This window comes from Streptomyces sp. NPDC047525 (assembly GCF_040643025.1).
Lineage (GTDB): Bacteria > Actinomycetota > Actinomycetes > Streptomycetales > Streptomycetaceae > Streptomyces > Streptomyces durmitorensis.
In genome coordinates this window covers 398,406-456,076 of the sequence record NZ_JBEYTL010000003.1, presented here as the reverse complement: position 1 = coordinate 456,076, position 57,671 = coordinate 398,406, and the positions used below count along the sequence as shown (strand labels likewise).

Annotated in this window: 47 protein-coding genes and 1 tRNA gene (2 of these 48 cut by a window edge); 32 read left to right on the top strand and 16 right to left on the bottom strand. The window is 70.2% G+C overall.

The genetic code is table 11. The features are described 5' to 3' along the window. Positions 1–327: the start of a zinc-binding dehydrogenase gene (locus ABZ833_RS10985; RefSeq protein ID WP_361044116.1), read on the bottom strand. Its footprint begins 609 nt before the window's first position; only the first 327 of its 936 coding nucleotides appear in the window; the start codon lies at positions 325–327; its stop codon lies off the left edge, out of view. A gap of 105 nt (positions 328–432) precedes the next feature. Between ABZ833_RS10985 and ABZ833_RS10980 the strand changes: the two genes are divergently transcribed. Continuing rightward, positions 433–876: a MarR family winged helix-turn-helix transcriptional regulator gene (locus ABZ833_RS10980; RefSeq protein ID WP_361044113.1), complete on the top strand. Its 444-nt coding sequence runs from the start codon at positions 433–435 to the stop codon at positions 874–876. An 85-nt stretch (positions 877–961) separates the two neighbouring features. Here ABZ833_RS10980 and fdhD read toward each other — a convergent pair whose 3' ends face one another. From fdhD to ABZ833_RS10965, 3 genes are read right to left on the bottom strand one after another with little or no spacing between them, the layout of a single operon-like run. Beyond that, positions 962–1,825 (bottom strand): formate dehydrogenase accessory sulfurtransferase FdhD, encoded by an 864-nt coding sequence (gene fdhD / locus ABZ833_RS10975; RefSeq protein ID WP_361044110.1) that lies wholly within the window; start codon positions 1,823–1,825, stop codon positions 962–964. A gap of 5 nt (positions 1,826–1,830) precedes the next feature. After that, complete coding sequence (locus tag ABZ833_RS10970) at positions 1,831–2,691, bottom strand: 2Fe-2S iron-sulfur cluster-binding protein (RefSeq protein WP_361044107.1); 861 nt, start codon at positions 2,689–2,691, stop codon at positions 1,831–1,833. Then, positions 2,688–4,613, bottom strand: a complete 1,926-nt coding sequence (locus ABZ833_RS10965; RefSeq protein WP_361044104.1) for an NADH-ubiquinone oxidoreductase-F iron-sulfur binding region domain-containing protein — start codon at positions 4,611–4,613, stop codon at positions 2,688–2,690. Before ABZ833_RS10965 ends, ABZ833_RS10970 begins: the two co-directional genes overlap by 4 nt. Positions 4,614–4,773: 160 nt before the next feature. On the opposite strand from ABZ833_RS10965, the gene ABZ833_RS10960 reads away from it, so the two are divergent. Continuing rightward, positions 4,774–4,902: a hypothetical protein gene (locus ABZ833_RS10960; RefSeq protein ID WP_361044101.1), complete on the top strand. Its 129-nt coding sequence runs from the start codon at positions 4,774–4,776 to the stop codon at positions 4,900–4,902. Continuing rightward, positions 4,899–6,107: a transposase gene (locus ABZ833_RS10955; RefSeq protein ID WP_361044098.1), complete on the top strand. Its 1,209-nt coding sequence runs from the start codon at positions 4,899–4,901 to the stop codon at positions 6,105–6,107. The genes ABZ833_RS10960 and ABZ833_RS10955 overlap by 4 nt, the downstream gene beginning before the upstream one ends. 53 nt (positions 6,108–6,160) lie before the next feature. On the opposite strand, the gene ABZ833_RS10950 is transcribed toward ABZ833_RS10955, so the two are convergent. Then, positions 6,161–8,083 (bottom strand): molybdopterin-dependent oxidoreductase, encoded by a 1,923-nt coding sequence (locus ABZ833_RS10950; RefSeq protein WP_361044095.1) that lies wholly within the window; start codon positions 8,081–8,083, stop codon positions 6,161–6,163. Between the two features lie 22 nt (positions 8,084–8,105). After that, complete coding sequence (locus ABZ833_RS10945; protein ID WP_361044092.1) at positions 8,106–9,083, bottom strand: 2-dehydropantoate 2-reductase; 978 nt, start codon at positions 9,081–9,083, stop codon at positions 8,106–8,108. A gap of 216 nt (positions 9,084–9,299) precedes the next feature. On the opposite strand from ABZ833_RS10945, the gene ABZ833_RS10940 reads away from it, so the two are divergent. The 19 genes from ABZ833_RS10940 to ABZ833_RS10850 all read left to right on the top strand — a co-directional run bounded on the left by ABZ833_RS10940 (position 9,300) and on the right by ABZ833_RS10850 (position 33,233). Next, the gene (locus ABZ833_RS10940) at positions 9,300–10,634 is read left to right on the top strand and encodes an OFA family MFS transporter (RefSeq protein ID WP_361044089.1); all 1,335 of its coding nucleotides are present in this window, start codon (positions 9,300–9,302) and stop codon (positions 10,632–10,634) included. Between the two features lie 234 nt (positions 10,635–10,868). Continuing rightward, positions 10,869–11,816 (top strand): beta-ketoacyl-ACP synthase III, encoded by a 948-nt coding sequence (locus ABZ833_RS10935; RefSeq protein ID WP_361044086.1) that lies wholly within the window; start codon positions 10,869–10,871, stop codon positions 11,814–11,816. Positions 11,817–11,926: 110 nt separating this feature from the next. Beyond that, positions 11,927–12,607 (top strand): GntR family transcriptional regulator, encoded by a 681-nt coding sequence (locus ABZ833_RS10930; protein WP_361044083.1) that lies wholly within the window; start codon positions 11,927–11,929, stop codon positions 12,605–12,607. A 283-nt stretch (positions 12,608–12,890) separates the two neighbouring features. Beyond that, positions 12,891–14,072 (top strand): ROK family transcriptional regulator, encoded by a 1,182-nt coding sequence (locus ABZ833_RS10925; RefSeq protein ID WP_249586653.1) that lies wholly within the window; start codon positions 12,891–12,893, stop codon positions 14,070–14,072. A 212-nt stretch (positions 14,073–14,284) separates the two neighbouring features. Then, positions 14,285–15,802 (top strand): sugar ABC transporter ATP-binding protein, encoded by a 1,518-nt coding sequence (locus ABZ833_RS10920; RefSeq protein WP_361044080.1) that lies wholly within the window; start codon positions 14,285–14,287, stop codon positions 15,800–15,802. After that, positions 15,799–16,818: an ABC transporter permease gene (locus tag ABZ833_RS10915; RefSeq protein WP_361044077.1), complete on the top strand. Its 1,020-nt coding sequence runs from the start codon at positions 15,799–15,801 to the stop codon at positions 16,816–16,818. The genes ABZ833_RS10920 and ABZ833_RS10915 overlap by 4 nt, the downstream gene beginning before the upstream one ends. A 33-nt stretch (positions 16,819–16,851) precedes the next feature. Then, positions 16,852–17,901 carry a substrate-binding domain-containing protein gene (locus tag ABZ833_RS10910; protein ID WP_361044074.1) on the top strand — a complete coding sequence of 350 codons (1,050 nt, stop codon included), beginning with the start codon at positions 16,852–16,854 and terminating at the stop codon, positions 17,899–17,901. A gap of 48 nt (positions 17,902–17,949) precedes the next feature. Then, positions 17,950–19,167 (top strand): Gfo/Idh/MocA family oxidoreductase, encoded by a 1,218-nt coding sequence (locus tag ABZ833_RS10905; RefSeq protein ID WP_361044071.1) that lies wholly within the window; start codon positions 17,950–17,952, stop codon positions 19,165–19,167. A 12-nt stretch (positions 19,168–19,179) separates the two neighbouring features. Beyond that, a complete protein-coding gene (locus ABZ833_RS10900; RefSeq protein ID WP_361044069.1) occupies positions 19,180–20,181 on the top strand; it encodes a sugar phosphate isomerase/epimerase family protein in 1,002 nt (333 codons plus the stop codon). Positions 20,182–20,410: 229 nt separating this feature from the next. Further along, entirely contained in the window at positions 20,411–22,906 is a 2,496-nt protein-coding gene (locus tag ABZ833_RS10895) for a PQQ-dependent sugar dehydrogenase (protein ID WP_361044067.1), read from the top strand. 13 nt (positions 22,907–22,919) lie between these two features. Next, positions 22,920–24,281 carry a ThuA domain-containing protein gene (locus ABZ833_RS10890; RefSeq protein ID WP_361044064.1) on the top strand — a complete coding sequence of 454 codons (1,362 nt, stop codon included), beginning with the start codon at positions 22,920–22,922 and terminating at the stop codon, positions 24,279–24,281. A gap of 191 nt (positions 24,282–24,472) precedes the next feature. Next, positions 24,473–25,576 carry an inositol-3-phosphate synthase gene (locus tag ABZ833_RS10885; protein ID WP_361044061.1) on the top strand — a complete coding sequence of 368 codons (1,104 nt, stop codon included), beginning with the start codon at positions 24,473–24,475 and terminating at the stop codon, positions 25,574–25,576. 59 nt (positions 25,577–25,635) lie between these two features. Then, positions 25,636–26,970 (top strand): SCO3242 family prenyltransferase, encoded by a 1,335-nt coding sequence (locus tag ABZ833_RS10880; protein WP_361044058.1) that lies wholly within the window; start codon positions 25,636–25,638, stop codon positions 26,968–26,970. Further along, positions 26,967–27,878, top strand: a complete 912-nt coding sequence (locus tag ABZ833_RS10875) for a sugar phosphate isomerase/epimerase family protein (protein ID WP_361044056.1) — start codon at positions 26,967–26,969, stop codon at positions 27,876–27,878. Before ABZ833_RS10880 ends, ABZ833_RS10875 begins: the two co-directional genes overlap by 4 nt. Further along, the gene (locus ABZ833_RS10870; protein ID WP_361044053.1) at positions 27,875–28,558 is read left to right on the top strand and encodes an EboA domain-containing protein; all 684 of its coding nucleotides are present in this window, start codon (positions 27,875–27,877) and stop codon (positions 28,556–28,558) included. Before ABZ833_RS10875 ends, ABZ833_RS10870 begins: the two co-directional genes overlap by 4 nt. After that, a complete protein-coding gene (locus ABZ833_RS10865) occupies positions 28,558–29,406 on the top strand; it encodes a TatD family hydrolase (protein WP_361044050.1) in 849 nt (282 codons plus the stop codon). The genes ABZ833_RS10870 and ABZ833_RS10865 overlap by 1 nt, the downstream gene beginning before the upstream one ends. A 3-nt stretch (positions 29,407–29,409) precedes the next feature. Then, positions 29,410–30,579, top strand: a complete 1,170-nt coding sequence (eboE, locus tag ABZ833_RS10860) for a metabolite traffic protein EboE (RefSeq protein WP_361044047.1) — start codon at positions 29,410–29,412, stop codon at positions 30,577–30,579. Continuing rightward, entirely contained in the window at positions 30,576–31,952 is a 1,377-nt protein-coding gene (locus ABZ833_RS10855) for a nucleotide pyrophosphatase/phosphodiesterase family protein (RefSeq protein ID WP_361044045.1), read from the top strand. The genes eboE and ABZ833_RS10855 overlap by 4 nt, the downstream gene beginning before the upstream one ends. A gap of 117 nt (positions 31,953–32,069) precedes the next feature. Then, a complete protein-coding gene (locus tag ABZ833_RS10850; RefSeq protein ID WP_361044043.1) occupies positions 32,070–33,233 on the top strand; it encodes a sugar phosphate isomerase/epimerase family protein in 1,164 nt (387 codons plus the stop codon). 65 nt (positions 33,234–33,298) lie between these two features. On the opposite strand, the gene ABZ833_RS10845 is transcribed toward ABZ833_RS10850, so the two are convergent. From ABZ833_RS10845 to ABZ833_RS10825, 5 genes are all read right to left on the bottom strand, one after another. After that, a complete protein-coding gene (locus ABZ833_RS10845; RefSeq protein WP_361044040.1) occupies positions 33,299–34,675 on the bottom strand; it encodes an OFA family MFS transporter in 1,377 nt (458 codons plus the stop codon). Position 34,676: 1 nt separating this feature from the next. Then, positions 34,677–36,065 (bottom strand): OFA family MFS transporter, encoded by a 1,389-nt coding sequence (locus tag ABZ833_RS10840; protein ID WP_361044037.1) that lies wholly within the window; start codon positions 36,063–36,065, stop codon positions 34,677–34,679. A 125-nt stretch (positions 36,066–36,190) separates the two neighbouring features. Continuing rightward, positions 36,191–38,335, bottom strand: a complete 2,145-nt coding sequence (locus ABZ833_RS10835) for an acetate--CoA ligase family protein (RefSeq protein WP_361044035.1) — start codon at positions 38,333–38,335, stop codon at positions 36,191–36,193. Between the two features lie 3 nt (positions 38,336–38,338). Then, entirely contained in the window at positions 38,339–39,571 is a 1,233-nt protein-coding gene (gene frc / locus ABZ833_RS10830) for a formyl-CoA transferase (RefSeq protein ID WP_249586635.1), read from the bottom strand. 12 nt (positions 39,572–39,583) lie between these two features. After that, the gene (locus tag ABZ833_RS10825; protein ID WP_361044031.1) at positions 39,584–41,278 is read right to left on the bottom strand and encodes a thiamine pyrophosphate-binding protein; all 1,695 of its coding nucleotides are present in this window, start codon (positions 41,276–41,278) and stop codon (positions 39,584–39,586) included. 201 nt (positions 41,279–41,479) lie between these two features. Between ABZ833_RS10825 and sucC the strand changes: the two genes are divergently transcribed. The 4 genes from sucC to ABZ833_RS10805 all read left to right on the top strand — a co-directional run bounded on the left by sucC (position 41,480) and on the right by ABZ833_RS10805 (position 46,510). Further along, positions 41,480–42,619 carry an ADP-forming succinate--CoA ligase subunit beta gene (gene sucC / locus ABZ833_RS10820; protein WP_361044027.1) on the top strand — a complete coding sequence of 380 codons (1,140 nt, stop codon included), beginning with the start codon at positions 41,480–41,482 and terminating at the stop codon, positions 42,617–42,619. A gap of 11 nt (positions 42,620–42,630) precedes the next feature. After that, on the top strand, positions 42,631–43,509 hold the full coding sequence (gene sucD / locus ABZ833_RS10815) for a succinate--CoA ligase subunit alpha (RefSeq protein ID WP_361044024.1): 879 nt from the start codon (positions 42,631–42,633) through the stop codon (positions 43,507–43,509). 128 nt (positions 43,510–43,637) lie between these two features. Continuing rightward, positions 43,638–45,191: an aldehyde dehydrogenase family protein gene (locus ABZ833_RS10810; protein ID WP_361044021.1), complete on the top strand. Its 1,554-nt coding sequence runs from the start codon at positions 43,638–43,640 to the stop codon at positions 45,189–45,191. 116 nt (positions 45,192–45,307) lie between these two features. Further along, positions 45,308–46,510, top strand: a complete 1,203-nt coding sequence (locus ABZ833_RS10805) for an epoxide hydrolase family protein (RefSeq protein WP_361044019.1) — start codon at positions 45,308–45,310, stop codon at positions 46,508–46,510. 33 nt (positions 46,511–46,543) lie between these two features. Here the strand turns inward: ABZ833_RS10805 and ABZ833_RS10800 are convergent, their stop codons facing one another. Continuing rightward, positions 46,544–47,878: a DUF2254 domain-containing protein gene (locus ABZ833_RS10800; protein ID WP_361044017.1), complete on the bottom strand. Its 1,335-nt coding sequence runs from the start codon at positions 47,876–47,878 to the stop codon at positions 46,544–46,546. A gap of 140 nt (positions 47,879–48,018) precedes the next feature. Between ABZ833_RS10800 and ABZ833_RS10795 the strand changes: the two genes are divergently transcribed. Further along, positions 48,019–48,103 (top strand) — tRNA-Leu (locus ABZ833_RS10795). 93 nt (positions 48,104–48,196) lie between these two features. Here the strand turns inward: ABZ833_RS10795 and ABZ833_RS10790 are convergent. From ABZ833_RS10790 to ABZ833_RS10780, 3 genes are all read right to left on the bottom strand, one after another. Continuing rightward, positions 48,197–49,372, bottom strand: coding sequence for a N(5)-(carboxyethyl)ornithine synthase (locus ABZ833_RS10790; RefSeq protein ID WP_361044015.1), 1,176 nt, complete (start codon positions 49,370–49,372; stop codon positions 48,197–48,199). Positions 49,373–49,430: 58 nt separating this feature from the next. Continuing rightward, complete coding sequence (locus ABZ833_RS10785; protein WP_361044012.1) at positions 49,431–49,703, bottom strand: hypothetical protein; 273 nt, start codon at positions 49,701–49,703, stop codon at positions 49,431–49,433. 322 nt (positions 49,704–50,025) lie between these two features. Then, a complete protein-coding gene (locus tag ABZ833_RS10780; protein ID WP_361044010.1) occupies positions 50,026–51,564 on the bottom strand; it encodes an MFS transporter in 1,539 nt (512 codons plus the stop codon). 57 nt (positions 51,565–51,621) lie between these two features. Between ABZ833_RS10780 and ABZ833_RS10775 the strand changes: the two genes are divergently transcribed. From ABZ833_RS10775 to ABZ833_RS10760, 4 genes are all read left to right on the top strand, one after another. Continuing rightward, a complete protein-coding gene (locus ABZ833_RS10775; RefSeq protein WP_361044007.1) occupies positions 51,622–52,119 on the top strand; it encodes a MarR family transcriptional regulator in 498 nt (165 codons plus the stop codon). A 207-nt stretch (positions 52,120–52,326) separates the two neighbouring features. Continuing rightward, the gene (locus tag ABZ833_RS10770; protein WP_361044005.1) at positions 52,327–54,540 is read left to right on the top strand and encodes an MMPL family transporter; all 2,214 of its coding nucleotides are present in this window, start codon (positions 52,327–52,329) and stop codon (positions 54,538–54,540) included. Positions 54,541–54,591: 51 nt separating this feature from the next. After that, complete coding sequence (locus ABZ833_RS10765) at positions 54,592–55,755, top strand: sensor histidine kinase (RefSeq protein WP_361044002.1); 1,164 nt, start codon at positions 54,592–54,594, stop codon at positions 55,753–55,755. Then, positions 55,752–56,432 (top strand): response regulator transcription factor, encoded by a 681-nt coding sequence (locus ABZ833_RS10760; protein ID WP_361044000.1) that lies wholly within the window; start codon positions 55,752–55,754, stop codon positions 56,430–56,432. The genes ABZ833_RS10765 and ABZ833_RS10760 overlap by 4 nt, the downstream gene beginning before the upstream one ends. A gap of 24 nt (positions 56,433–56,456) precedes the next feature. Here the strand turns inward: ABZ833_RS10760 and ABZ833_RS10755 are convergent, their stop codons facing one another. Next, entirely contained in the window at positions 56,457–57,224 is a 768-nt protein-coding gene (locus ABZ833_RS10755; protein ID WP_361043997.1) for a hypothetical protein, read from the bottom strand. Positions 57,225–57,461: 237 nt separating this feature from the next. Here ABZ833_RS10755 and fes point away from each other — a divergent pair, with 237 nt between their 5' ends. Then, on the top strand, positions 57,462–57,671 hold the 5' portion of the coding sequence (fes, locus tag ABZ833_RS10750; protein WP_361043995.1) for an enterochelin esterase. It continues 1,068 nt past the right edge of the window; only the first 210 of its 1,278 coding nucleotides appear in the window; it begins with the start codon at positions 57,462–57,464; the stop codon falls past the right edge of the window.

Here is a 57,671-nt window from a genome sequence, read left to right as displayed (position 1 = left end):
GGCGCTCGCCCCGTCCGGGACGGGTGAGGCCATCGTGGCGTGCAGGAGCGCGAACTCGGCGTAGCCGTGCCCGAAGCAGAGCCCCGTGACGCGGTCACCCGGCGCGAACCCGCCCACGCCGTCACCGATGGACACCACCTCGCCGGCGATCTCCCCGCCGAGCGCGATCGGCTCACGGGGCTCGCGGACCTTGCGTACGACGGGGAGCGTGACCCCCGCCGCCTCGACGCGCACGAGGAGCTCGCCGGGGCCGGGCGCGGGGACGGGCGCGTCCTCGGCGAAGAGGACCTCGGGGCCACCGCTGTGTTCGTACCGAACGCTACGCATGCGTGCTCCAGGCAGAGAGGACCGTTGGCGGTCCGACCGTTGGGAGTCCCAACGGTACGCGCACTTTCATGGGGAAGTCCAACGATTCTCGGATAGGCTCGCCCCATGCCCACGACCCCGCCCGCCCCCAGCGGCATCCGCACCCTCCCCAGCTGGCTCCTCGGACGCGCGGCGGCCCGTGGCCGTGGCCTCGTCGCCGATGCCCTCGCTGGCGAGGACATGAAGATGTGGCACCACGTGGTGCTCTCCGCCGTCGCCGATCAGGGGCCCGTCGCACAGGCGGCGCTCGGCCGCAGCATCTCGCTCGACCCCAAGGACCTGGTCGGCGTCATCAACGATCTCCAGGACGCCGGACTCGTCCTGCGCGCGCCCGACCCCGCCGACCGCCGCAAGAACGCGATCACGATCACACCGGAGGGCGAGCGGACCCTCGGCCGCTGCGCCGAGGTGGCGTCGCGCGCCAACGACGAACTCCTGGCGCCTCTTTCGGTCGCCGAGCGGCGGCAGTTCCTGGCCCTGCTCACCCGGATCTCGGGCACCGGGGCATAGCGCGAGCGGCGGGTGGGACCCCGCCGGCGCAGGGGGCGCTCCCCGCCGGCCGGGGTCCCGCCGCCGTGCAGCGGGGAGCGGCCGGTCAGCCCTTGGAGGCCGTGGCCCGCACGGTGATCCGGTGCTCGCCCGCGTACACGTTCATGGAGGAGCCGCGCAGGAAGCCGACCAGGGTCAGGCCCGTCTCCGCGGCCAGATCGACGGCGAGGGACGACGGCGCGGAGACGGCCGCGAGCACCGGAATGCCCGCCATCACCGCCTTCTGCGCCAGCTCGAAGGAGGCGCGCCCCGACACGAGAAGGACGGCACGCGACAGCGGCAGACGGCCGTCCTGAAGGGCACGCCCGACGAGCTTGTCGACCGCGTTGTGCCGGCCCACGTCCTCCCGTATGTCGAGGAGTTCGCCGTCCTCCGAGAAGAGCGCGGCCCCGTGCAGGCCCCCGGTCCGGTCGAAGACCCGCTGCGCCGCACGCAGCCGGTCGGGGAGGCACGCGAGCAGCTCGGTCCCGAGCCGGACCGGGGGAGTGCTGCCGCCGTCCGTGTCGTCGATCGCCCAGCGGGCCGTCGTACGGACCGCGTCCAGGCTCGCCTTGCCGCACAGGCCGCAGGACGAGGTGGTGTAGACGTTGCGTTCGAGGGTGATGTCGGGCAGGACGAGCCCAGGAGCGGTCTTCACGTCGACCACGTTGTACGTGTTCACGCCGTCCGCCGTGGCCCCCGCGCAGTAGACGATGGACTGGAGCTCGTCCGCCGAGCCGAGCACCCCCTCGCTCACGAGGAACCCCGCGGCGAGCGCGAAGTCGTCGCCCGGCGTGCGCATGGTGATCGCGAGCGGCTTGCCGTTGAGCCGGATCTCCAGTGGTTCCTCCGCGACCAGGGTGTCCGGCCGCTCGGTGACGGCCCCGTCCCTGATGCGGATGACGCGGCGGCGCTCCGTGACTCGTCCCATGTCGATCAGTCCCGGTTCTGTACGTGCTGGTAGCCGAAGCGGCCCTTGATGCAGAGGTTGCCGTGGGTCACCGGATTGTCGTGCGGTGAGGTGACCTTCACGATGTCATTGTCCTGCACGTGCAGGGTCAGATTGCAGCCGACTCCGCAGTACGCGCACACCGTCGTCGTCTCGGTCTGCTGCTCCTCGTCCCAGGTCCCCGCGGCCCGCATGTCGAACTCGGACTTGAAGCTGAGGGCCCCGGTCGGGCAGACCTCGATGCAGTTCCCGCAGTACACGCACGCGGAGTCGGTCAGCGGCCCGTCGTGCTCGACGGCGATCCGGGCGTCGAAGCCGCGGCCCACCACGGAGATGGCGAACGTGTTCTGCCACTGGTCACCGCAGGCGTCGACGCACTTGTAGCAGAGGATGCACTTGTCGTAGTCGCGCACGTAGAGGTCGTTGTCGACCCGGGGCTCCTCGTTCAGGCGGGCGGCGTCCGGGCCGAAGCGGTCGGGCTTGGCGTCGTACTCCTTGAGCCAGCCCGCGACCTTCGGCGTGGTCGACATGTCGACGGACGAAGCGAGCAGTTCGAGCACCACCTTCCGGCTGTGCCGGGTGCGCTCGGTGTCGGTGAGGACGGCCATGCCCGGCTCGGCCCGGCGCGAGCAGGCAGGGGCGAGGGTCCGGGCGCCCTCGACCTCGACGACACACACCCGGCAGGCGTTTTTCGGGGTGAGCGTGTCGCCCTCGCAGAGGGTCGGTACGTCCTTGCCCGCGGCCCGGCAGGCGTCCAGGATGGTCGACCCTTCGGGCACTCTGGCGTCCTGCCCGTCCAGCGTGAACTCGACGAGACGGCGCGGGATTCCCAGCGGTACGGCGGTCACTTGTACGCCCCCAGGCGGTCGATGGCGGATTCCACGGCGTTCCACGCGGTCTGGCCGAGCCCGCAGATGGAGGCGTCCCGCATGGTGCGCCCCACCTCGCGCAGGAGAGCGATGTCGCCCGCGGCGTCGGCCCCGGTCCGCTCGACGATGCGGTGCAGGGCCTCCTCCTGCCGGACGGTGCCGACCCGGCAGGGCACGCACTGCCCGCAGGACTCGTCGCGGAAGAACTCGGCGATGCGGAGCAGGACGCGGGGGAGCGGCACGGTGTCGTCCAGGGCGAGCACGACGCCCGAACCGAGCGTGGTGCCCGCGTCCCTCGTCCCCTCGAAGGTGAGCGGGATGTCGAGCTCGTCGGGCCGTACGAAGCCTCCGGCCGCGCCGCCCAGGAGGACCGCGCGGAGGTTGTCCGGCATCCCGGAGAGGGTGAGGAGCTCGCCGAGGGTGGCGCCGAAAGGGAGCTCGTAGATGCCGGGGCGCTCGACGCTGCCGGAGACGCAGAAGAGCTTGGGCCCGGTGGATTTGCCGGTGCCGATGGCGGCGTACGCCTCCGCGCCCATGGTGAGGATGGGCAGCACGTTGACGAGGGTCTCGACGTTGTTCTCGGCGGTGGGTTTGCCGAAGAGCCCCTTCTCGACCGGGAAGGGCGGCTTGGAGCGCGGCTCTCCTCGATACCCCTCGATGGAATTGAAGAGGGCGGTCTCCTCACCGCAGATGTAGGCGCCCGCGCCGCGCCGGATCTCGATGTCGAAGGCGTACCCCTGCCCCAGGACGTCGTCCCCCAGCAGCCCGCGCGCGCGTGCCTCCGCGATGGCGTGGTGCAGCCGCTCCAGGGCGCGGGGGTACTCGCCGCGGAGATAGAGGTAGCCGAGGTGGGCGCCGGTCGCGTACCCCGCGATGGTCATCGACTCGATGAGCGAGTACGGGTCGCCCTCCATGATCACCCGGTCCTTGAAGGTGCCGGGCTCGGACTCGTCGGCGTTGCAGACGAGGTAGTGGGGGTGGTCGGGCTGCGAGGCGGTGGCCTGCCACTTCCGTCCCGTGGGGAAGGCGGCGCCTCCTCGGCCGAGGAGGCCGGAGTCGGTCACTTCGCGGATGACGGCGGCGGGGCCGATGTCGAAGGCGGTGCGCAGGGCGGTGTAGCCGCCGTGCGCGCGGTAGTCGTCCAGGGACGAGGGGTCCACTCTGCCGATCCTGCTGAGCAGCAGGAGGCCGTCCCGACCTGCTTGGGGGACGGCGAGTTCCGCCGGGGGTTCGGCGGGGGCGGTCTCCGGGGCGAGGGCGGCTTGGGTGAGGGTGTCGGGTGCGGCGGGGGCGAGGGTTGCGGTGACGTAGGTTTTCTCCCCGCTCCCGCCCCTACCCGAATCCCCCGGCTCCGCCGCCTGGGGTTGCCGTCGATCACCGGCTCCGCCGAGTTCGTCCTCAAACGCCGGACGGGCTGAAACCCCCTCACCCGCCCGCACCACCAGCGCAGCCGGAGCCCTCTCGCACAACCCCAGGCAGGGGCTTCGCTCGACAGTGACCCCGGACTCCGGGGCGAGCCGCGCCTCCATCTCCCCGCAGAGCGAGGCCCCGCAGACGAGGTCCGTGCAGACCCGCACCACCGTCGCGGGACGCGGCCGCACCGAGAACATCGAGTAGAACGTGGCCACCCCGTACCCCTCTGCCGGCGGCACCATCAGCCGCCGGCAGAGGTAGTCAAGGCCCCCCTCGCTCACCCACCCCACGCGGTCGTTGAGCGCGTGCAATCCCGGCAACAACTCATCCCGCCGCTCCCGCGCCGCACGGCCTCCCCTGGCCCATCGCAGATCCGCGTCGCTGCGGTCGTCGGCCCCCTCCCAGGCGGACTCCGGCGGCCCGAGCACCGCGTCGACGGCCGCCCGCTCCTCGTCCGTCGGCTTGCTGTCACCGAAGTGCAGATCCATCAGCTTCCTTTCGAGGGGGTTAGCGGCTCCAGCCAGTGGGGGAACCGAATCCGCGAGTGCGCTGCGGAGCGGCTCGGCATCCCCATTCCACATCTGAGGTACCGTCAAAAGTGGTAGCATTTTGGTTGTGTCTAGAGGAGATCGCCGGGAGTCGCTGAACTTGCGCGTCCCCCCGGACTTGAAGAAGCAGGTCGAGGAGTACGCCCACCAGATGGGCATCTCGATCAACGCTGCTGCGTGCGTCCTCCTCGCCGATGCTCTGCGTCTTGAACGCAGGCGCCAGTCGTGATCCGTGCGTACAAGTTCCTCCTGCGCCCCACGGCCCGGCAGACGGTCGTACTGGGCGAGATGCTGCGAGATCACTGTTCGCTCTACAACGGGGCGCTGCAGGAGCGCCGCGACGCCTTCCGGCACGCATCGAAGACCAGCATCCGCTACGGCGACCAGTCCGCCCAGCTTCGCGAAATCCGTGCGTTCGCCCCCGAGAGCCAGGGGCGTTGGTCGTTCTCCAGTCAGCAGGCCACTCTGCGCCGTCTGGACAAAGCGTTCGCGGCGTTCTTTCGCCGCGTCAAGAACGGTGAGACACCGGGCTACCCGCGCTTCAAGGGCGCAGGTCACTTTGACACCGTCACCTTCCCCAAGGATGGGGACGGGTGCCGCTGGAACTCCACCCCGCATGATCCACAGACCCGCGTCCGCCTCCAAGGGGTCGGGCACGTCCGCGTGCATCAGCACCGTCCCGTTCGCGGCGGAGTCAAGACGGTCTCGATCAAACGCGAAGGAAACCGCTGGTACGTCATCCTCGCGTGCGATGAGGTGCCCGCCGAGCAGTTGCCTCCGATCGGTGCGGTCGTCGGCATCGACATGGGCGTCACGCACTTCCTGACCACTTCGGTCGGCGAGCACGTCGCCAATCCGCGCTTCCTCGCAGTGTCGGCCGATGAGCTGGCTGAGGCCCAGCGGCACCTCGCGACCTTCCCCCGGCGCACCAAGCGCCGGACCAAGGCGCACCGGGCCGCAGCGCGAAAGGTCGCCAAGATCCACGCGAGGATCCGGCGCCAGCGCCTGGACCACGCGCACAAGACTGTCCTCACCCTCGTGCGCAACCACGACGTCATCGCGCACGAACGCCTGAACACGGCGGGCATGACCCGCGCCCCCAAGCCCAAGCCCGACCCCGAGCAACCCGGTGTGTTCCTGCCGAACGGTCGGGCGGCGAAGGCTGGACTCAATCGAAGTATTCTCGACGCGGGTTGGGGGGTGTTCCTCGCGATCCTCGCCAACAAGGCTGAAAGTGCCGGTCGGACCGTCATCGCCGTGGACCCCCGCAATACCTCCCGCACCTGCCCGACCTGCGGGCACGTCGCGAAAGGGAACCGTGTTACCCAAGCGAGGTTTCAGTGCGCGGAGTGTGGGTTCGCGGCGAACGCGGACCACGTTGGCGCACTGAACGTCCTGAACAGGGCCGGGCTGGCCCTCTGCGCCGCCGCATAGCCGACGCCGCAGGAAGCCCTCCGCTCCAGCGGTGGGTGGAGTCACACGTCACCTCACGTCGCCGACATGGTCAGCTTGTCGATTCGTATAGCCGATGCCTTGAACTCCGCCGTGCCCGCGATGGGGCAATTGGCCTCGATCGTGAGCTGGTTGGTGTCGACCTCGTCGGGGAAGTGCATGGTCATGAAGGCAAGGCCGGGGCGGAGCCCGGGGTCCACCCACACGGGCGCCGTCACCGCGCCGCGCCGCGACGACACCCGGACCTGCTCGCCGACCACCACCCCGTACCGCTCGGCGTCCTCCGGGCACAGCTCGACGTACTCGCCGCGCCGCAGCGGCGAGGCGAAACTCCCGCTCTGTACACCGGTGTTGTAGGAGTCGAGCCGCCTACCCGTCGTCAGCCGGATCGGATAGGAGTCGTCCGTGAGGTCGACCGGCGGGTCGTGCGCGACGAGCCCGAAGGGCGCGAGCGTGCCGCGCCGCGCGGGGTCCGCGTCCCACAACCTGCCGTGCAGGTACGTCGGTTCGACCCGGTCCTCCGAAGGGCAGGGCCACTGGATGCCCTGGAGGGACTCAAGACGGTCGTACGTCATGCCCCAGTGGTCCGGCGACACCGAGCGCAACTCGTCCCAGACAGCCTGCGCGTCCGCGTACTTCCAGTCGTGGCCCATCCGTTCGGCCAGATCGCAGAGGATGTCGATGTCCTCGCGTGCCTCGCCGGGCGGCCGCAGCGCCTTGCGCACCCGCTGCACGCGCCGTTCGCTGTTGGTCGTCGTGCCGTCGGTCTCCGCCCAGGCGGCGGTCGCCGGGAGCACCACATCGGCCAGCTCGGCGGTCTTCGTGAGGAAGATGTCCTGGACGACGAAGAAGTCCAGGGCCCGCATCCGGCGCATCGCCTGCTCGCTGTCCGCCTCCGACTGCGCGGGGTTCTCGCCGATGCAGTAGACGGCCTTGAGCTCGCCCTCCTCCATCGCCTCGAACATCTCCGTCAGATTCAGCCCGTAGCGCGGCTCGATGACCGTGTCCCAGGCCGTCTCGAACTTCAGCCGCGACTGCGGATCGAGGATGTCCTGGAAGCCGGGCAGGCGGTTGGGGATCGCGCCCATGTCGCCGCCGCCCTGCACGTTGTTCTGGCCGCGCAGCGGCTGCAGACCCGAGCCGTAGCGCCCCACGTGCCCGGTCAGGAGCGAGAGGTTGATCAGCGCGCGGACGTTGTCCGTGCCGTTGTGGTGCTCGGTGATGCCGAGCGTCCAGCACAGCTGCGCCCGCTCGGCGCGTGCGTAGGCGTGCGCCAACTCCTTGATGGCGGCGGCCGGTACGCCCGTCACCTTCTCGGCGAGCGAGAGCGTCCATGGCTCGACCAGGGCCGCGTACTCGTCGAAGCCGGAGGTGGCCCGCTCGACGAACGCCCGGTTGGCCAGGCCCGCGTGGATGATCTCGCGGCCGATCGCGTGCGCCATCGGGATGTCCGTGCCGACGTTCAGGCCGAGCCAGCTCTCCGCCCATTCGGCGGTCTTGGTGCGGCGCGGGTCGACGGCGTACATGCGGGCGCCGTTCCTGATCCCCTTCAGGACGTGCTGGAAGAAGATCGGGTGCGCGAAGCGGGCGTTGGAGCCCCACATCACGATCAGGTCGGTGTGCTCGACCTCCTCGTAGGACGAGGTGCCGCCGCCCGAACCGAAGGCGGCGGAGAGGCCCGCGACGCTCGGTGCGTGGCAGGTGCGGTTGCAGGAGTCGACGTTGTTCGTGCCCATCACCACGCGGGCGAACTTCTGTGCCACGTAGTTCATTTCGTTGGTCGCGCGGGCGCAGGAGAACATCCCGAACGCGCCGCGTGCGGCCTGGAGGCCCGCCGCCGTCCGGGTCAGGGCTTCCTCCCAGGTGGCCCGGCGCAGCGGCTCGTCGCGCGAGTCGCGTACGAGGGGGTGAGTGAGCCGGGCGTACGTCTTGGGCACCCGGTCCCGTTTCCTGCTCATGCCGCGCTCCTCAAGTTCTCGTTCATGCCGCGCTCCTCATGCGGTCGGCCAGCAGATCCGAGATGGCGTGGACCGTACGGAGCGTCGGCACCGGGACCCCGGTGATCTCCGCGAGCTCCACGACGGCCGCGAGCAGCACGTCGAGTTCCAGCGGTTTGCCGCGCTCCAGGTCCTGGAGTGTGGAGGTGCGGTGGTCGCCCACCCGCTCGGCGCCCGCGAGGCGCCGCTCGACGGAGATGTCGGGGCGGCAGCCGAGTGCGGCAGCGACGGCGAGCGTCTCGTTCATCATGATCTCGATGACGCGGCGCGTGCCGCCGTGCAGGCACATCTCGCGCATCGTGGCGCGGGCGAGCGCGCTGATCGGGTTGAAGGAGATGTTGCCGAGCAGCTTGATCCAGATGTCGCCGCGCAGTTCGGGCTCGACCGGGCACTTCAGGCCGCCCGCCTGCATCGCCTCACTGAAGGCGAGACAGCGCTCGGAGCGCGAGCGGTCGGGCTCCCCGATGGAGAACCGGGTGCCTTCCAGGTGCCGGACGACTCCCGGCCCCTCCAGTTCGGTCGCCGCGTAGACCACGCATCCGACGGCCCGCTCGGGCGCGATCACCGCACTGACCGCGCCTTCGGGGTCCACGCTCGTGACGCGGTGGCCGTCGTGCGGGCCGCCGTGCCGGTGGAAGTACCACCAGGGGATGCCGTTCTGGGCAGCGATCACCGCCGTCCTGTCGTGCAGGAGAGGCTCGATCAGCGGCCCGCACGCCGCGTACGAGTTGGCCTTCAGGCCCAGGAAGACGAAGTCGACGGGGCCGATGTCGGCCGGGTCGTCGGTGGCGTGGGCCCGCGCGGTGAAGTCGCCGCGCGGGCTGAGGACACGTACTCCGTGCTGCCTCATGGCCGCCAAATGGGGTCCACGGGCTACGAGATGGACGTCGGCACCGGCGCGGTGCAGCGCGGCTCCGACGTAGGCGCCGATCGCACCGGCGCCGAGGACTGCGACTTTCACGGTGGCGCGCTCCGTTCGGTTGAGGGATCCGAAGAAGGCTCAGGGTCGACGTCGCATGCCGTGACCGTGGCCATCGCATGCCATGACTGTCGATGGAATATTGTCTACAGTATGGAAGTTGGCCCAGCAAGGGGTTGCGCGGCAGATTGCATACCGTCGACGGAATCGCGTCCGCCTCTTCCCAACTCCCCTCTTGCCTTCCTACTGTTCGGGATCATGAGGCCCCCCGTCGCACCTCCGGGATGGAGCCGCTGGCTCGTACCGCCCGCCGCCCTGTCCGTCCACCTCTCCATCGGCCAGGCCTACGCCTGGAGCGTCTTCAAGCCCCCGCTGGAATCAGCGCTCCACCTCAGCGGCACGCAGAGCGCGCTCCCCTTCCAGCTCGGCATCGTGATGCTCGGCCTCTCGGCGGCCTTCGGCGGCACGCTCGTGGAGCGCAACGGACCGCGCTGGGCGATGACGGTCGCCCTCGTCTGCTTCTCGTCCGGCTTCCTGATCGCGGCACTCGGCGCCGCGATCAGCCAGTACTGGCTGATCGTCTTCGGGTACGGCTTCGTCGGCGGCATAGGTCTCGGCATCGGGTACATCTCGCCGGTGTCGACACTGATCAAGTGGTTCCCCGACCGGCCCGGCATGGCGACCGGCATCGCGATCATGGGATTCGGCGGCGGCGCGCTCATCGCGTCACCGTGGTCGGCGCAGATGCTGGACTCCTTCGGCGCGGACTCCGACGGCATCGCGCTCGCCTTCCTGGTGCACGGCCTCACGTACGCCGTCTTCATGGCGCTCGGCGTGCTGCTCGTACGGGTGCCGCGTACGGAAGGGGCGCGGGCGCCCGGTGCTCCCGGTGTGCTCGACGGGCCGCAGGTGTCCGCGCGGGCCGCCGTGCGCACGCCCCAGTTCTGGTGCCTGTGGATCGTGCTCTGCATGAACGTGACCGCGGGCATCGGCATCCTGGAGAAGGCGGCGCCGATGATCACCGACTTCTTCTCGGACACCTCGACGCCGGTCTCCGCGGCCGCCGCCGCGGGCTTTGTCGCCCTGCTCTCCGCCGCGAACATGGCCGGACGCATCGGCTGGTCGTCGACGTCCGACCTGATCGGCCGCAAGAACGTCTACCGCGTCTACCTGGGCGTCGGCGCACTGATGTATCTGCTGATCGTCCTGTTCGGAGACGGCTCGAAACCGCTCTTCATCGTCTGCGCCCTGGTGATCCTCTCCTTCTACGGAGGCGGCTTCGCGACGATCCCCGCGTACCTGAAGGACCTCTTCGGCACCTACCAGGTCGGAGCGATCCATGGCCGGCTCCTCACCGCCTGGTCCACGGCCGGCGTCCTCGGGCCGCTGATCGTGAACTGGGTCGCCGACCGGCAGGAAGAGGCGGGCAAGCACGGGGCGGGGCTCTACGGCCTCTCCCTCACGATCATGATCGGACTCCTTGTCGTCGGCTTCGTGGCGAACGAGTTCGTCCGCCCCGTCCATGCCCGCCACCACATCCCCGCCCCGAGGGAGGCCGCCCATGACGACACCGACCAGCACGCCGCCAAGTAGCCCGCCGCGCCGGCGCGCCCTGATCGTCGGTGCGTGGCTCTGGGTGGGGCTTCCGCTCGCATATGGGGTGTATGAACTCGTACACAAGGCCACTCAGCTCTTCACCGGGTGACCCGATGATGAGAAGTGTCCAAAGCCCACGCCCGATTCCTGTCGCTTTACGCGTCCTGTTACTGGTGAGTCGCTGACCAGACTGGACGGTCCCGCATCTCCGGCAACAAGGGGGACCCGTTCATGCACGGCTCACGCATCGCCGCCGTCGGCCACTACCAGCCCGCCAAGATCCTCACCAACGAGGATCTGGCGGGCATGGTCGACACCAGCGACGAGTGGATCCGCTCCCGCGTGGGCATCCGCACCCGCCACATCGCGGGACCCGAGGAGCCGGTCGACGAGCTCGCGGCGCACGCCGGGGCCAAGGCCGTCGCCGCCGCGGGCCTCGCGCCCGACGCCATCGACCTGGTCCTGGTCGCCACCTCCACCGCGATCGACCGCTCGCCGAACATGGCGGCACGGGTGGCGGCGCGTCTCGGCATCCCCTCCCCGGCCGCCATGGACGTGAACGTGGTCTGCGCGGGCTTCACGCACGCCCTCGCCACCGCCGACCACGCCGTGCGGGCCGGGGCCGCCACGCGTGCGCTCGTGATCGGCGCGGACAAGATGTCCGAGGTGGCCGACTGGACGGACCGCACCACATGCGTCCTGGTCGGGGACGGTGCGGGCGCTGCCGTCGTCGAGGCGTGCGCTCCGGGCGAGGAGCCCGGCATCGGTCCCGTGCTCTGGGGCTCGGTGCCCGAGATGGGCAACGCCGTCCGTATCGAGGGCACGCCTCCGCGGTTCGCGCAGGAGGGCCAGAGCGTCTACCGCTGGGCGACGACGCAGCTGCCGCCGCTCGCCCGCAAGGCCTGCGAGAAGGTCGGTCTCACGCCGGCCGACCTGGCGGCGGTCGTCCTGCACCAGGCCAACCTGCGCATCATCGAGCCCCTCGCCGAGCGGATCGGCGCGGTCAACGCGGTCGTCGCGCGCGATGTCGTGAACTCGGGCAACACCTCAGCGGGCAGCATCCCGCTCGCCCTGTCCAAGCTGGTGGAGCGCGGCGAGATCGTCCACGGCGATCCGGTGCTGCTCTTCGGCTTCGGCGGGAACCTGTCGTACGCGGGCCAGGTCATCCGCTGCCCCTAGCGCGACGGGTCACCGCCGTCGATCCGTGTGACCGGGTCAACTCCCCCTGGTGCTGGTCATTGTGCTCAGTAGACTGTAGACAAAAGGCAATCGTCGAGGAGGGGACCGCGATGTTGTCCACAGGACTGCCGCAGGGGGCGGTGCCCAAGCTGGAACGCCCCGGTCCGCTCCGGGAGCGGGTCTACGAGGCACTGCTCGAACTCATCACGACCCGTGCGCTCCAGCCGGGCCAGCACCTGGTGGAGAGTGAACTGGCCGGGCATCTGGGGGTGTCGCGGCAGCCGGTGCGCGAGGCGCTCCAGCGGCTCAACACCGAGGGCTGGGTCGATCTGCGCCCCGCGCAGGGCGCGTTCGTGCACGAGCCCACCGAGGAGGAGGCGGACCAGCTGCTCACGGTCCGTACGCTCCTGGAGGCGGAGGCCGCCCGGCTCGCCGCGGCCAACACGGGCACGGCGGGGATCACCGCCCTGGAAGAGCTGTGCGCCAAGGGGGAACAGGCCGTCGCGGACGGCGAGGTGGATCTGGTGGTGGCCACGAACGCGGCCTTCCACGCCAAGGTGATGGAGCTCGCGGGCAATGTCGTCCTCGCCGAACTCGCCGGGCAGGTGGACCGCCGCGTGCGCTGGTACTACACGCCCGTGGCCCGCCAGCGCGGCAAGCAGTCCTGGATCGAGCACCGCCGGCTGATCGCGGCGATCGCCGAGCGCGACGAGCGCGGGGCGACGGAGATCATGCGCGCGCACACGGAGCACACGCGGGAGACGTACCACCGTCGAGAGCGCGACGTCTGACGCGTCAGCGCCTCTCCGGTCGAGGACCGCCCGCGCCCGCGTGGTCTGCGCGTGGGCGGTTCGGTTCGACCACCTCTGAGGTCATGCGTGGGACACGTCTGTCCGCCTCTTTGTCCTGTGACTGGAGAAAGTCATGGGTAATTCGTGCTCAACTTCTTCCCACTCCCGGCAGGCGCTGCTACGTTCCCCTCGAAAGACCGACGCGACGGGGAAAATCCGCCGCGGCGGACCGAGTTGGACGACATGAGTTGCCCACTGAGGCGGGGAGGGGCGCGTGAGACGTATGACGGCTCGACCCGCCAATGCGCACCAGGCGCGACTGCTGCGGCTGCTGCGCGACGGAGGGCCCAACTCCCGTGCCCAGCTGGGCGATCAGGTCGACCTCTCGCGGTCGAAGCTGGCCGTCGAGGTGGACCGGCTCCTGGAGACCGGACTCGTGGTCGCCGACGGACTCGCCGCATCGCGCGGCGGCCGCCGCTCCCACAACATCCGCCTGGCCCCCGCCCTCCGCTTCCTCGGCGTGGACATCGGCGCGACCTCGGTCGACGTAGCGGTGACCAATGCCGAGCTTGAGGTCCTCGGCCACATCAACCAGCCCATGGACGTGCGCGAAGGGCCCGTCGCGGTCTTCGAGCAAGTCCTCGCCATGGCCGCCAAGTTGAAGGCCTCCGGACTCGCGGAAGGGTTCGACGGCGCCGGGATCGGCGTCCCGGGTCCCGTCCGCTTCCCCGAAGGCGTCCCGGTCGCCCCGCCGATCATGCCGGGGTGGGACGGCTTCCCCGTGCGGGAGGCCATCAGCCAGGATCTGGGCTGCCCCGTCATGGTCGACAACGACGTGAACCTGATGGCGATGGGGGAGCAGCACGCGGGCGTCGCACGCTCCGTGGGTGACTTCCTCTGCGTCAAGATCGGTACGGGCATCGGCTGCGGGATCGTCGTCGGCGGTGAGGTCTACCGAGGGGTGACCGGCAGCGCGGGCGACATCGGCCACATCCAGGTCGAACCGGACGGACGGCCCTGCGCCTGCGGCAACAAGGGCTGCCTGGAGGCGTACTTCAGCGGCGCGGCACTGGCCCGCGACGCGGAGGACGCCGTCGGTCAGGGGCTCTCCCAGGAGCTCGCGACCCGTCTGGAAGCCGCCGGGAAGCTCAGCGCCGTCGACGTCTCCGCGGCAGCCGCCGCCGGTGACGCCACCGCACTCGACCTCATCCGCGCGGGCGGCAACCGCACAGGACAGGTCATCGCGGGCCTCGTCAGCTTCTTCAACCCGGGCCTCGTGGTGATCGGCGGCGGTGTGACGGGCCTCGGCCACACGCTGCTAGCCGCCATCCGCACCCAGGTCTACCGCCAGTCGCTGCCCCTGGCGACGGGCAACCTCCCCATCGTCCTGGGCGAGTTGGGGCCCACCGCCGGAGTCATCGGCGGCGCCCGGCTCATCAGCGACCACCTGTTCTCACCGGCCTGATCCGTACGCACCACCCGTACCACCTGTACGACCCGTACGACGCCCGGCACCACACCTCACCCAGTACAGCGCGCTGCCTCGCCCTGCTCCGAAACAGGCTCCGCCCCCACGAAGGGGCCACCGCCCTACCCCGCCCTGCCCTGAAACCGGCCTTCCCCAAGCTCTCGACTGCGCTCGACCAGGGGATACCCCATTCGCCCGAGGGACCCGCCATGGCACCAGAACCACCCCTGCTCACCATGTCCGGCATCACCAAGTCGTTCCCCGGCGTCCGCGCTCTGGACGGCGTCGACCTCCAGGTCCAGGCCGGTGAAGTGCACTGCCTCCTCGGCCAGAACGGCGCCGGGAAGTCCACGCTCATCAAGGTCCTCGCCGGGGCGCACCAGCCCGACGGCGGCGAGATCACCTGGCGCGGCGAGCGCACCACGCTCAAGTCGCCCATCGCCGCCATGCGCCTCGGCATCGCCACCATCTACCAGGAGCTCGACCTGGTGGAGGGCCTGTCCGTCGCCGAGAACGTCCACCTCGGACATGAGCCGACCGCGGCCGGCTTCGTCGTGAAGGGCCGCGAGGCGAAGGTCTCGACCTCCGCGCTCCTCAAGCGACTTGGGCACGCAGAGATCGACCCGGGAACGCTCGTGGGTGACCTCTCCGCCGCCCATCAGCAGATCGTGTCGATGGCCCGCGCGCTCTCCCACGAAGTGCGCCTCATCGTCATGGACGAGCCGTCGGCCGCCCTCGACCCGGACGAGGTCGACAACCTCTTCCGCATCGTCGGCGATCTCACGGCGGACGGCGTCGCCGTCGTCTACATCTCCCACCGCCTCGAAGAGATCCGCCGCATCGGCGACCGCGTCACCGTCCTCAAGGACGGCCGGGCGGTCGCGGGCGGACTCCCCGCGAAGGAGACCCCGACCCGCGAGGTCGTCGCCCTGATGACGGGCCGCAACGTCGAGTACGTCTTCCCGGACCGGCCTGTCGAACCGCCCACAGCGGAACCGGTGTTGAAGGTCGCGGGCCTCTCCCGCGCCGGTGAGTTCGAACCCCTCGACCTCGAACTGCGCCCCGGCGAGATCGTCGGCCTTGCCGGACTCGTCGGCTCAGGGCGCTCCGAGATCCTGGAGACCATCTACGGCGCACGCAAGGCGGCCACCGGCCAAGTCACCCTCAGTGGAAAGGTGTTGAAGCCCGGCAGTGTGCGGGCCGCCGTTCGCGCCGGGGTCGGTCTGGCGCCCGAGGAGCGCAAGGCGCAGGCCCTGCTGATGCTGGAGTCCGTCACCAACAATGTGTCGGTCTCCTCCATGTCCCGCTTCTCACGCGGCGGTTGGCTCGACCGGGGCGCCGAGAGGAAGGCCGCGCAGACCGCGACCCGCGAGCTCTCCCTGCGCCCCGACAACCCCTCGGCGCCCGTACGCACGCTCTCCGGCGGCAATCAGCAGAAGGCCGTCCTGGCCCGCTGGCTGCTCCGCGGCTGCCGCGTCCTGCTGCTCGACGAGCCGACCCGCGGCGTGGACGTCGGCGCCCGCGCCGAGCTGTACGCCGTGATCCGACGCCTCGCCGACGACGGCCTCGCCGTCCTCCTCGTCTCCAGTGAAGTGCCCGAAGTCCTCGGCCTCGCCGACCGCGTCCTGGTCCTGCGCGAGGGGCGCGTCGTCCATACGGCGCCCGCCCGTGACCTCGACGAACACCGCGTACTCGACCTCGTACTCGAAGGGAGCCCGGCGTCATGACGCAGCCCGCATCGCCGCCACGGCCCGCCACATCGAAGAGTGGCCCCGCGGACGGCGCAAGCCCGTTGCGGACGCTCTCCGCACGTGCCGACCTGCGGACGCTGTCCCTGCTCGGTGTGCTCGCCGTTCTGGTCCTGATCGGCGGCATCACCCAGCCCGACTCGTTCCTCGACACCGACAACGTCCAGCTGATCCTGACCCAGGCGTCCGTCATCGGCGTCGTCACGGTCGGCATGACCTTCGTGATCATCTCCGGCGGCATCGACCTGTCGGTCGGCGCGATCGTCGCGCTCGCCTCGGTGTGGGCGACGACGGTCGCCACCCAGGAGTACGGCGTCGCGGGCATCCTGTTCACCGCGGTGATCGTCGGCATGGCCTGCGGCCTCGTCAACGGAATGCTCATCGCGTACGGCGGGATGGTGCCGTTCATCGCGACGCTCGCGATGCTCGCATCGGGCCGGGGCCTCGCGCTCGAGATCACCGACGGCAAGACCCAGATGGTCACCGTGGACGGGGTGCTGAAGCTCGGCGAGCGCGACTCCTACATCCTCGGCATCCCGCCGCTCGTGCTCGTCTTCGCGGCCGTCACCGTCGTCGGCTGGCTGCTCCTTAACCGCACCACCTTCGGGCGGCGCTCGGTCGCGGTCGGCGGCAACGCGGAAGCGGCACGGCTCGCCGGCATCGACGTCCGCAGGCAGCGGCTCTACCTCTACCTGCTCTCCGGGCTCTGCTGCGGCATCGCGGCCTTCATGCTGATCGTCCTCTCCGGGTCCGGCCAGAACACCAACGGCAACCTCTACGAGCTCGACGCCATCGCCGCCGCGATCATCGGCGGCACCCTGCTCAGCGGCGGCCGGGGCACCATCACCGGCTCCGTGCTCGGCGTACTGATCTTCATCACGATCCAGAACATCTTCGCGCTCAACAACCTGGAGACCGCCGTCCAGCAGATCGCCAAGGGGGCGATCATCGTCGCCGCGGTGCTCGTCCAGCGACGTACGTCCTCCCATACCTGACCCGCAGACCCGCAGACCGAAGGGTTCACCGCCATGCCAGAGACATCCCCATTCGCGAGCCGCAGAGGACTGCTCTTCGGAGCCGCCGCCCTGTCGACCGGTGCCCTCATCACGGGGTGCACCAGCAACGAGCCCAAGGACGAGGGCTCGGACGACAAGAGCCAGCAGGTCGCCGACGACAAGCCCGGCAAGCAGGTCACCATCGGCTTCGCGGGTCCGCAGGCCGACCACGGCTGGCTCAACGCGATCAACGACAACGCCAAGGAGCGGGCGAAGAAGTACTCGGACGTCACGCTGGAGTCCACCGAGGGCTCGAACGACACCGCCGCCCAGATCGGCCAGGTCGAGACGCTGATCAACAAGAAGGTCGACGTCCTGGTGATCCTGCCGGCCGACGGCAAGGCACTCACCCAGGTCGGCCTGAAGGCCATGAAGGCGGGCATCCCCGTCGTCAACCTCGACCGGGTCTTCGCGTCGCCGCAGGCCTACCGCTGCTGGATCGGCGGCGACAACTACGGCATGGGTCTGAGCGCCGGCCACTACATCGGCGAGAAGCTCAAGGGCAAGAAGAACGCCAAGGTCGTGGAACTGGCGGGCCTGGACAACCTGGAGCTCACCAAGCAGCGCTCGAAGGGCTTCGACGACGCCCTGAAGAACTACTCGAACATCGAGAAGGTCGCCCGCCAGGCCGCCGAGTTCACCGTCGAGTCGGGGCAGCAGAAGATGTCCCAGCTCCTCCAGGCGCAGAAGAACTTCGACGCGCTGTGGAACCACGACGACGACCAGGGCGTGGGCGCCCTGCGCGCCATCAAGCAGGCGGGCCGCGACGACTTCCTGATGGTCGGCGGCGCGGGCGCGCTCTCCGCCATGCAGGCCATCGAGTCCGACGACAGCGTGCTCAAGGCCACCGTGCTCTACCCGCCGTCGATGGCCGCTTCGGCGATCGACCTGGCCCGTGCGCTCGGCCAGAGCAAGGGTGTCAGCGGCATGGCCGAGTTCGAGATCCCGGCGTTCATCACGCTCTACTCGGCCGTGGTCGACAAGGAAAACATCAGCAAGTACATGTCCACCGGCTTCAAGTGATGCGCGCGTCCGCACCCCCCACCGAGCGTTTACGAGGAGGAGTACCGCATGCGTGAGACGGAACACGAGGCTGAGACCGGTAAGCGGCCATTGGGGGTGGGCATGGTCGGATACTCCTTCATGGGCGCCGCCCACTCCCAGGGCTGGCGCACCGTCGGACGCGTCTTCGATCTGCCGCTGCGGCCGGTCCTCTCGGCGGTCTGCGGACGCGACGGCGCCGCCGTGCGCGCCGCGGCGGACCGGCTCGGGTGGGCCGCAGCGGAGACCGACTGGCGTGCACTCGTGGCCCGTGACGACGTCGACATCATCGACATCTGCACCCCCGGTGACAGCCACGCGGAGATCGCGATCGCCGCGCTCGACGCCGGCAAGCACGTGCTGTGCGAGAAGCCGCTCGCCAACACCGTCGAGGAGGCCGAGGCGATGGCCGAGGCCGCCGAACGGGCAAGGGCGCGGGGGCAGGTGGCGATGGTCGGCTTCAACTACCGCCGCGTTCCCGCTCTCGCGCTCGCCCGGCAGATGGTCGCCGACGGCCGGCTCGGCACGCTGCGGCACGTCCGGCTCACCTACCTCCAGGACTGGCTGGTCGACCCCGGCTTCCCGCTGACGTGGCGGCTGCGCAAGGACCGCGCGGGTTCGGGCGCGCTCGGCGACCTGGGCGCGCACATCGTGGACCTCGCGCAGTTCCTGGTGGGGGAGCCGGTGGCGGGCGTCTCGGCGCTGACCGAGACCTTCGTGCGGGAGCGGCCGCTGCTCGACGGGGCGTCGAGCGGGCTCACGGGGGAGGGGAGCACCGCGACCGGCCAGGTGACGGTGGACGACGCCGCGGTCTTCACCGGCCGCTTCCCTTCGGGCGCCCTCGCCTCGTTCGAGGCGACCCGTTTCGCCGCGGGCCGCAAGAACGCGCTGCGGCTCGAACTCAACGGCTCGGACGGCTCGTTGGCCTTCGACCTGGAGCGCCTGAACGAGCTCTCCTTCCACGACCACACGGAGCCCGCCACGTCATCGGGTTTCCGCCGCATCCTGGTGACCGAGCCGGGCCATCCGTACCTGGAGGCCTGGTGGCCGCCGGGTCACGGCCTCGGCTACGAGCACACGTTCGTGCACCAGGCCCGTGACCTGCTGCACGCCATCGCCACCGGCGAGCAGCCCGAACCGTCCTTCGCCGCGGGCCTCTCGGTGCAGCGGGTGCTTTCCGCGGTGGAGGAGAGCGCGGCGAAGAACTCGGTCTACACCCTCGTAGCTGCCACTCCTGTCACGGTCTGAGGAGGACTGTTCATGCCCCGCGACTTCACGCTCTTCACCGGCCAGTGGGCCGACCTGCCGCTTGAGGAGGTCTGCCGCCTCGCCCGCGACTTCGGCTACGACGGTCTCGAACTCGCCTGCTGGGGCGACCACTTCGAGGTCGACAAGGCGCTGAACGACCGTTCCTACCTGGACTCGCGCCGCCAGCTCCTCGACAAGTACGGCCTCAAGTGCTGGGCCATCTCCAACCACCTGGTCGGGCAGGCCGTCTGTGACGCGATCATCGACGAGCGGCATCAGGCGATCCTGCCCGCCCGCATCTGGGGCGACGGCGACGCGGAGGGCGTACGGCAGCGGGCCGCCCGCGAGATCGAGGACACGGCACGCGCGGCGGCGGCCTTCGGCGTCGACACGGTCGTCGGCTTCACCGGCTCGGCGATCTGGCACCTGGTGGCGATGTTCCCGCCCGTGCCGGAGTCGATGATCGAGCGCGGCTACGAGGACTTCGCCGAGCGCTGGAACCCGATCCTGGACGTCTTCGACGTACAGGGCGTGCGCTTCGCGCACGAGGTGCACCCCTCCGAGATCGCGTACGACTACTGGACGACGCACCGCGCCCTTGAGGCGGTCGGCCACCGCCCGGCCTTCGGCCTGAACTTCGACCCCTCGCACTTCGTGTGGCAGGACCTGGACCCGGTCGGTTTCCTCTACGACTTCCGGGACCGGATCTACCACGTCGACTGCAAGGAGGCCAGGCGCCGCCTCGACGGCCGCAACGGCCGCCTGGGCTCGCACCTCCCGTGGGGCGATCCGCGGCGCGGCTGGGACTTCGTGTCGGCGGGCCACGGGGACGTGCCCTGGGAGGACGTGTTCCGGATGCTGAGCTCGATCTCCTACGCGGGTCCGATCTCGGTGGAGTGGGAGGACGCGGGGATGGACCGCCTCCAGGGGGCTCCGGAGGCGCTCAAGCGCCTGAAGGCGTTCGACTTCGAGCCGCCGACGGCGTCGTTCGACGCGGCGTTCGGCGGGAACTGACCTCTGCCCACGGGGCCTTGGCCGGGAAGCCCTCGCCCGGAGTCACTTTGTCCTGCCCAAGGAAAAAGCTGAACTCTGTTGCTGTGCAAGGGCTTTCCGTCCAAGACAAACGTGGCTACCGTCCCTGATGTGTACAGGACATGAATCTCCCGGGGTGACGGCGCACCCCGGCGCCCGGCGCCACCGCACCACACCCGCGTACGACCGTCCCCCTTCCGGAGGAACCCCCGTGCACAGGAAACGCCTGAGACTCCGCAAGACCCTCGCGCTCTTCACCGGCACCCTGCTGGCCGGTGCCACGCTCACCCTCGCCGTCCCCACCGCGAACGCCGCCGACCCGGAGGCCGTCCGCGCCGCCCAGGCCCAGGCGGACAAGGCGGCAGGCGGCAAGGCCGCCGCGGCCGAGGACTTCCAGCAAGTGACGCTCGCCAAGGGCGAGACCGAGACGGGCGAGCCGATGACACTCGCCGTCCTGCCCGACCGCTCGGTCCTGCACACCTCCCGCGACGGCACACTCCGGCTCACCGACGCCGCGGGCAACACGAAGATCGCGGGCAAGATACCGGTCTACTCGCACGACGAAGAGGGCCTCCAAGGCGTGGGCCTCGACCCGAAGTTCAGCGAGAACCGCGCGATCTACCTCTACTACGCGCCCCCGCTCGACACCCCGGCGGGCGACGCCCCGGAGACCGGCACGGCCGACGACTTCAAGAAGTTCGACGGCGTCAACCGCCTCTCCCGCTTCGTCCTGAAGACCGACGGCACCCTGGACAACGCCAGCGAGAAGAAGGTCCTCGACGTCCCCGCGAGCCGCGGCATCTGCTGCCACGTCGGCGGCGACATCGACTTCGACAAGGACGGCAACCTCTACCTCTCGACGGGCGACGACTCCAACCCCTTCGCCTCGGACGGCTTCTCGCCCCTCGACGAGCGCGCGGACCGCAACCCCGCCTTCGACGCTCGCCGCAGCGCCGGCAACAGCAACGACCTGCGCGGCAAGATCCTGCGCATCAAGGTCGCCGACGACGGTACGTACACCGTCCCGGACGGCAACCTCTTCGCGCCGGGCACCGAGAAGACCAAGCCCGAGATCTACGCGATGGGCTTCCGCAACCCCTTCCGCATGAGCGTCGACAAGCCCACCGGCACGGTGTACGTCGGTGACTACGGACCCGACGCGGGCGCGGCCGACCCCAAGCGCGGCCCCGCGGGCCAGGTCGAGTTCGCCCGCGTGACCAAGCCGGGCAACTTCGGCTGGCCGTACTGCACCGGCAAGAACGACGCGTACATCGACTACGACTTCGCCACGCAGACCTCCGGCGCCGCCTTCGACTGCGCCGCGCCGAAGAACACTTCCGTACGCAACACCGGCCTGACCGACCTGCCGGCCGCGCAGGAAGCCTGGATCCCCTACGACGGCGGATCCGTCCCCGAGTTCGGCACCGGCTCCGAGTCCCCGATGGGCGGCCCCGTCTACCGCTACGACGCGGCCAACACCTCCCCGGTGAAGTTCCCGGAGGCCTACGACGGCGACTTCTTCGCCGGCGAGTTCGGACGGCGCTGGATCAAGCGCATCGAGCAGGGCGCGGACGGCACGGTCTCGAAGATCAACCCGTTCCCGTGGACGGGCACGCAGATCATGGACATGGAGTTCGGCCCCGACGGCGCCCTTTACGTCCTCGACTACGGCACGGCATGGTTCGGCGGCGACGAGAACTCCGGTCTCTTCCGCATCGAGAACGCCACCGACGGCCACTCCCCGGTCGTCGAGGCGAGCGCCTCCGTGACCAGCGGCCAGGCCCCGCTCAAGACCAAGTTCACCGCGAAGGCCACGGACGCCGACGGCGGCACGCTGACCTACGCCTGGGACTTCGGTGACGGCGGCAAGTCGACCCAGCAGAACCCCTCGTACACGTACAAGAAGAACGGCGTCTACACCGCGACCGTGACCGTCAAGGACTCCACCGGGCGCACAGGATCGGCCAGCGCGCACGTCACCGTCGGCAACACCGCGCCCAAGGTGACCCTGGAACTCCCGGGTGACGGGCAGCTGTTCACCTTCGGCGACAAGGTGCCCTTCAAGGTGAAGGTGACCGACAAGGAAGACGGCCCGATCGACTGCACCAAGGTCAAGGTCACCCACATCCTCGGCCACGACAGCCACGGCCACCCGGTGACCACGGCCAACGGCTGCGAGGGCACCCTCCAGACGTCGGCGGACGGCGAGCACGACCCGAACGCCAACATCTTCGGGGTCTTCGACGCCGAGTACACCGACAAGGGCGCCAACGGCCAGCCCGCGCTGACCACGCACGACCAGAACGTCGTCCAGCCCAAGCACCGCCAGGGCGAGCACTACGACGGCTCCAAGGGTGTCTCCATCACCAACCACACTCCGGCGCACGGCGGCAAGACGGTCGGCGACATCAACAACGGCGACTGGATCTCCTTCAAGCCCTACATCCTCGGCAATGCCACCAAGCTGACCGCGCGCGTCGCGTCGGCGGGCACGGGCGGCACGCTCGAGGTCCGCAGCGGCTCGGCCACCGGCAAGCTCCTGGGCAAGGCCAAGGTCGCGCCGACCGGCGGGTGGGAGACCTACACCGACGTGAGCACCGCCATCAGCAAGGCACCGAAGACGACGACGACGCTCTTCCTGGTCTTCAAGGGATCGGGCACCGGAGCCCTGTACGACGTCGACGACTTCACCTTCACCACGAGCTGAGGAAGGGGTCACCATGCGCGCATCCGCACGGATCGCCACCGCGAGCGCCGCCGCCGCTCTGCTCATCGGCTGTGTGTCGGGCCCCGCGGCATCGAAGCCGGAGGGCAAGCAGGAGGGGGAGAAGGTCCTGGTCTTCTCGAAGACCGCGGGCTTCCGCCACGACTCCATCCCCGAGGGCATCGCGGCCATCAAGGAGCTCGGCGCGGCGAACGGCTTCGCCGTCGACGCGACCGAGGACGCCGGGGCCTTCACGGCCAAGAACCTCGCGCGCTACGACGCCGTGGTCTGGCTCTCGACGACGGGCGACGTCCTCAACGCCGCCCAGCAGAGCGCCTTCGAGGGCTACATCAAGAAGGGCGGCGGGTACGTGGGCGTGCACGCCGCCGCCGACACCGAGTACGACTGGCCCTTCTACGGCGGGCTCGCGGGCGCGTACTTCCAGTCGCACCCCGCGATCCAGCCCGCGAAGGTGCGGGTCGAGGACCACGGGCACCCGTCCACGGCGCATCTGCCGGGGATCTGGGACCGGACCGACGAGTGGTACAACTACCGCTCCAATCCCCGGGACCGTGCCCACGTCCTCGCCTCGCTCGACGAGTCGTCCTACACGGGCGGCTCGATGTCGGGCGACCATCCCATCGCCTGGTGCCAGGACTACAAGGGTGGCCGCTCCTTCTACACGGGCAGCGGCCACACCAAGGAGTCGTTCGCCGATCCCGCGTACCGCACGCATCTGCTCGGCGGGATCCGCTGGGCGACGGGCGCGGCGCAGGCCGACTGCCGTCCGGAGAAGGGGTACACCCCCGTCTTCGACGGCACGGCCAAGTCCCTCGAGGCCTGGAAGCAGGCGGGCCCCGGCTCGTTCGAGCTGAACGAGCAGGACGGGACCCTGAAGACCGTCGGCGGCATGGGCATGCTCTGGTACGGGGCGAAGGAGCTCGGCTCCTACTCCCTCAAGCTGGACTGGCGCATGGACGGCGACGACAACTCGGGGATCTTCGTGGGCTTCCCGGCCTCCGACGACCCCTGGTCGGCCGTGAACAACGGCTATGAGATCCAGATCGACGCCACGGACGTTCCGGAGAAGACCACCGGCTCCGTCTACGGATTCAAGTCCGCCGACCTGAAGCAGCGCGACAAGGCGCTGAATCCGCCGGGGGAGTGGAACACCTACGAGCTCCGGGTCGAGGGCGAACGCCTTCGGATCTATCTCAACGGAGTGAAGATCAACGACTTCACCAACACGGATCCCGCGAGGAGCCTGAAGGACGGTCACATCGGCATCCAGAACCACGGTGCCGACGACCAGGTCTCCTTCCGTGACATCCGGGTGAAGGACCTGCCGGCCCGCACCGCGTCCGGCGTGGGCCGCTAGACGGCGGCGGGCGGAGGACGCCGGACCTCCGCCCGCCGTCTTTACTTCCGTCAGCCGTCTCTCTTCCCCGTCTTTCTTCCCCAGCGCGATCGCCGCGTGTACGACAGGAGGCAGCCGTGTCCCATTCCCCTTCCTCTGGTTCTTCTGGTTCTTCTGGCTCATCTGGTTCTTCGGGTGGCGGGCCGACCGGGGTGTGGCTGATCGGAGCGCGTGGTTCGGTCGCCACGACGGCGGTCGCGGGGTGCGCGGCCGTGACGGCCGGGCTGCACCCGCCGACCGGCATGGTCACGGAGACCGGGCCGTTCGCCGACAGCGGTCTGCCAACGTTGTCTTCGCTCGTCTTCGGCGGCCACGACGTGATGGAGTGCCCGCTGCCCAAGCGGGCGGAGCAGCTGGCCGCCGGGGGTGTGCTGCCGCACGGCGTGCCGTCCGCGGTGGCCGCCGAACTGGCCGCCGCGGACGCGGAGATCCGCGCGGGCGGGCCGCGCCGCGGGGACTCCGACGGCAGGACGGACGAGGAACTGATCGAGTCCTTCGCCGCCGACCTCCGCGATTTCGTACGTCGCCGGGGGCTCGCCCGTGCGGTGGTCGTGAACGTGGCGTCGACGGAACCGCTGCCGGAGGAGGGCGAAGGGAGGCTGCCCGCAAGCTCGCTCTACGCGGCCGCGGCGCTGCGGGCGGGCTGCCCGTACGTGAACTTCACCCCGTCAACGGGACTGCACCACCCGGACCTTGCCTCGGCGGCCGCCTCGTCCGGGCTTCCCTACGCGGGCCGGGACGGCAAGACGGGCCAGACGCTCCTGCGCTCGGTCCTCGGCCCGATGTTCGCCCAGCGTGCGCTCGCGGTCCGCGCCTGGTCGGGCACGAACCTCCTGGGCGGCGGTGACGGCGCGGCCCTCGCGGACCCGGCCGCGGCGGCGGCGAAGAACGCGGGCAAGGAGCGGGTCCTCGCGGACACGTTGGGCTCCGCCCCCGAGGGCGAGGTCCACATCGACGACGTCCCGTCGCTCGGCGACTGGAAGACCGCCTGGGACCACATCGCGTTCGACGGCTTCCTCGGCGCGCGGATGGTCCTGCAGACGACCTGGCAGGGCTGCGACTCGGCCCTCGCGGCGCCGCTGATCCTGGACCTGGCCCGCTTGCTGGCCCGCGCCCACGAAAGGGGGCTTTCCGGGCCCTTGGGGGAGCTGGGCTTCTACTTCAAGGACCCGGACGACGGCTCTTCGTCGGCCCTCGCCGAGCAGTACGAGGCGCTTGTCGGGTTCGCTTCTCGGCTGCGGGGGGTGGGTGCGTGAGGGTCGGGAGTGCGGTCGCTTCGGCTGAGGGCTCAGATTCCGTCGAGGGCTCAGGTTCCGTGTCCGGACCGGGGAGCCGGGGCGGTGTCCCTCTCGGCTCCGGCCGTGCCTGGGCCGAACTGCTGCGTGTCTCCGCCCTGTTCACCGTCCCCGGCGACGCACTCGCCGGGGCGGCGGCGACGGGGCTGCGCCCCAACCGCCGCACGGTCCTCGCCATCGCCGCCTCTCTCTCCCTGTACGAGGCGGGCATGGCCCTCAACGACTGGGCCGACCGGGCGGAGGACGCGATCGAGCGCCCGCACCGCCCGTTGCCGTCCGGCCGCATCGCCCCGGCGGCCGCACTGGGCGCGGCGGCGGCTCTGACGGCAGGAGGCCTGGCCCTGGCCGCGGGCGCGGGACGCCCCGCTCTGACGGTGGCGAGCGGCTTGGCGGCCACGGTGTGGGCGTACGACCTGGGCCTGAAGCACACTCCGGCAGGCCCGGTGGCCATGGCGGCGGCCCGCTCCCTGGACCTGCTCCTGGGGGCGGCGGCCACGTCGGCGGGGACATCGCCGGGGGAGGGGAGGGCGAAGCCCCGGGGAAGGCTCGCGACCACTCGCCCCGGCGCCGGGGCAGGCCTCCGCGCGGCGGTTCCCACGGCCCTCGTCCTGGGCGCCCACACCCTCGCGGTGACGGCGGTCTCGCGCCGCGAGGCACAGGGCGGCTCCACGGCGGCACCCCTGTGCGCGCTCGCGGCGACAGTGGCGCTGGCGCAACTGCTGGCCCGGAGCGGCAGGGGCGGTGCCTGTCGCGGGGCGGGTGCCGGGGCCGGAACAGGCACCAGCGCCTGGGCAGGCTCCGGTTCTGGAACTGGCACCGGCTTCGGAGCAGGAACTGACCTCGGTACCGGCAGCGGAGTCCGCACCGGCACCTCTCAACTCCCGGTAGGCCGCGGCGCAGCAGCCACCCGCGGCCTACCGGGCTCCACCAGTGGGCAGCCAGCGCCGGGCGCCCTGGCTGCCGCCTCTGAGGTTGCCTCGGTGCTCGCCCCCGCGGGCCGACGGGCGGGTCGACCAGCGAGCCGCGCCTGGCCCCCCGGCGGCGTGCCGGGCTCGGCCACGGGGCGTCCCGTGGGCTCGGGCGGCCCCGGCAGCGACTGGCGGACCGGTGCACGCGGTGCCGTCCAGGCCGCGCTGGCCGCCACCTACGCGGTCACCGCCGCACGGCCCCTCTTCCATGCCGCGCTCAACCCGTCGCCGCAGCTCACCCAGCGGGCCGTGGGTGGCGGCATCCGCGCCATGATCCCGCTCCAGGCCGCACTCTCCGCCCGGACGGGCGCCCTGGGCTCCGCGCTGCTGACCGCCGCGCTGGCCCCGGCGGCCCGTAAGTTCGGCCGGAAGGTGAGCGTCACATGACGGGACCTGCTCACGTGACGGGGGCTCCGTCCCCCTTCCGCTTCGGCTACGGCACCAACGGGCTGACCGACCTCCGCCTCGACGACGCCCTCGGCCTCCTCGCCGACCTCGGCTACGCGGGCGTCGGCCTCACCCTCGACCACATGCACCTCGACCCGCTCGCCCCCGACCTCGCCGCCCGCACCCGCCACGTGGCCCGCAGCCTGGAGCGGCTCGGTCTGACGGCGACGATCGAGACCGGCGCCCGCTACGTCCTCGACCCACGCCGCAAGCACGGCCCCTCGCTCCTGGACCCCGACCCGGACGCGCGCGCCGCCCGTGTCCGCCTGCTGATCCGTGCCGTCCAGGTCGCCGCCGACCTCGGTGCCCACGCCGTGCACTGCTTCAGCGGCATCACCCCCGAAGGCACCTCCGAGGACACCGCCTGGCAGCGGCTCGCCGAAGCCATCGGTCCCGTCCTTGACGCCGCGTCCGGCGCCGCCGTGCCCCTGGCCATCGAACCCGAACCCGGCCACCTCCTCTCCACGCTCGCCGACTTCCACCGGCTCCGTCACGAACTGGGCGATCCCCGGCTCCTCGGCCTCACCCTCGACATCGGCCACTGCCAGTGCCTGGAACCGCAGCCGCCCGCCGACTGCGTGCGCGCCGCCGCCCCTTGGCTCCGGCACGTCCAGATCGAGGACATGCGCCGAGGCGTCCACGAACACCTCCCGTTCGGGGACGGAGAGATCGACTTCCCGCCCGTCCTCGAAGCCCTCGCCGCCACCGGCTACCAGGGCCTCACCGTCGTCGAACTGCCCCGCCACTCCCACGCGGGCCCCCAACTCGCCTCCCGGTCGATCGAGTTCCTGAACAAGGCGGCGACCGAAGCGATGAGTACGGCCCCGGCCAGAGGAGGAACCCCGTGACTCAGACCGCCGTCATCGACGACCTCCGCACCCGCCTCGAAGCCGCCCTCGACGGGGCAGCCCGCGCCTGGCTCGACCAGGCCACGGCGGAGGCCGCCGCCCACCGCGGACGACCGGAGCAACGCCCGGCTCCCCTCTGGGAGCTGCGCTTCGCCGAGGCCGGGCGACGCTGCGGCCAGGACCACGCCGACGCCGCCCGCGTGCTGCTCCTGCACACGGCCGAAGCGGACCCGGCCACCCTCACCCGCGTCTACGAACAAGGCACCGCGGCCGAGCGCCGAGCCGTCCTGCTCGCCCTGCCCCACCTGGTCGAGGGGCCTCAGACGCTGCCCCTGGTCGAGGACGCCCTGCGCACCAACGACACCCGGCTCGTCGCCGCCGCCGTCGGTCCGTACGCAGCCCGGCACCTCGCCCCGCACGACTGGCGCCACGCGGTGCTCAAGTGCCTGTTCACCGGCGTCCCCGTGGAAGCCGTCGCCGACCTCGACCGCCGCGCCCGCGCCGACGCCGAGCTCGCCCGCATGCTCGGCGACTACGCCGGCGAACGCACTGCCGCCGGTCGCACCGTCCCCAGCGATCTGCACCGCGTCCTGGCCCTGGCCGCCCCTACGGCCCCCTCGGCCGCAGCGGTGTCCCCGGCCCCCGCGACCCCTTCCACCGGCGAGGAGCAGGAGTCCTGATGCGCATCTTCGACCCCCACATCCACATGACGTCCCGCACCACCGACGACTACCAGGCCATGTACGCCGCAGGCGTCCGCGCCGTCGTCGAGCCCGCGTTCTGGCTGGGCCAGCCCCGCACCTCCCCGGCCTCCTTCTTCGACTACTTCGACTCCCTGCTCGGCTGGGAGCCCTTCCGCGCGGCCCAGTACGGCATCGCCCACCACTGCACCATCGCCCTCAACCCCAAAGAGGCGAACGACCCCCGCTGCACCCCGGTCATCGACGAGCTGCCCCGCTATCTCGTCAAGGACAACGTCGTGGCCGTCGGCGAGATCGGCTACGACTCCATGACCCCCGCCGAGGACGCCGCGTTCGCCGCCCAGCTCCAGCTCGCCGCCGACCACGAGCTGCCGGCCCTCGTCCACACCCCGCACCGCGACAAGCTCGCGGGCATGCGCCGCACCCTCGATGTGGTCAGGGAGTCCGCGCTGCCCCTGGAGCGGGTCCTTGTCGACCATCTCAACGAGACCACGGTCAAGGAGGCCAAGGACAGCGGATGCTGGCTCGGCTTCTCCGTCTATCCCGAGACCAAGATGGACGAGGACCGGATGGTCGCCATCCTGCGCGACCACGGAACCGAGCGGGTCCTGGTCAACTCGGCCGCCGACTGGGGCAAGAGCGACCCGCTCAAGACCCGCAAGGTCGCCGACGCCATGCTCGCCTCCGGATTCACCGAGGACGACGTCGACCTGGTGCTCTGGCGCAACCCCGTCGCCTTCTACGGACTCAGCGGCCGCCTCGCGCTCGATGTCACGGACACCGAAGCCACCCACGAGGGCAACTCCATCCTCCGCGGCGGGGCGTGAGCCATGCGCTTCCGGCACCCCGACGGCAGCGTCGTCCACCTCGCGTACTGCACCAACGTCCACCCCGCCGAGACCCTCGACGGCGTCCTCGCGCAACTCCGCGACCACTGCGAACCCGTGCGCAAACGGCTCGGCAGGGACCGTCTCGGCATCGGCCTGTGGCTCGCCAAGGACGCCGCGCACGCCCTGGTCACCGACCCGGCGGCACTGCGCGGCCTGCGCACCGAACTCGACCGGCGCGGCCTGGAGGTCGTCACCCTCAACGGCTTCCCCTACGAGGGCTTCGGCGCCGAAGAGGTCAAGTACCGCGTCTACAAGCCGGACTGGACCGACCCCGAGCGCCTCTCCCACACCACCGACCTGGCCCGCCTGCTCGCCGCGCTCCTCCCGGACGACGTCGCCGAAGGCACCATCTCCACCCTTCCTCTCGCCTGGCGCACCCCCTTCGACACCACCCACGCCGAAGCCGCCCGCGCGGCCCTCACCGCGCTCGCCCAGCGCCTGGACGCGCTCGCGGAGCTGACCGGCAAATCGATCCGCATCGGCCTCGAACCCGAACCGGGCTGCACCGTGGAGACCACGGGCGACGCGATCGCCCCCCTCACCGCGATCGGCCACGACCGCATCGGTGTCTGCGTCGACACCTGTCACCTCGCCACCTCCTTCGAGGACCCGCACACCGCGCTCGACGCGCTCGCCGCCGCGGGCATCCCCGTCGTCAAGTCCCAGCTCTCCGCCGCCCTGCACGCCGAAGACCCCCATCTCCCCGGGGTCCGCGAGGCTCTCGCTGCCTTCGACGAGCCCCGCTTCCTGCACCAGACCCGCACCCGCACCGCGGCCGGACTGCGCGGCACCGACGACCTCGGCGAATCCCTCGCCGGCGACGCCCTGCCCGAGACGGCACCCTGGCGCGCCCACTTCCACGTCCCCCTGCACGCGCCTCCCGCACCGCCCCTCACCTCCACGCTCCCCGTACTCAAGGACACCCTCGCCCATCTGGTCGGCGGTCCCGAGCCGCGCACGCGTCACCTCGAGGTCGAGACCTACACCTGGCAGGCGCTGCCGCCCGAACTGCGCCCCCGCTCCCGCCCCCAGCTCGCCGACGGGATCGCCGCCGAGCTCACCCTCGCCCGCGATCTCCTGACGGACCTCGGCCTGAAGGAACTCCCATGAGCCCAACCCCTCTCCTCGTCCTTGACGTCGTCGGCCTCACCCCCCGTCTCCTCGACCACATGCCGCACCTCAAGTCGCTCGGCCAGTCCGGCTCCCAGGCCCCGCTGGGCACGGTCCTGCCCGCCGTCACCTGCGCCGCCCAGTCCACCTTCCTCACCGGCACCACCCCCGCCGAGCACGGCATCGTCGGCAACGGCTGGTACTTCCGTGAGCTCGGCGACGTACTCCTGTGGCGGCAGCACAACGGCCTCGTCTCGGGCGACAAGCTGTGGGACGCCGCCCGACGCGCGCATCCCGGCTACACCGTCGCCAACATCTGCTGGTGGTACGCCATGGGCGCCGACACCGACATCACCATCACCCCCCGTCCCGTCTACTACGCCGACGGCCGCAAGGAACCCGACTGCTACACCCGGCCCCCGGCCCTGCACGACGAACTCACCGAGAAACTCGGCACGTTCCCCCTCTTCCACTTCTGGGGCCCCGGCGCCGACATCGTCTCCAGCCGCTGGATCACGGACGCCACGCGCCACATCATCAGCACCCGCCACCCCGACCTGGCCCTGTGCTACCTCCCTCACCTCGACTACGACCTGCAGCGCTTCGGCCCCGACGACCCGCGCTCCCACCGGGCCGCCGCCGAACTCGACGCGACCATCGCCCCCCTCCTCGACGAGGCGAAGGCCGAGGGCCGCACCGTCGTCGCCCTGTCCGAGTACGGCATCACCCGCGTGGACCGCCCCGTCGACATCAACCGCGCCCTGCGCCGCGCCGGACTGCTCGAAGTGCACACCCAGGACGGCATGGAGTACCTCGACCCCATGACGTCCCGCGCCTTCGCCGTCGCGGACCACCAGATCGCCCACATCTACGTGCGCAGGCCCGAGGACATGGAAGTCACCCGTCAGGCACTGGCCGACGTGCCCGGCATCGAGCAACTCCTCGACGACGAGGGCAAGAAGGCCCACGGCCTGGACCACCCGCGCTCCGGCGAACTCGTCGCCGTCGCCGAGTCGGATGCCTGGTTCACGTACTACTACTGGCTCGACGACGCCCGCGCGCCCGACTTCGCCCAGCTCGTCGAGATCCACCGCAAACCCGGCTACGACCCCGTCGAGCTCTTCATGGACCCCCTCGACCCCTATGTGAAGGTCAAGGCCGCGGGCGCGCTGGCCCGCAAGAAGCTCGGCATGCGCTACCGCATGGCGGTCGTGCCCCTCGATCCGTCACCTATTCGCGGCAGCCACGGCCGCCTTCCCACGAGCGACGACGACGGTCCGCTCATCATCAGCTCCACCCCCCATGCGTTCGACGACCGGATCGCGGCCACCGCCGTGAAATCCCTCCTCCTCGACCTGGCCGGCCTGGGCTGAGACACACCTCGCCCCACCGTCCGCCCGACCAGGAGCAGTTACAGAAAGTGAAACACGCGTCACTGACAACGCGCAGTGGCGTCCGCCCGCACGTCGAAGAGCCCAGGAGAGGCACCCGTGACCGACTTCCACGACACTCCCGCCGACGAGGCCCTCAGACAGCGCCTCGGCATCAATCGCCGCCGCTTCCTCAGCACGTGCACCGCCGTCGGCGCGGGCGCGATCGCCGCGCCCGTGTTCGGCGCGGCACCGTCCTTCGCCCAGTCGAAGACGGAGGGCCACGGCCATCACCACGGTCACGGCCGCGAACTGGTGCCCGCGAACAAGCGCGGCATCATCCTCTACACGGTGCGTGACGCGACCGGCCGCGACCCGCTCACCTCCGACCTGCCCTCCGGCTTCCGCGAGGTGTTCAAGGAGCTGGCCCGCTACGGCTACAAGCAGGTCGAGTTCGCGGGCTACGGCCAGCACGCCAACGCCCCGGGCGGCGCCGGCCTGGAGTCCGTCGAGGGCGCCAAGCTGCTGCGCTCCTGGCTCGACGAGTACGGTCTGCGCGCCCAGGGCAACCACGGCTTCATACCGGGGTCATGGCCGCTCTCGCAGCCCGACCTCGACACGTTCAAGAAGAACCTGGAGATCGCCAACATCCTGGGCATGGACCACATGGGTACCGGCGGCGACCCCACCAACAGCTCGTACAAGGCCGATTGGGACGTCGCCGCCGACAAGTGGAACGCCCTGGGCACCATCGCGCGCAAGGCCGGCATCAAGCTCTACACGCACAACCACGACGCGGCGTACGGCTTCCTGCTCGACGGCGGCCCGCTCGACGCGCAGGGCCGCCCGACCCGCAGCTCCGGCATCCGCAGGCTGGAGTACTTCCTCAAGGCCACCGACCCGCGGACGGTCTGGCTGGAGATGGACATCTACTGGGCGCACGTCGCGCAGTACAAGTTCCACACGTACACCGCGCACGACGGCTCCCAGCGCAAGAAGGTCTTCGACCCGGCGGCGCTCGTCAGCCGCAACAACAAGCGCTACCCGCTGTTCCACGCCAAGGACGGCACCCGCAACGACACCAGCGGCGAGGGCTACGACATGGTGGCCTTCGGCGAGGGCGTCATCGACTACCGCACCTTCTTCAGCCGTGTCGGCGAGAAGAACTACCACAACCCCATGGTCGAGCAGGACAACGCGCCGAGCGGCACCGATCTGGGCCAGTCCCTGAAGCTCGCGAAGATCGGCTACGACAACCTGGCGGCTCTCCGCAAGAAGCGCTGAGCACCTGACCGCACGCACGAGCAGCTCCCGCCGCGCGGCGGGAGCTGCTCGTGCGTCGAGTGGGATCAGGCGTGCACCGGCGCCCTCTCCCGCCCCGGCTGGCGCAGCAGCAGCGCGACGGCCGCGGCCAGCATGGAGATGCCGCCCGCGAGGGCGTACGCGCCGTTGTAGCCCCACGCGGCCACCACCATCGAGCCCATCCCGCCGCCGAACAGGCCGCTGATCAGCTTGCCGCTGTAGACGAGCCCGTAGTTGGTGGCGTTGTAGTTCTCCCCGAAGTAGTCCGGGGTCAGCGCCGCGAACATCGGGTAGAACGCACCGCCACCGAATCCCGAGAGGAACGCGAAGACCAGGAAGAGCCACTCGCTGTGGATGTCGCCCGCCCAGATCACACCGAACTGCGAGAGCCCGAGGACCAGGATCACGAACACCAGGGTCGCCTTGCGGCCCCAGATGTCGGAGAGCCAGCCGACCACTCCGCGTCCGATGCCGTTGATGACGGCCATGAGCCCCATCGAGGTAGCGGCGACCAGGGGGCCGAAGCCCACGTCCTTGGCGAAGTCCACCTGGAAGGAGATCCCGAAGATGGACACACCCGCGGTCATGACGAGGGTGAACCACATCAGGGGCAGCATGCCCGTCCTGATGGCCTCCTTCGGTGTGAACTGACGCACCGCGGGCGGGTTCTTGGCGAGGCTCGCGGCGTCCTTCGAGGCGCCCGACTTCTCCAGCGGGTCCACCTCGGAGGGCCACCAGTTCTTCGGCGGGTCCTTGAAGAAGAAGGCACAGGCCAGGACGACGACGAGGATGTACGCGCCGATCAGGTCGAGCACGCGGTGATAATTGCCGGTGTCGAAGGCGTAGTTGAAGATGAAGATGAACGGCAGCGAGCCGTAGGCGAATCCTCCGTTGACGAACCCCGTCTTCGCGCCACGGCGTTCGGGGAACCACTTGGCGACCATGTTGATGCAGGTCGCGTAGACGAAGCCGGAGCCCACGCCGCCGATGACGCCGAACCCGATGATCGCGAGCCATACGTTGTCCAGGTGTGACAGGGCGAGGAATCCGATCAGGCACATGAACGACCCGGTGTACATGGCGTTCCGCGCCGTCAGGATGCCCTTCTCGCGCATCCATCCCGCCGGGAACGCGATGCCCGCCTGGAAGAAGACCCAGACACTCAGAATCCAGAAGGTGTTGGACTGCGTCCAGCCGTGGGCGTGGGACAGGGTGTCCTCCGCCGAGCCGAACGCGTACTCGAAGACACTGATGGCCATCATCGCGATCCACGGCAGGTACACCATGATCTTGCGGGAGTGGCCGAGGATGTCCCGGTCCGTCTCGCCCACGCGATAGACGCGGCCGTGCTCGTCGGTGATCTCGCGATACGGGGTGCCGCTTTCAGGCGCCTTGTTTCCTGTGGCGATGGGCTCCGCCGTCATATCAGGCCATCTCCTCACCGAGGGGTTGCGGATTGGGTTTGATGCCTTTGTCCTTGGGCCTTCCCGGCTGGGAAAGGAAGAGCGCGATGAATCCGGCGAACAGGGAAATGGAGCCGGCCAGGGTGAAGGCCCCTGTGTGGCCCCAGTTGCTCACCACGACGGCCCCCATTCCGGAGCCGAGCAACCCGGAGACCAGCTTGGAGCTGTAGACCAGGCCGTAGTTGGATGCGTTGTTGTTCTCGCCGAAGTAGTCCGCCGTCATGGCCGCGAACATCGGGAAGATGGCGCCGCCTCCGAACCCGGAGATGCTGGAGAAGACCAGGAACAGCGGGAGGTTCTTGATGTCCGCGGACCACAGGATTCCGTACTGCGAGAGGCCGAGGACGATGCAGACGAATATCAGGCAGCGTTTGCGTCCGTAGAGATCCGAGAGCCAGCCGATGACGCCTCGGCCGGTGCCGTTGACGATGGCCTTCAAGGACATGGCCGTGGCGACGATTCCGCCGGCGAATCCGGCCTCGTCCCCGATGTCCACCTGGAAGGCGATGCCGAAGATGTTCACGCCGGACGTGCACAGCAGGCAGAACCACATGAGTGCGACCCGGCCGGTCTGCCACGCCTCCTTGGGCGTGTACTGCCGCACGGCGGGCGGGTTCATCGCCATCGCGCGCCTGGCCCGCGGGTCGTCCGGCGGCCGCAGCGGGTCCACGTCGGCCGGCCACCAGTTCTTCGGCGGGTCCTGGAAGAAGTAACCGGCCACGGCGACCATCGCCGCCAGGAAGAGGCCGACGCTCACCAGCACCCAGCGGAAGTTCGTCAGGTCCATGAAGCCGGTGAAGATGAACACGAACGGCACCGAGCCGTAGGCGAATCCGCCGTTGACGAATCCGGTCTTTCCTCCCTTTCGTTCGGGATACCACTTGCCGACCATGTTCACGCAGGTCGCGTACACCATGCCGGCGCCCATACCGCTGAACATGCCGAAGCCGACATAGGCGACGACGACGTGCGGCGCGAACGCCAGGGACAGATAGCCCAGCAGTGTTCCGACGGCGCCGCACATCATCGCCCAGCGCGCCGGAAGCCTTCCGCTCTCGCGCAGCTTGCCCGCCGGGAAGGCCACCGCGGCCTGGAAGAAGACCCAGACCCCCAGCATCCAGAAGATGTGGGTGTCGCCCCAGGAATGCGCGGTGTGCAGGGTGTCCTCGGCCGACGCGAACGCGTACTCGGCCGAGCTGATGCCCATCATGCCGATCCACGGCAGGATGACCATCCATTTGCGCCTGCGGCCCATGATGTCGATGTCGGTCTCACCGACCCGGTACATCCGGCCGTTGGCGTCCGTCACCTCCCTGTAGGGGACGGCTGTGGGTATGTCGGTTGTCGTCATGTTGATTCAGCACCCCTTGCGTCGAAAAGATCCTGGCCAGCGCCCCCTGTCCAATTCCTTTCGTGTGCGCACGGGTCCCGGGGCCGGCCGACGCGCACCGCCGGCCGGCCCCAACACCGGTCACCTCATCGACCGCCCCCCAACAGACCGGCCGCACGCGCCCACCGGTACTTCGCGCCGAGCGCTTCGACCGGCTTCTCCGTCGTGTACGGATAGGCCACGACGCCCCGCTCGAAGAGGTACTGGCAGGCCTCCTCCACCTCGACGTCGCCCGCCAGGGATGCCACGACGGGCTTCTCGATGCCGCGCTCGCGGAACTCCGCGACCACCCGGGCCGTCAGCTCGGCGAAGACCATGGGAGGGGTGACGATCGTGTGCCAGTAGCCCAGGACGAGCGCGTGGATGCGTGGGTCCTCCAGGCCGAGCCTGATCGTCGCCTCGTACGTCGACGGGGGCTCGCCCCCGGTGATGTCGACGGGGTTGCCCGCCGCCCCGAAGGGCGGGATGAACGCCCGGAAGGACGCGTCCAGGTCGTCGGGGATCTCCATCAGGCGCAGCCCGTTGTCGGTCACCGCGTCGGAGAGCAGGACGCCCGAGCCGCCCGCACCCGTGATGATCACGATGTTGTCGCCCTGCGGAGTGGGAAGCACCGGCAACGCGCGCGCGTACTCCAGCATTTCGTTGAGCCCCGGCGCCCTGATGACGCCGGCCTGCCGGAGGATGTCGTCGTACACGGCGTCATCGCCCGCCAGGGCGCCCGTGTGCGATCCGGCGGCCTTCGCCCCGGCGGCCGTGCGCCCGGCCTTCAGGACCACGACCGGCTTCTTGGGAACGGTCGCCCGCGCGGCCTCCACGAAGGCACGGCCGTCCTTGAGGTCCTCCAGGTGCATCGCGATGCACTGGGTGTTGGGGTCCTCGCCGAACCAGGTGAGGAGGTCGTCCTCGTCCAGGTCGGACTTGTTGCCGAGCCCGACGATCGCCGAGACGCCCGTCTTCGTGGTGCGTGCGAAGCCGAGGATGGCCATTCCGATGCCACCGGACTGGCTCGTCAGCGCGACCCCGCCCTTGACGTCGTACGGCGTGCAGAACGTGGCACACAGGTCCTGCCACGTCGAGTAGTAGCCGTAGATGTTCGGGCCGAGCAGCCGCACCCCGAGCCGCTCGCCGATCTCCACGATCTCGTCCTGGAGGGCCTGTTCACCGGTCTCGGCGAACCCGGAGGGGATCAGGACAGCGTTCGGGATGCCCTTGCGACCCACCTCCTCCAAGGCCGACGCCACGAACTTGGCGGGGATCGCGAAGACCGCCACATCCACCTCACCGGGAACGTCCGTGACACTCTTGTACGCCTTGCGGCCCAAGATGTCATCGGCCTTGGGGTTCACCGGATGGATCTCGCCGGAGAAGCCGCCGTCGATGAGGTTGCGCATCACCGAATTGCCGATCTTGCCCTGCTCGTTGGAGGCTCCGATCACGGCGACCGAGCGGGGCTCCATCAGCCGCCGCATCGACGTGAGCATCTCCTCGCGCGTGTAGGTACGGCGCTTCTTCGGAGTCCCTTCCGCGAGGATGACGCGGATGTCCGCCGCGATCGCGCCCTCCGGGGTGGCGATCACCGGGTTGAGGTCCACCTCGGCGATCTCCGGGAAGTCGGTGACCAGTTGGGACACCCGGCGTATCTGCTCGGCGACGGCCCACCGGTCCACCGCCGGGGCGCCGCGCACCCCGCGCAGGATCTCGGCGGCGCGGATCGAGTCGAGCATCGATGCGGCCTCGTCGGCGTCGACCGGTGCGAGACGGAACGTGACGTCCTTGAGGACCTCGACCAGTACGCCGCCGAGCCCGAAGGCGACGACCTTCCCGAACGTCGGATCGGTCACCGCCCCGACGATCACCTCCTGGCCGGAGGGCAGCAGCTCCTGCACCTGCACGCCCTCGATGCGTGCCCCAGGCGCGTACTCCCGCGCGTTCTTGACGATCTCGCAGAAGGCGGCCCGTACGTCGGTGGCGCCCTCCACCCCGACGACGACGCCGCCCGCGTCGGTCTTGTGCAGGATGTCGGGGGAGACGATCTTCATGACGACGGGCCCTTCGAAGCGGGCCGCGTGCGCCACCGCCTCGTCCACGTCCGTCGCCAGCTCCTCGCCCGGTACGGCGATCCCGTACGCGTCCGCGAGGATCTTGCCCTCGGGCGCGGTCAGGGAGGCCCGCCCCTCGGCGCGCACCGAGTCGAGGAGCGCCCGCACCGTCAGTGCGCGGTCTTCGGCCATCACTCAGATCACTCCGTTCGACTTGAGCAGGCGCAGTTCCTCGTCGCCGAGGCCGAGCTCACCGACGAAGACCTCCGCGTTGTGCTCGCCCAGGAGCGGCGAACTGACCACGTTCACGGGGGAGTCCGACAGCTTCAGCGGGGAGCCGACCGTGGTGAAGGAGCCGCGCTGCGGGTGCGCGACCTCGACGACCATCTCGTTCGCGGCCAGCGAGGCGTCCTCGATGATCTCCTTGGTGGAGAGGATCGGGCCGCACGGGATGTTGTGGGCGTTCAGCCGCTCCAGGACCTCCCACTTGGGCAGCGTGGAGGACCACTCCTCGATCAGCTGGAACATCTTGCCGAGCTTGGGAAGCCGCGACTCCGGAGAGGCCCACTCGGGGTCCTGCGCGAGCTCGGGCCGCCCGATCAGCTCGGTGAGCGGCTGCCAGCCCACGGGCTGCACGATGACGTACACGTAGTCGTTCGGGCCGCCCGGCGCGCACTTGACCGCCCAGCCGGGCTGACCGCCGCCGGACGCGTTGCCCGAGCGCGGCACCTCGTCCCCGAAGTCCTCGTTCGGGTACTCGGCGAGCGGCCCGTGCGCCAGGCGCTGCTGGTCGCGCAGCTTGACCCGGCAGAGGTTGAGCACGGCGTGCTGCATGGCCACGTTCACGCGCTGCCCGCGACCGGTGTTCTCCCTCTGGAAGAGGGCGGCGAGTATTCCGGCGACGGCGTGGATGCCGGTCCCGGAGTCACCGATCTGGGCGCCCGTGGCGAGCGGCGGTCCGTCCTCGAAGCCCGTGGTCGACATGGAGCCGCCCATGGCCTGTGCCACCACTTCGTAGGCCTTGAAGTTGGTGTAGGGCCCGTCTCCGAAGCCCTTGATCGAGGCGTAGACGATCCGCGGGTTGATCTCCTGGATGCGCTCCCAGGTGAAGCCCATCCGGTCCACTGCGCCGGGGCCGAAGTTCTCGACCATGACGTCGGAGCGGCGGATCAGCTCGGTGAGGAGTTCCTTGCCGCGCTCGGTCTTGGTGTTGAGGGTGATGCTCCGCTTGTTGCAGTTGAGCATCGTGAAGTAGAGCGAATCGACGTCAGGGAGATCACGCAGCTGCTTGCGCGTGATGTCTCCGGACGGCGCCTCCAGCTTCACCACGTCCGCACCGAGCCAGGCGAGCAGCTGGGTGGCGGAGGGCCCGGACTGGACGTGTGTCATGTCGAGGACGCGTACGCCCTCAAGAGCCTTGGTCGTCATCGCGCGGGCTCCTCACTTGTACATGGTCTGGTTCATGGTTCCGGGGGCGTACGCGTCCGGATCGACCCATACGTTGATGAGCGAGGGCTTGCCGGACTCGCGGGCCCGCTGGAGCGCGGGGCCGATGTCGGCGGGGTCGCGGACCTCTTCGCCGTAGCCGCCCAGCATCTGGGCGAACTTGTCGTAGTGGACGTCTCCGAGGGTGTTGCCGATCCGCTGGCGCTCCTCGCCGTACTTGGCCTTCTGGCCGTAACGGATCTGGTTCATCGAGGAGTTGTTGCCGACGATCCCGACGAAGGGCAGGTTGTAGCGGACGAGCGTCTCGAAGTCCCACCCGGTCAGTGAGAAGGCGCCGTCTCCGAAGAGGGCCACCACCTCCTTGTCGGGCCGCGCCTGCTTGGCGGCGAGCACGAAGGGGATGCCGACGCCGAGCGTGCCGAGCGGTCCTGGGTCCATCCAGTGGCCCGGCGACTTGGGCTGCACGACCTGCCCGGAGAAGGTGACGATGTCGCCGCCGTCGCCGATGTAGATCGAGTCTTCGGTAAGGAAGTCGTTGATTTCGCTGACGAGGCGGTACGGGTGGATAGGGGAGGCGTCGGACTTCAGATTCGGCAGCCGCTTCTCGATCGCCGTCTGCTCGGCGGCGCGCAGCTCGTCGATCCACTCCTTGCGCTTGGACGCGCCTCCGTTGAGCCGCCCTGACGCCGCCTCGGTGACCGACTTCAGGATCAGCCCCGCGTCACCGACGATGCCCAGGTCGATGTCCCTGTTCTTTCCGACGGTGCGGTAGTCGAGGTCGATCTGCACGACGGTGGCGTCCGGGGAGAGCCGCTTGCCGTAGCCCATGCGGAAGTCGAAGGGCGTCCCCACGATGACGATGAGGTCGGCGTTGGAGAAGGCGTACCGCCGCGAGAGCTGGAAGTGGTGCGGGTCCCCGGGCGGCAGGGTGCCGCGGCCCGCGCCGTTCATGTAGGCGGGCACGTTCAGGGTCCGCACGAGCTCGATGGCGGACGCGGTGCCGCGCGTCGTCCACACCTGGCTGCCGAGGAGGATCGCGGGCTTCTCCGCGTGCACGAGCAGGTCGGCGAGCTTCTCGATGGCTTCTGGATCGCCGGCCGAGCGGGTGGAGGCGCGATACTGCCCGGCCTGCGGCACCCGGGCCTTGTCCACCGGCACCTTGGCGTCGAGCACATCGCGCGGTATCTCCAGGAAGGAGGGGCCGGGAGCGCCGTGGTAGCACTCGCGGAACGCCATCGACACCATGTCCGCGGCGCGCGCCGTGTCCGGCACGGTCGCGGCGAACTTGGTGATCGGCGTCATCATGTCGACGTGCGGAAGGTCCTGAAGTGACCCCATCTTGTGCTGGGTGTGGGCTCCCTGGCCGCCGATCAGCAGCATGGGGGACTCCGCGCGGAAGGCGTTCGCGACGCCCGTGACGGCGTCGGTGGTTCCCGGCCCCGCCGTCACCACGGCGCATCCCGGCTTTCCGGTGAGGCGCGCGTAGCCGTCGGCCGCGTGGGCGGCGACCTGCTCGTGGCGTACGTCGACGACATCGATCCCCTCGTCGACGCAGCCGTCGTAGATGTCGATGATGTGGCCGCCGCACAAGGTGTAGATGACCTCCACACCCTCTGCTTTGAGTGCCTTGGCGACCAGGTGCCCACCGGAGATGTGGGTCTGGCTCGTGTCGCTGCTGCCGTCGGGCATGGCGAAGTCCTGTCCCTTCGTAGGGGAGTTGGAGCGCTCACACGCTGCTCGTAGGTGCTCTCGCGGTAGATTGCATACAGTCGACGAATACTGTATGAAGCTTGTTATCCCGCATCCGGTGGGTGGTGTCCAGGGGGCGTGCGGCACTTTTCGGGGGTCCGGGGGGTCGTTCCCCGGATCGACACAGCGTCAGGAGCCGGAATGGACCTGTTCGAGCACCAGGCAAGGGAACTCTTCGAGGAACACGGCATCTTGGTGCCGCAAGCAGAAGTCGCCGACACGGCGAAGGAGGCGCGCGCGGGCGCCGCACGCCTGGGCGGCCGCGTCGTCGTCAAGGCCCAGGTGAAGACCGGAGGACGCGGCAAGGCGGGCGGCGTCAAGGTCGCCGCCGACCCGGCCGCCGCCGAGATCACGGCACGCCAGATCCTCGGCATGGACATCAAGGGCCACACCGTGCACAAGGTGATGCTGGCCCAACCCGTCGAGATCGACAGCGAGTTCTACGTCTCGTACGTACTGGACCGCGCGGCGGGCCGCTTCCTCGCCATCGCGTCCGCCGAGGGCGGCATGGAGATCGAGGAGGTGGCGGCGAGCCGCCCGGAGGCCGTCGCGCGCGTGGAGATCGACCCGGCGGCAGGAGTGGACGAGACCAAGGCGGCCGAGATCGCCGCAGCGGCGGGACTTCCCGAAGCGACCGCGGACGTCCTGGTCAAGCTGTGGCAGGTGCTGATCCGCGAGGACGCGCTCCTCGTCGAGGTGAACCCGCTCGTCCGCACCGCCCAGGGAGAGATCCTCGCCCTCGACGGCAAGGTCACCCTGGACGACAACGCCCGCTTCCGCCAGGCACGCTGGGGCACCGACGACTCCGCGCACGACGACCCGCTGGAGTCGGCGGCCGCGTCCAAGGGCCTCAACTACGTGAAGCTCGACGGCGAGGTGGGCATCATCGGCAACGGCGCGGGCCTCGTCATGTCCACCCTCGACGTGGTCGCGGGCTGCGGCGCGCGCCCCGCGAACTTCCTCGACATCGGCGGCGGCGCCTCCGCCCAGATCATGGCCGACGGCCTCTCCGTCATCCTCTCCGACCCCGCGGTCAAGTCCGTCTTCGTCAACGTCTTCGGCGGGATCACCGCGTGCGACGCCGTCGCCGACGGCATCGTCCAGGCCCTGGAATCCGTCCAGTTGACCAAGCCGCTCGTCGTCCGACTCGACGGCAACAACGCCGTCCGCGGCCGCGCCATCCTCGACGAGCGCGCCCACCCCCTCGTCCAGCAGGCCACCACCATGGACGGCGCCGCGCGCCGCGCCGCCGAACTCGCCGGTCACACCAACGCAGCCTAAGGAGCCGGGACATGGCGATCTACCTCACCAAGGAGAGCAAGGTCCTCGTCCAGGGCATGACCGGAGCCGAGGGCATGAAGCACACCCGCCGCATGCTCGCGGCGGGCACGGACGTCGTGGGCGGCGTCAACCCCCGCAAGGCCGGCCGCATCGTCGACTTCGACGACCGCGCCGTCCCCGTCTTCGGCTCCGTGCGCGAAGGGATCAAGGCCACGGGCGCCGACGTCACCGTGATCTTCGTGCCGCCCGCCTTCTCCAAGGCGGCGGTCACCGAGGCCGCCGACGCCGGGATCGGCCTCGCGGTGGTCATCACGGAGGGCATACCCGTGCACGACTCCGTCGCCTTCCACGCGTACGCCAAGGAGCGCGGCACCCGCGTCGTCGGACCCAACTGCCCGGGGCTCATCACCCCGGGGCAGGCCAACGCGGGCATCATCCCCGCCGACATCACCAAGTCCGGACGCGTCGGCCTGGTGTCGAAGTCCGGCACCCTCACCTACCAACTCATGTACGAGCTGCGCGACATCGGCTTCTCCACCTGCGTCGGCATCGGCGGCGACCCCGTCGTCGGCACCACGCACATCGACTGCCTCGCCGCCTTCGAGGACGACCCCGACACCGAACTGATCGTCCTCATCGGTGAGATCGGCGGCGACGCGGAGGAACGCGCGGCCGCCTACATCCAACGGTCCGTCACCAAACCCGTCGTCGCCTACATCGCCGGCTTCACCGCCCCCGAAGGCAAGACCATGGGGCACGCGGGAGCCATCGTCTCGGGCTCCTCCGGCACCGCGCGCGCCAAGCAGGAGGCGCTGGAGGCCGCGGGGGTGCGGGTCGGCGCCACACCGACGGAGACGGCCCGCCTCGTTCTCAACCGGCTGGGGGCGTGATGTCACTCATAGGTGACGGGCCCTGACTGCACTAGCGTCCCCCAGCACACACGCGGACCGCGCACCGAGCGGCGCCGCGCGAGCCATGCACCCCCGCCCCGACTGTGCACCGTGAGCGGAGACACCGAATGGCACCCACCCTCACCAACTCCCTTGTCCTCAAAGCCGGTACGGCCTGGACCGACGCCTGGCGGCGCTGCCTCGCCGTCGCGCCCGAGGCCTTCCGCGACGACCGCGTCCTCAACCTCTGGAACGGGACCTGGCAGGCGGACGGCCGGACCCTGCCCGCCACGTCCCCCGTCGACGGCAGCCCCATCGCGGGCCCGCCACGCCTCGACGCCGCCACCGCCCACCAGGCCGTACGCGCATCCCTCGACCAGCACCGGACCTGGCGCCACGTCGCGCTGGAGGAACGGCGCGCCCGCGTCGCCGCCACCCTCGACGCCCTCACCGAACACCGCGAACTGCTCGCCCTGCTCCTCGTCTGGGAGATCGGCAAGCCCTGGCGGCTCGCCCAGGCCGATGTCGACCGGGCCATCGACGGCGTGCGCTGGTACGTCGACGGCATCGAGCCGATGGTGGAGGGCCGGACCCCGCTGGACGGTCCGGTGTCCAACATCGCGAGCTGGAACTACCCGATGAGCGTGCTCGTTCACGCGGTGCTGGTACAGGCACTCGCGGGCAACGCGGTCATCGCCAAGACCCCGACCGACGGCGGCGTCGCCTGTCTGACCCTGGCGTGCGCCCTGGCCGCCCGCGAAGGGATTCCCGTCACCCTCGTGAGCGGCAGCGGGGGAGAGCTGTCCGAAGCGCTGGTCCGCGCACCGGAGATCGGCTGCGTCTCCTTCGTCGGCGGACGCGACACGGGCGCGGCCGTCGCGACCGCCGTCGCCGACCTCGGCAAGCGGCACATCCTCGAACAGGAAGGACTCAACACCTGGGGCATCTGGAACTACAGCGACTGGGACGCGCTCAGCGCCGTCATCCCCAAGCTCTTCGACTACGGCAAGCAGCGCTGCACGGCGTACCCGCGCTTCGTCGTCCAGCGGGGCCTCTTCGACGAGTTCCTCGCCGCCTACCTCCCCGCCGTGCGCACCCTGCGTGTCGGCCACCCCCTGGCGGTCGAGCACGCCGAAGACCCGTTCCCGCAACTGGACTTCGGCCCGCTGATCAACGCGGCCAAGGCCAAGGAGCTCGGCGACCAGGTGACGGAGGCGATCGACCGCGGCGCCGTGCCGCTGTACCGCGGCGCTCCGTCGGCGGAACGCTTCCTGCCGGGCCAGGACACGGACGCGTACGTCCATCCCGTCACGCTCCTGGGCCCGCCCCCGTCATCGCCGCTGCACCACGCGGAGCCGTTCGGCCCGGTCGACACCATCGTCCTGGTCGACACGGAGGCGGAGCTGCTCGCCGCGATGAACGCGTCGAACGGCGCGCTGGTCGCCACGCTGTCGACCGACGACACCGCGACGTACGACCGACTCGCCCCGCAGATCCGCGCCTTCAAGGTGGGCCACGGGAAACCGCGCTCACGCGGTGACAGGGACGAGCTGTTCGGCGGCTTCGGCGCCTCCTGGCGCGGCGCGTTCGTCGGCGGCGAACTGCTGGTGCGGGCGGTCACGCACGGCCCGGCGATGGAGCGGCCGCCGGGGAACTTCCCGAGTTATCACCTGATGGCGTGAGCCAGCCGTGCGGTGCGGGTGCCGCTGTCCGGCGCCCGCACCGCACGCAGGAGCGAGAAGAGGCCAAGCTGCCCCACTGACCTGCGCGTTGACCGACGGACCTAGCATGCCAAGGCATGACGACGATCTCCGACAAGACGGTCCATCCGTTCCACCTCAGCATCCCGCAGGACGCCCTGGACGACCTGCACGAGCGTCTGGACCGCACACGCTGGCCCGACGAACTGCCCGGAGTCGGCTGGCAGTACGGGGTCCCACGGAGCTATCTCAAGGAGCTCGCGCACTACTGGCGCCACGCGTACGACTGGCGTGCCGCGGAGGCCGCCCTGAACAAGTGGCCGCAGTTCACCACCACCATCGACGGGACGAACGTCCACTTCGCCCACATCCGGTCGCCGGAGCCGGATGCCACCCCGCTGCTCGTCTCGCACGGCTGGCCGGGCTCGATCGTCGAGTTCACCGAGGTGGCCGGTCCGCTCACCGACCCGCGGGCCCACGGCGGCGACCCGGCGGACGCCTTCCACCTCGTACTGCCGAGCATCCCCGGCTTCGGCCTCTCCGGTCCCACGACGGAGCAGGGCTGGGAGTTCAAGCGGGTGGCCGCCGCGTTCGTCGAGCTGATGGAGCGCCTCGGCTACGAGCGGTTCGGCGTACAGGGCGGTGACTGGGGAGCGGGCATCACCCGCGAGATGGGCCGGACGCGGCCCGACCGGGTCACCGGCGTCCATCTCAACCTGCTGCCGAACTCGGCCGCCGCGCAGGAACCCACGGCGGACGAGCTGGACGCGATGACCCCGCACGAGCGCGAGCGCGCGCTGGCCTCCTGGAAACGCATGCAGGAGTGGAGCCGGGACCGGCAGGGCTACGCGGACATCCAGTCCACCAGGCCGCAGACGCTCGCGTACGGCCTGACCGACTCCCCGGTGGGGCAACTCGCCTGGATCGCGGAGAAGTTCAAGGAGTGGACCGACTCCGACGACCGCCCGGAGGACGCCGTCGACCGCGACGCGCTGCTCACCAACGTGATGCTGTACTGGCTGACCGGCACGGCGGGATCGTCCGCCCGCATCTACTACGAGCGCGCACACGCCGACTACTGGGGCACCGGGCCCGAGCCGTCGACGACGCCGACCGCGCTGGCCGACTTCCCCCGGGACAACTTCATCCCGCTGCGGCACATCGCGGACCGGAGCAACAACATCGTGCGGTGGACGGAGTACGACCGCGGAGGGCACTTCCCGGCCATGGAGCAGCCGGACCTGCTGATCGGCGACATCCGGGCGTTCTTCAGGCAGCTCCGCGAGGCCGCCGCCCAGTAGCCGCTGCCGCCTCGCGGCGAACCACCGCGGGACTCAGCCGATGCCCTGCCGGTCGGGCAGCAGCGCGAACGCACGGTCCGCGGCCTCCGGAACCGTGCGCTCCACCGCCTGCGCGAGCAGCTCGCGGTGGCGCAGGAGCGGCTCCCTGCGCTCCTCGGGCGCGAGCCGCAGCAGGTCGTCGAGGCCGGCCAGCATGCGCCGGATGACCTGCGGATTGCCGACCGCGCACCCCCGGATCTCGGCGAACCCGAGATCCACCAGGGCCGTCCAGTCCGGCACGGGCTGCACCATCCGCACCGCCCCGCGCCGGTCACGGTGGCGCAGGGCGCCCAGCGGATACCCGGCCACCGACGCCAGGATCTGGATGATGCGGTCCAGGGCCTGCACGGCGGTGGTCGGGTCGTTCACCGCGGGGGACAGGGCCCGCAGGGCGATGTCGGCGAGCTGGCGAAGACCGAAGCCGAGGTCCTGGTGGAAGGTGCGCTCCACACCCACGGAGAACGTGTACCGCAGCGCGCGCCGTGACGGCGCCGCCCCGCCGTGCACGGTGAACACCGGGGTCCCCGGCACCACGAAGTCCCCGATGCGCGGCAGCAGCCGCAGCACCACGCCGTGCCGCCTTGCCGCCCGCACCACCCGGGCGATGTGCACGTCCCGCAGTACTCCGGCCCGTCCCTGGTGCGTGATCCGGGCGGTCGCGGGTCCGAGGCGCTCGTCGTCCACCGCGCCTTCGGTCGGGTGCTTCACGGCCACCCGGAACGACTCACGGGCGATCCGGTCGATGACGAAGCCGATCCGCATCATGCGCAGGGTGCCGTTCACGTACGCGACGAACAGGAGCAGGCTCAGGAAGACCATCGCCATGGCCAGGATCGACTCGATCAGCGGCACAGTCGTCAACAGGCGCGGATCGCTCTCGCTGTCGAAGGACGTCAGCGTCATCAGGGAGAAGAGGAACGTCGCGAGGAACACGGTGAGCGTGATCTTGGTGATCCGCGATCGGACGTACAGCCGCACCACCCGCGGGCTGAACTGTCCGCTGGCCATCTGCACGGCCACCAGCGAGATGCTGAAGACGACACCGATGAAGGTCATCATCGCCGAGCCGATGGTGCTGATCACCACCTTGGTGTCCTCGGCGATCTGCATCAGGCTCTTGATGGTGTCGTAGTCCCCGTCCTCCTGCGCCGCCGCCACGATCTGGCTGTCCAGCTCCGCAGCGGCCACCCACAACACCATGGCCCCCACGAGCCCCGCGGTCGGCGCGAACCACATGGTGTCCCGCAGATGCTCGCGCAACGGGGACAGCAGCCGAGGCCGCCGCACCTTCGCGTCACCGAGCACTCCAGTAATCAGCCCGTCACTCATGGTGAGACTGTAGATGCGGCGGCGCGGGCCGCCGGGCATCGCCCCGGCGGCGTACGGATACGCAGGTGAAAGGCACTCCGAAAGCTTGGTATTGTTGTCCATGTCGCCGCGGGGAACACCCCGCGAACGGCAGACACCTAGTCCGGGTGGCGGAATGGCAGACGCGCTAGCTTGAGGTGCTAGTGCCCTTTATCGGGCGTGGGGGTTCAAGTCCCCCCTCGGACACAAGATGAAGTACGTGGACGGTGCTGACCGAGTCTCGGTCAGCACCGTCCACGTTTTCGTGGTCGCTTTTCATTCCCGCGCGACCAAGAGGCGTCAGGCCGGCTGTGCGGAGGCGTGCGACTCCGGGATCTCAGCGGCGTGCGGGTAGGCCGCCGCCCGGTGCTGGAACGAGAGGATCTTCGGGTTCAGGATCACGCCGTCCTGGATCTCGATGGCGTTCTTGATCGTGGCGTCGGTCTCCCATGACGCGGGGCCGGCCATGACCTTGCGCAGATAGGGGAGGAGCGCGTCGCTGTTCTCCCACGTGGCGGAGTTCCACAGATGCGACGGGCTGTGGTCCACCCCGTAGTAGTGGCAGCCCGGTCCCACCAGGTGTATCGGCTCTCCGAAGGTCGTCGGACGGGCCCATTCGAAGCCCATGCCCTCGTCGCAGGAGACGTCGATGAAGAAGGTCCCCGGCCGGAACAGGGCGAGTTCCTCGTCGGTGACGAACATCAGCGGCGCGTCGGTGTCCTGCCGTATGCAGTTGACGATGATGTCGAACCCGGCGAGGTACTCCGCGAGCGGCATGGCACGGGGTTCGGTGAGGGCCTCCAGGCGGGAAGGGTCGCCCTCCTGCTCCGCGAAATGGCCCATCACGACCGACGGCATCGGTGAGGCCACCGCCGCGGCGGCGCGCTGGGTGAGCACCGTGACATCGGAGACCCCCATCGCGCCCAGGCCGGTGACCGCTCCGCGCGCCGTGGCGCCGAAGCTGATGACCACCGCACGCAGGCGCCGCCCGTAGCTTCCCGTCAGGCCGCCGAGCTGCAGGGCGTGCAACACCGAGCAGTAGCCGGCGAGTTCGTTGTTCTTGTGGAACACATGAACGCTGAAGGCGCCCGTGGACGTCCAGTGGTTCATGGCCTCCCAGGCGATGAGGGTCAGCCGTCGGTCGATGGCGATCTGCGTCATCTTCTCGTCCTGGACGCAGTGCGGCCATCCCCAAAGGACCTGGCCCTCGCGCAGCCCGGCGACGTCCTCGTGCATCGGCTTGGGCAGCGTCACGATGTCGCACTCGGCGAGAAGCCGCTCGCGGGGGTGAAGCCCGGCGACAAGGGGGCGCAGCGCCTCGTCGTCGATGCCGAACCGCCCGCCGTAGCCCTCTTCGAGGAAGATCTTCTCGCGTACGTCCGAGGGGATCCGGTGGAGGTGGCCGGGGTGCAGCGGCAGCCGGAACTCGTTCTCCTTGTGGGAGGAGGCGAGCACTCCCAGACTCTTCAGGCCCATGAACTTCCTGTCATTGAGTTGTTGTCGTTCTCGTTGTTCTTGTTGTCGCCGCCGCGTCCTACGGGGGCGGGGGCACGTGCCTGCGCACGCGCTCGGCCAAGGGAAGGGGAGGCTCGTCCAGGCCGGTGACCGACCCGCTGGCCATCCGCGCGCACGTCCCGTGGCACGCGAGCAGTTGCTTGTCGTCGCGGTGGGAGACCACCGCCTCGTCACCGTCGTGCGCCTGGCGGAAGTCGGCGCCGCACACGGAGCAGGCAAGGCCGGAGAGCATCTCGGCGGTCGGTTCGGAGCGGCCGCGTCGGCGCCCGGAGATCGAGTCCTGTGAATACATGCGTCCCGCATCCTCTTGATCGGTTGAGGGCGTGTGAGGTGCCGGAGCTCCTCGAGAAGCCCCGGGAACGAGAAGTGCGGCTACTGCGGGGCGCGCGACGGAATGCGTACGGTGGCGCGACAGTTCGAGCAGGGAAGCATGGGGCGGCTCATCTCTGGCCGGACACGATGTGCTCCGGCATTGCCGTTCCCCGAGGGCGACGCCGAAACGGATGACGGCGTGCGAGGTGCGCTCGGTGCTGTAACCGTACCCCGCCCGGGCCCCGCTCAAGAGGCGAGGGCACGCGCCCCTGTCTGTTGGGAGGCGCGTGCCCAAGGTGGGTTCAGGCCGTGGCCTCGGAGGCCGGGCGCGGTTCGATGTCCGTCTCGGGCGCCTCGGAACCGGCCTCCGCCTCCCGTACGGGAATGAACGCCGCGACCACCGCCGCCGCGAGGCCCACCCCGCAGCCCATCAGCATCGCGGCCCGGAAGCCGTTCTCCGACGGCAGGAAGTGACCGCCGAAGTCCGTCGTCATCTGGGCCAGGACCACGCCGATCACGGCCGCCGCAGCGGAGCTGCCGATCGAGCGCATCAGGGTGTTGAAGCTGTTGGCCGACGCGGTCGCCGACTGCGGCACCGCTCCCATGATCAGGGCGGGCATGGCGCCGTACGCGAGGCCGACGCCCGTGTTGCAGATGAGCGTCACGACGAGCAGGCCCCAGGTCGAACCCATCAGGAGCAGGGAGGAGCCGTAGCCGACAGCGATGACCAGGGCTCCGACCGACAGCGTCACCTTGGGGCCGCGGGCCGCCGAGAGCTTGGCGCCGAGCGGTGCGAGGGCCATCATCATCAGGCCCGCCGGGGCCATCCACAGGCCCATGGCCATCATCGACTGGCCCAGGCCGTAGCCGGTGGCCTCGGGCAGCTGGAGCAGCTGCGGGACGACCAGCGACTGGGCGTACATCGCGAAACCGACGAGCACCGAGGCCGCGTTGGTCATCAGGACCTGCGGGCGGGCGGTGACGCGCAGGTCGACCAGCGGCTCGCTGCTGCGCAGCTCCCACCGGCCCCAGGTCAGCAGGACGACGACGGCGGCGGCGAACAGGCCGAGCGTGGTGCCGCTCGTCCAGCCCCAATCGGAGCCCTTGGACACGGCGAGCAGCAGGCAGATGAGACCGCTGCCCAGGCCGATCGCGCCCAGGATGTCGAAGCGGACCGAGCCGGCGCCCACCCGCCCCGCGGGCACGAACAGCCAGGCAAGGAGGGCGACCAGGAGGCTCAGGGCGGCGGCGACCCAGAGCAGCACGCGCCAGCTCGCGTTCTCGGCGACGGCCGCGGAGAAGGGCAGGCCGAGCGCGCCGCCCACGCCCATGGACGCGCTCATCAGGGCGATGGAGGAGCCGAGCTTCTCCGGCGGCAGCACGTCACGCAGGAGGCTGACGCCGAGCGGCACCACGCCCATGCCCAGGCCCTGCAGTCCGCGGCCGACGATCATCGGCACCACGGACGAGGCGAGGGCGCAGACCACTGAACCCGCGACGAGCGGGATCACGGAGACGAGCAGCATGCGCCGCTTGCCGTACATGTCGCCGAGCCGCCCGGCCACGGGCGTCGCCACCGCCGCCGAGAGCAGCGTGGCCGTGACCACCCAGGAGGCGTTCGACGGGCTGGTGTCGAGCATGACGGGCAGGTCGCCGATCAGGGGCACCACCAGCGTCTGCATGATCGCGGCCACGATGCCCGCGAGAGCGAGTACCCCGACGACGCGCCCAGGGCGTACATCGGGCTTCGAGCTGACCACTGGCTTCTCCCTTGGTTCTGCCGGACGGCCACCGGACGACTTCCGGGCGGCTGCCGGACGGTCGCGTGACCTGACGGCCATCGCGATATGCACTATACACAGAGCATGCATGATGCATATGCCTAGTACGATGGCTGCATGGACACATCCGGTCGTCGCATCGACAAGCCCGTTGGAAGCAAGGACAAGCCCGTCGGGCAGGTCGAGTTCGAGACGATGCTGCTAGGACGTCACTCGCACCTGTTCAACCCCCGCACACGCTCCTCCGGCGGGCGCCTCGACCGCAGCGCGTACATCCTGCTCAGCCGCATCCAGATGGACGGCCCGATGTCCATCGGCCAGCTCACCGACGCCTTCGGCCTTGACGCCTCCACTCTCAACCGGCAGACCGCGGCCATGCTGCGCGGCGGACTCGTCGAGCGCATCCCCGACCCCGACGGCGGCATGGCCCGCAAGTTCCGCATCTCCGCCGAGGGTGCGCGGCAACTCGACGCCGACCGCTCCGAGTACACCCAGGGCCTGGAGAAGGTCCTGGACAGCTGGTCGCCGCAGGACGTGGCGACGTTCGCCGGCTTCCTGCAGCGCTTCAACAGCGACATCGAGCGCCTGGAAGGCCATCCCTGGCCGCGCCCCTGAACCGCTCCGGTCCGCGCCGCTCCGGTCTGCCGATCCGGTCCGCGCCGATCCGGTCCGTAGGGGCGGACGTAATCCCCGCGGATGATGTGGCGAGGGCGTGTACTGCCAGGTCAGTACGCCGGATTGTCATCAGGCGCACGACGACCGGACCCCCGATTCCCGAGAGCCTGTGGAGGTACCCGAGACCAGATCTGGAGACCTCTGCCCGTGGCTACTCTTCTCTATCGCCTTGGCCGTCTGGCCTTCCGGCGGCGTTGGTACGTCGCCCTGCTGTGGGCGGCGGTCCTCGGTGCCGTCGGCTTCGGCGCGGTCACGGCGCCCGCCGCCCCCGACGAGGGCAACTCCATGCCGGGCATCGAGTCCCAGGAAGCGTTCGACCTGATGGAGCAGCGCTTCCCCGGGGCCGAGGCCGACGGTGCGAGCGCGCGGATCGTGTTCGCCGCCCCGGACGGGCAGAAGGTCACGGCGACCGAGAACCGCGCGGCCGTCGAGAGGTTCGTGGACGAGGCGGCCGACGGGCCCCAAGTCGCCCGCGCCGCCGACCCGTTCACGTCGCGTGCGGTGAGCAAGGACGCCTCGACTGCGTACGTGACGGTGACGTACGGCGTGAAGGCCGACGACCTCACGGACCAGAGCAAGGCGACGCTCGAGGACGCCATGGCGGAGGCCCGGGACGCGGGCCTGACCGTCGAGGCGGGCGGAAACGCCCTCGCGAGTCAGCCCGCGGCGGGCGGTGCCGCCGAGGGCATCGGTGTCGCCGTCGCGGCCGTCGTCCTGCTGATCACCTTCGGGTCGCTGGCCGCTGCCGGGCTTCCGCTGCTCACCGCGATCATCGGCGTCGGCGTCAGCATGGCCTCGATCCTGGCCCTGGGCAGCGCACTCGGTCTCTCCGCGACGACCGGCACCCTCGCCACGATGCTCGGCCTCGCGTGCGGCATCGACTACGCCCTGTTCATCGTCTCCCGCTACCGCGAGGAGCGGGCCAAGGGGCACGTGCCCCAGGAGGCGGCGGGCCTGGCCGCGGGCACGGCGGGTTCCGCCGTCGTCTTCGCGGGGCTCACGGTCGTCATCGCGCTGGCGGGCCTCTCGGTGGTCGGCATCCCGATGCTGACCAAGATGGGACTTGCCGCCGCCGGGGCGGTCGTCGTCTCCGTCGTCATCGCGCTCACCCTCGTCCCCGCCCTGCTCGGCCTCTGGCCGAACGCCGTCCTCTCGCGCTCCACCCGCAGGCGCGGCAGGGAGAAGGGGGACGGCGAGCGCAACGGCGGCAGCCGCTGGGCCCGGTTCGTCCTGCGCCGCCCCGTCCCCGTGCTCCTCGCCTCGGTCGCGGGCCTCGGCGCGCTCGCCCTGCCGGTGCTCGACCTTCAGCTCGGCATGCCGGGAGACGAGGCCAAGCCCACCTCGACCACGGAGCGCCGCGCCTATGACGCGCTGGCCGACGGCTTCGGCCCCGGCTTCAACGGACCGCTGACCATCGTCGTCGACGCCGAGGGCGCGGCCGATCCGAAGGCGGCGGTGGCCGAGGTCGAGCAGCGGATCGGTGCCACGAAGGGGGTTGTCTCGGTGTCGGCGGCGCAGTTCAACCCCGCCGGAGACACCGCGATGTTCACCGCAGTCCCGGCCGACGCTCCCACCGACCAGAAGACCAAGGACCTCGTCCACACCATCCGCGACGACCGCCCCGCGATCGAATCCACCACCCAGGGAGCCACCTTCGAGCTCACCGGCTCCACCGCCATGAACATCGACATGGCCCAGAAGGTCCAGGACGCCCTGATCCCGTACCTCGCCGTCGTGGTGGGCCTTGCCGTGCTGCTCCTGATGGTGGTCTTCCGCTCCGTCCTCGTGCCCGTCAAGGCGGCACTCGGCTTCCTTCTGTCCGTTGGCGCCGCCCTCGGTTCGGTCGTCGCGGTCTTCCAGTGGGGCTGGGGCGCCGAACTCCTCGGCGTCGAGCAGACCGGGCCGATCATGAGCATGATGCCGATCTTCCTGGTGGGCATCGTCTTCGGACTCGCCATGGACTACGAGGTGTTCCTCGTCGCGCGGATGCGCGAGGCGTACGTCCATGGCGACCGGCCGGGTCAGGCCGTCGTCAGCGGCTTCAGGTACAGCGCCCGCGTCGTGGTGGCCGCCGCGCTGATCATGATGGCCGTGTTCTCCGGGTTCATCAGTGCCGGTGAATCAATGATCAAGACGATCGGCTTCGGCCTCGCGGTGGCCGTCCTGTTCGACGCGTTCGTCGTCCGCATGGCGCTCGTCCCCGCGGTCCTCGCCCTGCTCGGCAAGGCGGCATGGTGGCTGCCGCGCCCGCTGGACCGGCTGCTGCCCCGTGTCGACGTGGAGGGCGAGGCGCTCGGCCGGCGATCCGCGGGCCTTCCTGTCCGGGACGACACGGCCGACCGCGAGTCGATACGCGTCTGACAGGAGGTCGCGTCACGGACCATGGCTCAAGCACCCTGATCGGAGAACTCGATGCTCACCAGATGGCAGCGCCACGCGGAGGCCCACCCCCGCGCCGCCGACGCGGCCGTGGCGCTGCTGCTGTTCGGCGTCTCGTTCTCCGGCAGCATGCTCAGCACCACCGAGCCGTCCGACCGGCCCACGTGGTGGACCGGCGTGCTGATCTCGGCCGTCGCCTGCACATCCCTGCTGTGGCAGCGCGGTCGTCCCCGCACCGTCGTCGCGGTGACCACGGTCTGCGCCATGGGCACCAGCGCGATGGGCTTCCTGCTCACGCCCCTGCTCCTCGGCCCGGTCATGTCGGCGCTCTACTGGCTGGCCGCCGGCGCCGACCGGAAGACCACCCGCCGGTACACGCTCGGCGTCGCCGTACTGGTGGGGGCCACGGCCCTGTTCGCGGACCCCGTCAACCACTCACTCCTCCTGAAGACGCTCAACCCCATCGCCTGGGTCCTGCTGTCGGCCATGTTCGGCAGCGGAGTCCAGCTGCGCCGCGCCTATCTGGAGGCCCTGCAGGCCCGCGCCGCACACGCCGAACGGCTGCGCATCGCCCGGGAGTTGCACGACGTAGTGGCCCACCACCTGACCCTGGCCAACGCCCAGGCCGGAACGGCGGCGCACCTCGCGCGCACCCACCCCGACCAGGCGCAGCGGATCCTCACCGACCTCACGGGCACCACCGCGTCGGCGCTGCGCGAACTGAAGGCCACGGTCGGCCTGCTGCGCCAGGCGAACGACACCGAAACGCCCCTGGAACCGTCACCCGGACTGGCGCGGCTCGACGACCTCACCGCCTCCTTCGCGTCCACCGGGCTCACGGTCACCGTCACCACGGAGGGCGAGCCACGGGAGCTCTCGGCGGCCGTCGACCTGACAGCATTCCGGATCGTGCAGGAAGCACTCACCAACGTCAGCAAACACGCCGCCACGAAGACGGCGTACGTCCATCTCGCCCACGCCCCCGACGGACTGACCCTCAAGATCACCGACGACGGACGCCCCACGGCCCCCACCGTGCCCGCCGCCGGTCACGGCTTCGGCCTCATCGGCATGCGGGAACGGGCGCACTCGGTCGGCGGCCACCTGCACGCGGGCCACCGTCCCGAAGGCGGCTTCGAAGTCGTCGCCGAACTGCCGTCGCATCCCCGGAACCCGGAAGAGAACAGCACCCCATGACCATCCGCGTCCTCCTCGCCGACGACCAGGCCCTCCTCCGGGCCACCTTCCGCATCCTGATCGACTCCTGCGACGACATGGAGGTGGTCGCCGAGGCCACCGACGGCGAGGAAGCCGTCGACCTCACCCGGATCCACCGCCCCGACCTCGTCCTCATGGACATCCGCATGCCCGGCACGGACGGCCTCGCCGCGACCGCCAGGCTCTGCGCCGACCCGGACCTGGCCGCCACCCGCGTCCTCATCCTCACGACCTTCGAGACCGACGAGTACGTTGCCCAGGCCCTGCGCGCCGGAGCGAGCGGATTCCTCGGCAAGGACGTGGGCGTCGACGAACTCCTCGGCGGGATCCGCACCGTGGTCGCGGGCGAGTCCCTGCTCTCCCCGTCGGCCACCCGCGCCCTCATCACCCGCTTCCTCGCCGCCCCCGAGCCCGGCGGCCGGCCGGCGCCGCCCGAGCGCCTCGCCGCGCTCACCGCCCGCGAGCGGGAGGTGATGGCCCTGGCCGCCGAGGGGAAGTCCAACGCCGAGATCGCCGATGCGCTCTTCGTCAGCCCGCTGACCGTGCGGACCCACGTCCAGCGCGCCATGACCAAGCTCGACGCCCGCGACCGCGCCCAACTGGTCGTCATCGCCTACCAGTCGGGCCTCGTCCGCCCCGCTCCGCCCACCCGCTGAGTCAGGACTCCTCGACTGCGTCCCTCACTTCTTGAGCCCGTCCATCGCCGCGCGGGTGTCGGACGTGAGCATCTCCTCGACCTCCGACGCGGTCGGCGGCTCGGACTTGTCGTCCGTGCCCGCGTACGAGCTCCAGTGCATCTGGTACGTGAACCAGCCCTCGCGCACGGCGAGCGTCATGCCGTTGAGGTCGTCATCGCCCGTGCCGCTCGTCTCGGTCACCAGGAACGCCTCGTCCCCGATGCCGCTCACGGCCTTGGTCTTGTAGCTGTACGTCTTCTGCGACTGGTCCTCGTACGCCTTCTGCTCCGAAGCGAAGTCGCCCGCCGGGTCGGTCTTCTTGTGCCACCGGGCGGTGGAGTAGACGAAGATGCTCGAATAGGAGTCGGCGGAGGCGTCCGGGTCCTTGAGCTTGCGGCTGCAGTAGCTCTGGTCGAATGCCTTCTGCCGTGAGGTGTAGTCGGTGAGCGTCGAGGCGTCCGGGTCGATCTCGTACTTCTTCTTGAAGGCGTCCAGCGGGGAGACGTCGCAGAGATCCTTCGTGTACTGGTAGCCGGCGAGGTCCGCATCCGCGCCGCCGCCGCTCCCGCTGTCGGAGCCGAGATTGCCGGTGGCGAAGAGTGCCCCCGCCCACAGGGCCGACGCGACCACGACGCCGCCGATTCCCCACACCCAGCCCGGCGTGGGCTTGCGCGGTCCTGCCGGGGGCGCGGGCGGGGCGGGCGGCTGGCCGTAGGGGCCCGGCTGCTGTCCGTACGGGCCCGGCGGCTGACCGTACGCCGGTGGGGGCACGGCGCCCGGAGGCTGCTGATAGGGATTCGGGGGCTGCTGGTATGGATTCGGCTGATTCGGCTGATTCGGCTGATTCGGCTGGTTGGGCTGGGGGTTCGGTATCGACATAAGCGGCAATGTACCGGTGGCCTCGGCACGGGCGGGCGCGGCCCGGCCCTGGTCGGCGCGGGGGTGGCCAGCTCAAGTAAGGTCACCCTTAGCTATGCGCGTTCGCAGTGACCCCCAGGAGGCTTCCCTATGCCGCTCACCGCTCCTCCCGCCGGGGCGACCCGTCGGCCGCCCCGCATCCCGCGGCCGCTGCCCGTCGAGCGCGCGGACAGTGCGTGGGTGGCGCGGGCCGTGGAGCGGGGCGACTTCTGGGGTGATGTGCGGGCGTGCGGCGGCACGCCCGTCGTCGAGCCCGATCCGCTGGGGGACGAGGGCCATCGCGTGGTCACCTTCCTGTGG

Coding starts and splice junctions, on each gene's coding strand:
- ABZ833_RS10840 (WP_361044037.1), bottom strand. CDS start 36,065: ATGACGACAACCGACATACCCACAGCCGTCCCCTACAGGGAGGTGACG.
- ABZ833_RS10875 (WP_361044056.1), top strand. CDS start 26,967: ATGACGGGACCTGCTCACGTGACGGGGGCTCCGTCCCCCTTCCGCTTC.
- eboE (WP_361044047.1), top strand. CDS start 29,410: ATGCGCTTCCGGCACCCCGACGGCAGCGTCGTCCACCTCGCGTACTGC.
- sucC (WP_361044027.1), top strand. CDS start 41,480: ATGGACCTGTTCGAGCACCAGGCAAGGGAACTCTTCGAGGAACACGGC.
- ABZ833_RS10835 (WP_361044035.1), bottom strand. CDS start 38,335: ATGGCCGAAGACCGCGCACTGACGGTGCGGGCGCTCCTCGACTCGGTG.
- ABZ833_RS10780 (WP_361044010.1), bottom strand. CDS start 51,564: ATGGCCGTCAGGTCACGCGACCGTCCGGCAGCCGCCCGGAAGTCGTCC.
- ABZ833_RS10765 (WP_361044002.1), top strand. CDS start 54,592: ATGCTCACCAGATGGCAGCGCCACGCGGAGGCCCACCCCCGCGCCGCC.
- ABZ833_RS10900 (WP_361044069.1), top strand. CDS start 19,180: ATGCCCCGCGACTTCACGCTCTTCACCGGCCAGTGGGCCGACCTGCCG.
- ABZ833_RS10965 (WP_361044104.1), bottom strand. CDS start 4,613: ATGGATCTGCACTTCGGTGACAGCAAGCCGACGGACGAGGAGCGGGCG.
- ABZ833_RS10775 (WP_361044007.1), top strand. CDS start 51,622: ATGGACACATCCGGTCGTCGCATCGACAAGCCCGTTGGAAGCAAGGAC.
- ABZ833_RS10865 (WP_361044050.1), top strand. CDS start 28,558: ATGCGCATCTTCGACCCCCACATCCACATGACGTCCCGCACCACCGAC.
- ABZ833_RS10825 (WP_361044031.1), bottom strand. CDS start 41,278: ATGCCCGACGGCAGCAGCGACACGAGCCAGACCCACATCTCCGGTGGG.
- ABZ833_RS10910 (WP_361044074.1), top strand. CDS start 16,852: ATGCCAGAGACATCCCCATTCGCGAGCCGCAGAGGACTGCTCTTCGGA.
- frc (WP_249586635.1), bottom strand. CDS start 39,571: ATGACGACCAAGGCTCTTGAGGGCGTACGCGTCCTCGACATGACACAC.
- ABZ833_RS10785 (WP_361044012.1), bottom strand. CDS start 49,703: ATGTATTCACAGGACTCGATCTCCGGGCGCCGACGCGGCCGCTCCGAA.
- ABZ833_RS10800 (WP_361044017.1), bottom strand. CDS start 47,878: ATGAGTGACGGGCTGATTACTGGAGTGCTCGGTGACGCGAAGGTGCGG.
- ABZ833_RS10950 (WP_361044095.1), bottom strand. CDS start 8,083: ATGAGCAGGAAACGGGACCGGGTGCCCAAGACGTACGCCCGGCTCACT.
- fdhD (WP_361044110.1), bottom strand. CDS start 1,825: ATGGGACGAGTCACGGAGCGCCGCCGCGTCATCCGCATCAGGGACGGG.
- ABZ833_RS10845 (WP_361044040.1), bottom strand. CDS start 34,675: ATGACGGCGGAGCCCATCGCCACAGGAAACAAGGCGCCTGAAAGCGGC.
- ABZ833_RS10940 (WP_361044089.1), top strand. CDS start 9,300: ATGAGGCCCCCCGTCGCACCTCCGGGATGGAGCCGCTGGCTCGTACCG.
- ABZ833_RS10925 (WP_249586653.1), top strand. CDS start 12,891: ATGACGGCTCGACCCGCCAATGCGCACCAGGCGCGACTGCTGCGGCTG.
- ABZ833_RS10920 (WP_361044080.1), top strand. CDS start 14,285: ATGGCACCAGAACCACCCCTGCTCACCATGTCCGGCATCACCAAGTCG.
- ABZ833_RS10855 (WP_361044045.1), top strand. CDS start 30,576: ATGAGCCCAACCCCTCTCCTCGTCCTTGACGTCGTCGGCCTCACCCCC.
- ABZ833_RS10915 (WP_361044077.1), top strand. CDS start 15,799: ATGACGCAGCCCGCATCGCCGCCACGGCCCGCCACATCGAAGAGTGGC.
- ABZ833_RS10790 (WP_361044015.1), bottom strand. CDS start 49,372: ATGGGCCTGAAGAGTCTGGGAGTGCTCGCCTCCTCCCACAAGGAGAAC.
- ABZ833_RS10980 (WP_361044113.1), top strand. CDS start 433: ATGCCCACGACCCCGCCCGCCCCCAGCGGCATCCGCACCCTCCCCAGC.
- sucD (WP_361044024.1), top strand. CDS start 42,631: ATGGCGATCTACCTCACCAAGGAGAGCAAGGTCCTCGTCCAGGGCATG.
- ABZ833_RS10760 (WP_361044000.1), top strand. CDS start 55,752: ATGACCATCCGCGTCCTCCTCGCCGACGACCAGGCCCTCCTCCGGGCC.
- ABZ833_RS10890 (WP_361044064.1), top strand. CDS start 22,920: ATGCGCGCATCCGCACGGATCGCCACCGCGAGCGCCGCCGCCGCTCTG.
- ABZ833_RS10935 (WP_361044086.1), top strand. CDS start 10,869: ATGCACGGCTCACGCATCGCCGCCGTCGGCCACTACCAGCCCGCCAAG.
- ABZ833_RS10810 (WP_361044021.1), top strand. CDS start 43,638: ATGGCACCCACCCTCACCAACTCCCTTGTCCTCAAAGCCGGTACGGCC.
- ABZ833_RS10905 (WP_361044071.1), top strand. CDS start 17,950: ATGCGTGAGACGGAACACGAGGCTGAGACCGGTAAGCGGCCATTGGGG.
- ABZ833_RS10805 (WP_361044019.1), top strand. CDS start 45,308: ATGACGACGATCTCCGACAAGACGGTCCATCCGTTCCACCTCAGCATC.
- ABZ833_RS10930 (WP_361044083.1), top strand. CDS start 11,927: ATGTTGTCCACAGGACTGCCGCAGGGGGCGGTGCCCAAGCTGGAACGC.